The 57,671-nt window shown below is 35.0% G+C and carries 47 protein-coding genes (1 of these 47 only partly in view); 19 read left to right on the plus strand and 28 right to left on the minus strand.

Annotated elements, in window-relative coordinates:
* Window positions 1–89: 89 nt before the first annotated feature.
* Both LEP1GSC049_RS208195 and LEP1GSC049_RS208190 read right to left on the minus strand, forming a co-directional pair.
* A complete protein-coding gene (locus LEP1GSC049_RS208195) occupies window positions 90–980 on the minus strand; it encodes a hypothetical protein (RefSeq protein WP_025175918.1) in 891 nt (296 codons plus the stop codon).
* Window positions 973–4,155, minus strand: coding sequence for a SpoIIE family protein phosphatase (locus LEP1GSC049_RS208190; protein ID WP_004753594.1), 3,183 nt, complete (start codon window positions 4,153–4,155; stop codon window positions 973–975). Before LEP1GSC049_RS208190 ends, LEP1GSC049_RS208195 begins: the two co-directional genes overlap by 8 nt.
* A 139-nt stretch (window positions 4,156–4,294) precedes the next feature.
* On the opposite strand from LEP1GSC049_RS208190, the gene LEP1GSC049_RS208185 reads away from it, so the two are divergent.
* Window positions 4,295–5,578 carry a dicarboxylate/amino acid:cation symporter gene (locus tag LEP1GSC049_RS208185; protein WP_004763587.1) on the plus strand — a complete coding sequence of 428 codons (1,284 nt, stop codon included), beginning with the start codon at window positions 4,295–4,297 and terminating at the stop codon, window positions 5,576–5,578.
* A gap of 37 nt (window positions 5,579–5,615) precedes the next feature.
* Entirely contained in the window at window positions 5,616–6,956 is a 1,341-nt protein-coding gene (locus LEP1GSC049_RS208180) for an MATE family efflux transporter (RefSeq protein WP_016748276.1), read from the plus strand.
* Window positions 6,957–7,648: 692 nt separating this feature from the next.
* Here LEP1GSC049_RS208180 and LEP1GSC049_RS208175 read toward each other — a convergent pair.
* Together LEP1GSC049_RS208175 and LEP1GSC049_RS208170 are read right to left on the minus strand one after the other, a co-directional pair.
* Entirely contained in the window at window positions 7,649–9,064 is a 1,416-nt protein-coding gene (locus LEP1GSC049_RS208175; RefSeq protein WP_004756594.1) for an NHL repeat-containing protein, read from the minus strand.
* A complete protein-coding gene (locus LEP1GSC049_RS208170) occupies window positions 9,028–9,921 on the minus strand; it encodes a site-2 protease family protein (RefSeq protein ID WP_004755305.1) in 894 nt (297 codons plus the stop codon). Before LEP1GSC049_RS208170 ends, LEP1GSC049_RS208175 begins: the two co-directional genes overlap by 37 nt.
* Before the next feature lie 228 nt (window positions 9,922–10,149).
* On the opposite strand from LEP1GSC049_RS208170, the gene cysE reads away from it, so the two are divergent.
* Window positions 10,150–10,869 (plus strand): serine O-acetyltransferase, encoded by a 720-nt coding sequence (gene cysE / locus LEP1GSC049_RS208165; RefSeq protein ID WP_004756700.1) that lies wholly within the window; start codon window positions 10,150–10,152, stop codon window positions 10,867–10,869.
* A 126-nt stretch (window positions 10,870–10,995) separates the two neighbouring features.
* Here cysE and mpl36 read toward each other — a convergent pair whose 3' ends face one another.
* The gene (gene mpl36, locus LEP1GSC049_RS208160; RefSeq protein WP_004754780.1) at window positions 10,996–11,907 is read right to left on the minus strand and encodes an RlpA family plasminogen-binding lipoprotein MPL36; all 912 of its coding nucleotides are present in this window, start codon (window positions 11,905–11,907) and stop codon (window positions 10,996–10,998) included.
* 105 nt (window positions 11,908–12,012) lie between these two features.
* Between mpl36 and LEP1GSC049_RS208155 the strand changes: the two genes are divergently transcribed.
* Window positions 12,013–12,912, plus strand: a complete 900-nt coding sequence (locus tag LEP1GSC049_RS208155) for a tetratricopeptide repeat protein (protein WP_004755230.1) — start codon at window positions 12,013–12,015, stop codon at window positions 12,910–12,912.
* Window positions 12,913–13,161: 249 nt separating this feature from the next.
* Window positions 13,162–14,214, plus strand: a complete 1,053-nt coding sequence (locus LEP1GSC049_RS208150; protein ID WP_004755438.1) for a tetratricopeptide repeat protein — start codon at window positions 13,162–13,164, stop codon at window positions 14,212–14,214.
* 515 nt (window positions 14,215–14,729) lie between these two features.
* Here LEP1GSC049_RS208150 and folP read toward each other — a convergent pair.
* Window positions 14,730–15,572 (minus strand): dihydropteroate synthase, encoded by an 843-nt coding sequence (folP, locus tag LEP1GSC049_RS208145; protein WP_004754972.1) that lies wholly within the window; start codon window positions 15,570–15,572, stop codon window positions 14,730–14,732.
* Between the two features lie 93 nt (window positions 15,573–15,665).
* Between folP and LEP1GSC049_RS208140 the strand changes: the two genes are divergently transcribed.
* From LEP1GSC049_RS208140 to LEP1GSC049_RS208125, 4 genes are read left to right on the plus strand one after another with little or no spacing between them, the layout of a single operon-like run.
* Window positions 15,666–17,729: an OmpA family protein gene (locus LEP1GSC049_RS208140; protein WP_016561210.1), complete on the plus strand. Its 2,064-nt coding sequence runs from the start codon at window positions 15,666–15,668 to the stop codon at window positions 17,727–17,729.
* 9 nt (window positions 17,730–17,738) lie between these two features.
* A complete protein-coding gene (locus LEP1GSC049_RS208135; protein ID WP_004754032.1) occupies window positions 17,739–18,887 on the plus strand; it encodes a DUF1577 domain-containing protein in 1,149 nt (382 codons plus the stop codon).
* Between the two features lie 6 nt (window positions 18,888–18,893).
* Window positions 18,894–20,213 carry a histidine--tRNA ligase gene (gene hisS, locus LEP1GSC049_RS208130; protein WP_004754414.1) on the plus strand — a complete coding sequence of 440 codons (1,320 nt, stop codon included), beginning with the start codon at window positions 18,894–18,896 and terminating at the stop codon, window positions 20,211–20,213.
* Window positions 20,210–20,746 carry a phosphatase PAP2 family protein gene (locus LEP1GSC049_RS208125; protein ID WP_004755448.1) on the plus strand — a complete coding sequence of 179 codons (537 nt, stop codon included), beginning with the start codon at window positions 20,210–20,212 and terminating at the stop codon, window positions 20,744–20,746. The genes hisS and LEP1GSC049_RS208125 overlap by 4 nt, the downstream gene beginning before the upstream one ends.
* Here the strand turns inward: LEP1GSC049_RS208125 and LEP1GSC049_RS208120 are convergent.
* The 4 genes from LEP1GSC049_RS208120 to LEP1GSC049_RS208105 all read right to left on the minus strand — a co-directional run bounded on the left by LEP1GSC049_RS208120 (window position 20,705) and on the right by LEP1GSC049_RS208105 (window position 26,312).
* A complete protein-coding gene (locus LEP1GSC049_RS208120; protein WP_004755285.1) occupies window positions 20,705–21,874 on the minus strand; it encodes a Re/Si-specific NAD(P)(+) transhydrogenase subunit alpha in 1,170 nt (389 codons plus the stop codon). The genes LEP1GSC049_RS208125 and LEP1GSC049_RS208120 overlap by 42 nt on opposite strands.
* 72 nt (window positions 21,875–21,946) lie before the next feature.
* Entirely contained in the window at window positions 21,947–22,885 is a 939-nt protein-coding gene (locus LEP1GSC049_RS208115) for a UDP-glucuronic acid decarboxylase family protein (protein WP_004753565.1), read from the minus strand.
* Entirely contained in the window at window positions 22,882–23,760 is an 879-nt protein-coding gene (locus LEP1GSC049_RS208110; protein ID WP_004754907.1) for a M50 family metallopeptidase, read from the minus strand. Before LEP1GSC049_RS208110 ends, LEP1GSC049_RS208115 begins: the two co-directional genes overlap by 4 nt.
* 854 nt (window positions 23,761–24,614) lie before the next feature.
* Window positions 24,615–26,312, minus strand: coding sequence for a methyl-accepting chemotaxis protein (locus tag LEP1GSC049_RS208105; RefSeq protein ID WP_004754144.1), 1,698 nt, complete (start codon window positions 26,310–26,312; stop codon window positions 24,615–24,617).
* A gap of 1,049 nt (window positions 26,313–27,361) precedes the next feature.
* Between LEP1GSC049_RS208105 and LEP1GSC049_RS208100 the strand changes: the two genes are divergently transcribed.
* Genes LEP1GSC049_RS208100 through LEP1GSC049_RS208085 form a run of 4 tightly spaced genes read left to right on the plus strand, consistent with a single transcriptional unit; the run spans window position 27,362 to window position 30,024 of the window.
* A complete protein-coding gene (locus LEP1GSC049_RS208100) occupies window positions 27,362–27,841 on the plus strand; it encodes an LIC_10042 family TonB-like protein (protein ID WP_004754171.1) in 480 nt (159 codons plus the stop codon).
* Entirely contained in the window at window positions 27,825–28,364 is a 540-nt protein-coding gene (locus LEP1GSC049_RS208095; RefSeq protein WP_004755462.1) for a UpxY family transcription antiterminator, read from the plus strand. The genes LEP1GSC049_RS208100 and LEP1GSC049_RS208095 overlap by 17 nt, the downstream gene beginning before the upstream one ends.
* Window positions 28,348–29,316, plus strand: a complete 969-nt coding sequence (locus tag LEP1GSC049_RS208090; RefSeq protein ID WP_004754555.1) for a KpsF/GutQ family sugar-phosphate isomerase — start codon at window positions 28,348–28,350, stop codon at window positions 29,314–29,316. The genes LEP1GSC049_RS208095 and LEP1GSC049_RS208090 overlap by 17 nt, the downstream gene beginning before the upstream one ends.
* 3 nt (window positions 29,317–29,319) lie before the next feature.
* A complete protein-coding gene (locus LEP1GSC049_RS208085; RefSeq protein WP_004753962.1) occupies window positions 29,320–30,024 on the plus strand; it encodes a type I 3-dehydroquinate dehydratase in 705 nt (234 codons plus the stop codon).
* A 492-nt stretch (window positions 30,025–30,516) separates the two neighbouring features.
* Here LEP1GSC049_RS208085 and LEP1GSC049_RS208080 read toward each other — a convergent pair whose 3' ends face one another.
* The 7 genes from LEP1GSC049_RS208080 to LEP1GSC049_RS208050 all read right to left on the minus strand — a co-directional run bounded on the left by LEP1GSC049_RS208080 (window position 30,517) and on the right by LEP1GSC049_RS208050 (window position 38,819).
* Window positions 30,517–32,025 carry a tetratricopeptide repeat protein gene (locus tag LEP1GSC049_RS208080; protein ID WP_004753673.1) on the minus strand — a complete coding sequence of 503 codons (1,509 nt, stop codon included), beginning with the start codon at window positions 32,023–32,025 and terminating at the stop codon, window positions 30,517–30,519.
* Between the two features lie 139 nt (window positions 32,026–32,164).
* Window positions 32,165–33,778 (minus strand): GMC family oxidoreductase N-terminal domain-containing protein, encoded by a 1,614-nt coding sequence (locus LEP1GSC049_RS208075; protein WP_004754478.1) that lies wholly within the window; start codon window positions 33,776–33,778, stop codon window positions 32,165–32,167.
* A gap of 3 nt (window positions 33,779–33,781) precedes the next feature.
* On the minus strand, window positions 33,782–34,282 hold the full coding sequence (locus tag LEP1GSC049_RS208070) for a hypothetical protein (RefSeq protein ID WP_004767427.1): 501 nt from the start codon (window positions 34,280–34,282) through the stop codon (window positions 33,782–33,784).
* Between the two features lie 161 nt (window positions 34,283–34,443).
* Window positions 34,444–36,690: a ribonuclease R family protein gene (locus tag LEP1GSC049_RS208065; RefSeq protein ID WP_016561228.1), complete on the minus strand. Its 2,247-nt coding sequence runs from the start codon at window positions 36,688–36,690 to the stop codon at window positions 34,444–34,446.
* A gap of 5 nt (window positions 36,691–36,695) precedes the next feature.
* Complete coding sequence (tsaB, locus tag LEP1GSC049_RS208060) at window positions 36,696–37,376, minus strand: tRNA (adenosine(37)-N6)-threonylcarbamoyltransferase complex dimerization subunit type 1 TsaB (protein WP_004756606.1); 681 nt, start codon at window positions 37,374–37,376, stop codon at window positions 36,696–36,698.
* A complete protein-coding gene (tsaE, locus tag LEP1GSC049_RS208055) occupies window positions 37,373–37,954 on the minus strand; it encodes a tRNA (adenosine(37)-N6)-threonylcarbamoyltransferase complex ATPase subunit type 1 TsaE (RefSeq protein ID WP_004755090.1) in 582 nt (193 codons plus the stop codon). The genes tsaB and tsaE overlap by 4 nt, the downstream gene beginning before the upstream one ends.
* Before the next feature lie 7 nt (window positions 37,955–37,961).
* Window positions 37,962–38,819 carry an Hsp33 family molecular chaperone HslO gene (locus tag LEP1GSC049_RS208050; RefSeq protein WP_004756779.1) on the minus strand — a complete coding sequence of 286 codons (858 nt, stop codon included), beginning with the start codon at window positions 38,817–38,819 and terminating at the stop codon, window positions 37,962–37,964.
* Window positions 38,820–39,003: 184 nt separating this feature from the next.
* On the opposite strand from LEP1GSC049_RS208050, the gene LEP1GSC049_RS208045 reads away from it, so the two are divergent.
* The 3 genes from LEP1GSC049_RS208045 to LEP1GSC049_RS208035 all read left to right on the plus strand — a co-directional run bounded on the left by LEP1GSC049_RS208045 (window position 39,004) and on the right by LEP1GSC049_RS208035 (window position 42,995).
* On the plus strand, window positions 39,004–40,980 hold the full coding sequence (locus tag LEP1GSC049_RS208045; protein ID WP_004756677.1) for a beta-galactosidase: 1,977 nt from the start codon (window positions 39,004–39,006) through the stop codon (window positions 40,978–40,980).
* A 235-nt stretch (window positions 40,981–41,215) separates the two neighbouring features.
* The gene (locus LEP1GSC049_RS208040) at window positions 41,216–42,127 is read left to right on the plus strand and encodes an LIC_10030 family protein (RefSeq protein WP_004754877.1); all 912 of its coding nucleotides are present in this window, start codon (window positions 41,216–41,218) and stop codon (window positions 42,125–42,127) included.
* Between the two features lie 19 nt (window positions 42,128–42,146).
* On the plus strand, window positions 42,147–42,995 hold the full coding sequence (locus LEP1GSC049_RS208035; RefSeq protein WP_004754316.1) for an inositol monophosphatase family protein: 849 nt from the start codon (window positions 42,147–42,149) through the stop codon (window positions 42,993–42,995).
* On the opposite strand, the gene LEP1GSC049_RS208030 is transcribed toward LEP1GSC049_RS208035, so the two are convergent.
* From LEP1GSC049_RS208030 to fliG, 6 genes are all read right to left on the minus strand, one after another.
* The gene (locus tag LEP1GSC049_RS208030) at window positions 42,992–43,351 is read right to left on the minus strand and encodes a c-type cytochrome (RefSeq protein WP_004756838.1); all 360 of its coding nucleotides are present in this window, start codon (window positions 43,349–43,351) and stop codon (window positions 42,992–42,994) included. The two genes, LEP1GSC049_RS208035 and LEP1GSC049_RS208030, sit on opposite strands and share 4 nt — an antisense overlap.
* Window positions 43,352–43,354: 3 nt before the next feature.
* Window positions 43,355–44,059, minus strand: coding sequence for a urate hydroxylase PuuD (locus tag LEP1GSC049_RS208025; protein WP_016561214.1), 705 nt, complete (start codon window positions 44,057–44,059; stop codon window positions 43,355–43,357).
* A gap of 207 nt (window positions 44,060–44,266) precedes the next feature.
* A complete protein-coding gene (locus LEP1GSC049_RS208020; protein WP_020764669.1) occupies window positions 44,267–45,463 on the minus strand; it encodes an LIC10025 family lipoprotein in 1,197 nt (398 codons plus the stop codon).
* Window positions 45,435–45,992, minus strand: coding sequence for a hypothetical protein (locus tag LEP1GSC049_RS208015; protein ID WP_025175916.1), 558 nt, complete (start codon window positions 45,990–45,992; stop codon window positions 45,435–45,437). The genes LEP1GSC049_RS208020 and LEP1GSC049_RS208015 overlap by 29 nt, the downstream gene beginning before the upstream one ends.
* Window positions 45,993–46,689: 697 nt before the next feature.
* Window positions 46,690–48,966 (minus strand): adenylate/guanylate cyclase domain-containing protein, encoded by a 2,277-nt coding sequence (locus tag LEP1GSC049_RS208010; RefSeq protein WP_016561206.1) that lies wholly within the window; start codon window positions 48,964–48,966, stop codon window positions 46,690–46,692.
* Window positions 48,967–49,030: 64 nt separating this feature from the next.
* Window positions 49,031–50,044 carry a flagellar motor switch protein FliG gene (fliG, locus tag LEP1GSC049_RS208005; protein ID WP_000932791.1) on the minus strand — a complete coding sequence of 338 codons (1,014 nt, stop codon included), beginning with the start codon at window positions 50,042–50,044 and terminating at the stop codon, window positions 49,031–49,033.
* Window positions 50,045–50,914: 870 nt separating this feature from the next.
* Here fliG and LEP1GSC049_RS208000 point away from each other — a divergent pair.
* Together LEP1GSC049_RS208000 and LEP1GSC049_RS207995 are read left to right on the plus strand one after the other, a co-directional pair.
* The gene (locus tag LEP1GSC049_RS208000) at window positions 50,915–51,271 is read left to right on the plus strand and encodes an arsenate reductase family protein (protein WP_004754776.1); all 357 of its coding nucleotides are present in this window, start codon (window positions 50,915–50,917) and stop codon (window positions 51,269–51,271) included.
* Entirely contained in the window at window positions 51,250–52,101 is an 852-nt protein-coding gene (locus LEP1GSC049_RS207995; RefSeq protein WP_004753677.1) for a hypothetical protein, read from the plus strand. Before LEP1GSC049_RS208000 ends, LEP1GSC049_RS207995 begins: the two co-directional genes overlap by 22 nt.
* Before the next feature lie 44 nt (window positions 52,102–52,145).
* Here the strand turns inward: LEP1GSC049_RS207995 and LEP1GSC049_RS207990 are convergent, their stop codons facing one another.
* The 5 genes from LEP1GSC049_RS207990 to LEP1GSC049_RS207970 form a co-directional block, all read right to left on the minus strand.
* A complete protein-coding gene (locus LEP1GSC049_RS207990; RefSeq protein ID WP_004754968.1) occupies window positions 52,146–53,828 on the minus strand; it encodes an FG-GAP-like repeat-containing protein in 1,683 nt (560 codons plus the stop codon).
* A gap of 429 nt (window positions 53,829–54,257) precedes the next feature.
* Entirely contained in the window at window positions 54,258–54,866 is a 609-nt protein-coding gene (locus LEP1GSC049_RS207985) for an L-threonylcarbamoyladenylate synthase (protein ID WP_004756587.1), read from the minus strand.
* A 14-nt stretch (window positions 54,867–54,880) separates the two neighbouring features.
* Window positions 54,881–55,624, minus strand: coding sequence for an SDR family NAD(P)-dependent oxidoreductase (locus LEP1GSC049_RS207980; RefSeq protein WP_004763602.1), 744 nt, complete (start codon window positions 55,622–55,624; stop codon window positions 54,881–54,883).
* 4 nt (window positions 55,625–55,628) lie between these two features.
* Window positions 55,629–56,132, minus strand: a complete 504-nt coding sequence (locus LEP1GSC049_RS207975; RefSeq protein ID WP_004756654.1) for a hypothetical protein — start codon at window positions 56,130–56,132, stop codon at window positions 55,629–55,631.
* 424 nt (window positions 56,133–56,556) lie between these two features.
* On the minus strand, window positions 56,557–57,459 hold the full coding sequence (locus LEP1GSC049_RS207970; protein ID WP_004754720.1) for a hypothetical protein: 903 nt from the start codon (window positions 57,457–57,459) through the stop codon (window positions 56,557–56,559).
* Between the two features lie 60 nt (window positions 57,460–57,519).
* Here LEP1GSC049_RS207970 and LEP1GSC049_RS207965 point away from each other — a divergent pair, with 60 nt between their 5' ends.
* Window positions 57,520–57,671 carry the start of a nucleoside triphosphate pyrophosphatase gene (locus LEP1GSC049_RS207965; protein WP_004754294.1) on the plus strand. It continues 412 nt past the right edge of the window, so 152 of the gene's 564 nt are visible here — the first part of the coding sequence; it begins with the start codon at window positions 57,520–57,522; its stop codon lies beyond the right edge, outside the window.

The raw sequence follows: 57,671 nt of genomic DNA on the forward strand, positions 1-57,671 counted from the left end.
TAAACTATTAAATAGGTACTTTTAGTTCTAAGTAGAACAACGCTGTAAATTCAATTTTAAAAAAAGGAAAATAATTTTTTAAGGCTTTATTAAGGAAATTGTACAAACGTTCCTAAGATAGATTCTTTTTGGAAAGTTTTCCAAGTATAAACTTCGTAAGGCCCCGGAGTGACCCAACCTTTTAATAAACTAGTCCAGTTTTTGTCTCGAATCGATTTTAATTTTAAGATCACTTCTTTTGTAGTTTTAGGAGAATTTTCAAAAACCAATTTCTTGACAAAATCCCGATAACCCGCAGGACCTAATTCTTTATAAAGAATATATTGAATTTTTAATGCTTTGTTATAAAAAGTAGAAGTGGCGGAAGGATTTTTTTCCCTAAAATCAGGATCTAACGGAAAATCTTTTTCTCCTTGAAGACCTTCTTCAGTATTCCATTCTTCTGCGATCGAAATCAGTTCTTCTTTTGTAAGGTTTATTTTTCTTTCTTTATACAAAACAAAAGGTAAAAAAGAAACCAACCCCTCACTCAACCAAGGCAAATCCGAAAAATAAAAATGTCCGAGTTCATGAAATAATAACGCAGGATAACCCACAGGAGAAAGATTCGGTTCCATAAAAATTCCACGTACCGACCCTAAGTCTCCGGAAATATTATTGTATCCACCTACCCTTGTTCCATTTAAAAGAATTCTATCTTGGACTATTACAAGAACTTTATATTTCTCGGAAGCCTTTTGACCCTCAAACACGGAAGCGCTCGCTTCATGAAAGGAAATCCCGGAATAAGATTCTAAAGCCTTAAAAAGGTCAGAAGTTTTATGATAAGCAAATTCATTCCAATTTTTATCTTGGGAATGATTTTGAATTTCAAGGACGAGTTCTCCTCTACTTAGGGGAATTCTCCGAATCCATGCGCGTTTATCCGAATGAAGACTAAAAGAAATTAGAAATAAAATTCCAAATAAAAACTTACGCACGATCCCTTTCAATGAGTTTCAAAAGTCTTTCTCCGTTTTGATTTCCTGGATCCAAGTGTATTAGTTTTTTTGCAATTTCTTCGGCCAAGTCAAATTGATCCATCAAACGATAAATATCGGAAAGGTTCACTAAATTGGATAAATTCTCCGGTTGAATATCGTTTAGTTTTAAACTCGCTTGAAGAGCTTGTTCATACTTTCCTACTTTCTTATTTGCAATGGAAAGATAAAACCAATATTCGTGCAATCCCGGATCCGTTTTGAGATAGTTGTTTAAAACTTCGATTGCGGTTGTATAATCTTTCCCTTTAAAACTGAGAAGACCCAAAAGTTTATTTATCTTTTGATTTGCCGTATCGTGAGTATATCCCGTTTTAAGAAGTTCAAGAGCTTGATCTACTTTTCCGTTTTTATAAAGTTGTTTTGCATCTTCGTAAATTACGTCAGGATTTAAGGCGACTTCGATTCTATCTCCTCCGGTAAAAACCTCTTCCGGCTCATCCGCTTTTCTTTCCGTCTGGAACTCTACTTTTAAAAGAGAAAGATCGTCCGTTAGTTCTCCGTGTTTGCGAATTTCACTTTCAATATCCTCTAAATTTCCTTTTCCATTTTCTACGTTTACGAGAAATAAATTCTCGTCCTCATTGATCGTTCTTATGGTTTCTTCCGGAGTAAGATCTATATCATCCCTACCGTCCGATCCTAATATTAAAACGTCTCCTTTTTTCAATTCGAAAGTCCGTACTTGAAAATCGAATTCGGAATCTAATCCTAATTTACGAAGTTGTAATCCTTCTTCCAAAAAGCTGGCTTTTCCATCTCGATACAAAACCGTAAACGGATGTTCCGCATTGAAATAAAAACATTTTCCAGATTCTTCTTCGATCAAAAAAATCGTCGCAGAAATCACCATACTTCCGTTAAACGATTTAAACACAGCGTGGATCTCTTTATATACGTCCTCTAACCATTCAGAAGGTGTTTTATCTAAAATTCTATTGTTAGCCGCTGAACGAGCCATAATGGAGTTCATTACGACACCCATCACCAAAGCACCACCCGCGCCCTGCATAGACTTGCCCATCGCATCCCCGTTCATGACCATCGTATAACGTTTGTAGTGATCCGGTTTTCCCAAACGTAAATTTCCGGTGATACAAATATCTCCGCCCAAATCGGAATGTTTTCCACGAAACTCAAATTGTTTTTTTTGCTTTAACATAAATTCTGAATGTACGAGTTTCGATTTATTCGCGTTATAAAAAAGTGGTTTAGCTAAAAGAGAAGTAAGAAAATAATCTCCGTCCTGTTGAACTTTCAGCCTTTGGACTTCCTCCATTTTCTCTTGGACTTCCTGAGTTCTTTCTTTTACTTTTTCCTCCAAGTTCTCCGCGTAATCTTGAAGCTCTCTTCTGGCTTGTTTGATAGAAGAAACCATCGAGTTGAACGAATCCGCCAAAAACCCAATTTCATCTCTCACTTTTACGGGAACTTGAACATCAAGATCTCCTTTATTTACCTTTTCCACACCGGACAACAAATTATTCAATGGATTGACAAGACTACTTTTGAAGAACAACGGGAATAATACAAGAACCACAAAAATCACCGCAAACAAAATGATCGTTTGTTTTACAGAAGTAGGATGTACGAACTCTCTATACCTTTTATAAGAAAAACCTAATTCTACTATTTGTTTTTTAGAAGGAAGATATTTCATAAACGCAACGTGATGTCCAAGTCCGTCTATACTTCTTCTATAGTGTCTGGTTTCAGCAGGTTTAAAATAACTGAAGTATTTTAAAAATTCCGCTTTTAACTCCTTACCTGAAAGCTCCTTTCCTTTCCAGCTACATCCTTCTAGATTTTTCAAAATTCCGTTTCTATATGATTCTAAGTCCTTATTTTTTTCCAAATAAGACTTTCCTTGTTCACAAAAAGAATCGGAATTGATACCCTGCAGTTTATTAGTATTTACGAAAGCGTCTTTATTTAGCTTTTCTGCATATTTCAAAAGCTCTTTTTTTAGATCCTTTGTATTTAGAGAAGAATTTCCTTTTACGAAATTGTAGATAGTATCTTTGTGACCTGCAAAATATTCTGGCGATTCGTCTAAGATAATTTTTAAATTTTCACGAAAATGATCTTCTTTTAGAGTCGCGATCTCTTCATAAATCAACGTATTTTGTAAGTCGACTTTAACAAGAGATAAATCTAATCCGTAATTTGGATCGTAATCATCCGTGATCAATTCGCCGGTTCGTTCGTCGTATCTAAGCGTATATTGTACTTCGCCGTTACCACGACCACTCTCTAAAACCCTTTCGGCATTTACAATATTCAAACTATCGTATTCTGCTTCCTTGTCCTGGTTAGAGATAAATACAAGCGCCTGCATAATCAGACAAATGGTAAATAACGTGATTCCCACGATCTTAACCATGAAAGTGGTTCTTTCAGTGCTATTGTTGATAAAGGCGATTACTATGACCGAAAAAGCCGCAATAAAGAAGATAACGTTCGAAGTCATATATGTGGATCTTTCCATAAATCCGTCTCGACTTAAAACGTTTGAAATATTCGGATAAAATGCGGCGATCATAAACCCAATAGAAAATAGGAAGATTGCAAATTTTTTCTTTTCTTTATCTGTGATGATTCTCCAGAAAGGAATGAGAATAAAAGCAATAACAGAATAAAAAGCAATGATAAACGCAAGATACTTACTTGCGATCAAAGCGTTAAAATCCCAATGATGAGCGGTAAAGTGGTATATCTTTTCGGAAATAGCAGTGAGATAAATAAAAAAGCAGGCAACAATAAATCCGAGAATGTGTTGGAAGCTCATCATCCAAAACCCAAATTTTCGATTGTTATTGCTCGGGTAACGGATAAGAAACTGAGTAAAATGTGTGATTGTAGGTAAAATTAAACAACCAGTCAACCATCTATGATAAGCCGCGATCGGATGATAATAAAACGCAGCCATAAAATATCCGATTTCAAAAAGACCAAACGTAAAGAAAGCGATTCCGAGATGAAATGTAGCGACCGTTTTTCTTTTTAAACTAAGAAAAAAAGCGGCGAGAAAAAAAGTTGTAATCGTTACTAAAAGACTTCCAAAAGAATAATAATTGAAGAGAATCAAATCTGATCTCAGAAAATCTAATCCCATAATCTATAAGTCCGTTTTTCTAATTCTTTATTTGTTTCGAAAAAATAGGGCTTCATTAAAATCTCGAAAACGGCTTTAATAATTCATACCAAAACTAAAAATCAATAGAAAAAATAAGGAATCAAAAGAGTTTTCCAATATGCGAGTTTTCGAGAAACTAACTTCCCTTAATGTCAAAATCCTAAGTAGTTTGAAAGAAAAACTTTGGTTAAAAATCTTCGTTGGAATGTTGGCTGGAATTCTTACTGGAGTTTTACTCGGTTCTGATTTATCTTTGGTCGATAGAAACACCACACAACTTGTCACTTCTTGGCTCATTATACCCGGATTTATATTTATCAACCTTTTGCAGATGATTATGATACCTTTGATTTTTTCTTCTATTATTCTCGGAATTTGTTCCGCCGAAAATTTAGAGAATATTAAAAAACTAGGAATCAGAACCTTAATTTATTTCGTTTTTACAACTTTTATCGCGGTTATAATCGGGATTACGTTGGCCCTTTGGTTAAAACCTGGAAAATCAGCGATCCAAATTCAAACTATTCTTAGTTCCAAAGTTCCAGCTCCGGTTGAGATCCCATCTTTGGATAAATATCCGGAGTTATTGATGTCATTCTTTCCGAAGAATCCATTTTTATCGATTACTCAAGGAGAAATGTTAAACGTAATCGTGTTTTCGATTTTGCTCGGAATCGCAATCCTTTCCGTTTCCAAAGATTTATCAAAACCGATTTTAGAGATATTAAATTCAGTTTTTCAGATTAGTATGAAAATTGTACATTGGGCGATGGTTCTAACTCCTTTCGCCGTTTTTGGTTTGATGACAAAGGCAATTTCTTCTATCGGCATAGAATTATTAGTTACTTTAGGCGCTTATATGAGTGTCGTTTTATTGGGACTTTTTTTAATCATTGTAGTTTATTCGATTGTTCTTATTTTTTTAGCCAGAAGAAACCCGATCGACTTTTTCACTAAAATTGCAGGTTTACAATTACTAGCATTTTCAACTTCAAGTTCTGCAGCTGTAATGCCCGTTTCGATTCAAACAGCAACTGAAAATTTAGGAATAAGAAAAAACATAGCAGAATTTATCATTCCAGTCGGAGCAACCATCAACATGGATGGAACTGCACTTTATCAGTCAGTAGCTACTATTTTTTTAGCGCAGTATTTTGGAATCGAATTAGCTCCGACTCAATTGGTATTCATCCTTTTTGCCACCGTTGGAGCATCGATCGGAACTCCGAGTACTCCAGGTGTCGGAATTGTCATCTTAGCCACAATTCTTTCTGGATTAGGAATTCCAACGGAAGGAATTGGAATCATTTTAGGAGTAGATCGTTTTTTAGATATGTGCAGAACGACCATTAACGTCACGGGAGACATTACGGCTTCCTGTGTAATGGATAAGATGACTTGACCGGGATTTCCAAAAACAACTTAACTTTTTACTACTGATGCACCATTCGATAAACATCGAAACACGCCGTAAATTTTATAAACTTACGTTCTATAATATTCTTGCAAATATCACGGTCCCTCTTACCGGTCTAGTGGATACAGCTATATTAGGAAATATTAATACTTATGTTTTTATGGCGGGAGCCGCTTTATCCGGAATAATTTTCGATTTTATGTTTTGGATGTTTGGTTTTTTAAGAATGGGTACCACAGGCTTAACAGCCCAGGCAATAGGAGAAAAAAACGAAAAAGAATCCATTTTCATTTTGATTCGATCAATTTCTCTAGCTTGTTTTTTCGGAGCGATGATTCTTATTCTTTCTCCATGGATTCGGGAAATCGGATTTCAAATTTTAGAAGGAAGCTCCGAAGTCAAAACCGCAGGAGTTTCATATTTTGACGCCAGAATTTCGGGTTCGATCGCGGTTCTTTGTAATTACGTTTTTACCGGTTGGTTTTTAGGAAGAGGAAAGAGTTCGATCGTATTGATCGGGACCTTAGTCGGGAACGGAATCAATATTCTTTTAGATGTTTGGTTTATTCTTAAATTAGGTTGGGAAGCCTATGGGGCCGGTTTAGCCACGAGTATCAGTCAATTTGGAATGTTGTTCGTTTTTATATCTTCATTTTTTATAGAATTAAAAATTCAGAATATTTTAAAATTCTTATTATCAAATAATAAAAGTTTATTTTCAGTTCAAGGCTTTTCTTCCCTTCTTCATCTGAACAAAGATATTTTTTTGAGAACCTTGTTTTTAATCGTTACATTTAGTGTTTTTCGAAATTTCAGTTCGGAAGCAGGCACGGAAATTTTAGCGGCAAATTCAATTCTACTTCAACTGATCCTTGTCAGCGCATATTTAGTAGACGGTGCTGCATTTGCTACGGAAAGTTTGGCCGGAAATATATATGGTAAAAAAAATTGGAAACTACTTAAAGAACTTCTTTATTTAGCTTTTTATAATTCTATTTTCTTCACTTCCATTTTTCTTGGTTTTGTTTTTTTGTTTCCCAATCTTATCTTCGGAATGATTACAAAAAGTGATAAGGTGTTCTCTTTGTTAATAGATTATAGATTTTGGTTATTTCCAGTGTTAGAAGTCGGAGCGATTGCGTTTATTTTAGACGGTTTTTTTATAGGACTTACAAAAGGGAAAATTCTCCGTAATTCTATGTTGATTAGTACCGCTTTTTTCTTTTTTCCAATTGTTTATCTTGGAAAAATTCAGAAGGACAATCACCTTCTTTGGTTTTCTTTAGTTTTACTTATGGTTGGAAGGGCTTTAACTTTATCTTTTCAAGCAAAAAAGTTTTTTGAAAAATGTAAACTAACGTAAGTTTAGCGTAAGGTGGAAAAAAGAGAAAGATCTTGTACTTAACGTGAATTCGTAGAGAAATCCATGATTCATTTTTCTGAAAAAAATTGGAATCTGAACCTACAGATTTTTTCTAAAATGTAGGAACTACCACAGAAAGCTTTCTCCTTCCACTCTGAAATCTGACCTCATCCACTAAAATGTAGGAACTCATACTTTTAGAAAATTAGAAAGTGACTCTTACATTGATAATACACGATTACTCATCGAGCATATCCCGTTTACTCTGAAACAGAACTTTACAATAAAAATTAGAATTGTTAAAAAATGAATTCTCCATCTGTTTTATGGAAATAGTCGATTGAAGCAGTTTTGTTAAACTGAACTATAGAATTTTTCAACAACTCTATTATAATGGAACATTATTTCAGGAAGTTGATACGATTTATCCAATCGATTTCGAAGCGTCGAGTAAGGTGCTCCTCTCATAAGTTTATTCCATTGAAGATTTATGTTTTGTAAAACGATCATTTTTCTTTTGAATATCGCAACGATTATCCTTCTTATAGTAACGCGAGTAAAGAAATCCCTTTCATGAAATAGGCATAAATCATTTTTCTAAATGTAGAAACTTTACTTTTAGAATTTTTTATCGTTTTACACTGAACGCAGTTTATATTACATTATTTATAACTTATTCAAAAATTACGGAATCAGTCTAAAATTACCTGAATCTCAGCCGAAAGATTTTTCCATTCTTCAGAACCTCTACTTTTGTAAAAAACGGGGGATTGAATCTCTTTCCAACTATCAGCTCGAAATAGATCTATACTTTCTTCTCCCTTTTTAAATACACGAGAAGATTCTTCCGAAGAAGGTTTCACGCTTTGAATAGGAGCCCATCCAAAACCGGGGATATAAACGTCCATTGTGTCTTTGAAAGAAACAGAATTTGAATTTGTAATGAAAGCAGTATATTGAGAACGAACGGGAACACCCGAATCTAAAAGACTTTTTTTCAAAGAAGATATGGTATTTCTAAACAACCTAGCATCGAAAATTTTATCCGCGTAATAAGAATTTTTCTGAGTTTCAATCGGTCCGTCTTTTAAGAAGAGTTTTAAGTCATCTCCTATTTTCTCTTTCTTTTCCAAAAATTCATCAGTCACGTAATAACGGATATTTTGAGTCCGAACTTCAAAAGAATATTCTAATGTTTGTTTACCTTTAGAATCATCCACACCAAGAACTTTTACGAAGGCTTTTTCACTTCCGATAAAGTCCTGTTTAAATCCAGTTTGGGTCATTTTTAAATTCCGGATCCTCTGGTGTTCCGTCGTAGGTGGTTGAAAAATTCCAAGAGCCCCTCCCGCGATCGATATTTCATTCAATGAAAAAGTTAACCTAACTTTTATTAGACGGATGGTTTCCCCAGAAGCGATAAAACGATCCGTCTCTACAAAGGAAACTTTTCGAACTTCCTTTCCGGCCCGATCGATTACAAAAATTTTACTTCCTAAAAAAACAATTCCTCTAATTTCTTTAGAAGGTGTTTTGATGGAACCGGTAATCGCTCCGTTATCCGGATTGTATCGATAGATGTTTCCATCGGAAGAATCCGAAACCCAGATGGAATCTCTTGCAAAAACCAAATCCCTAGGTTGAGCCCGATCCGTTAAAAAACCTCCGATCAATTTTCCGGTCGCTTTGTCCAAGATGGAAATTTTTCCGTTCTCTTGATCTAGAATATAAAGCAAAGAATTAATACTTGCAACTCCGGCAATTTTTTCGATCGGAACCGAAATTCTTTCCGTAACACCGCCCGTATTGGGCTCTACCTTTAAAACGAGTTTTCGTCCGGCTACAAAAATTCTTCCTTCACGAGGATCAAAATTGATTCCTGTAAGAAAAGGAACGTTCAATGAAAACGATTCTTGTTTTCCATTTGGATCAACTCGATACAAAGATCTATGTGTGGAATCTAAATACCAAAAATTTGTACCGTCATATGTGAAACCGTATGCGTTTTCCGTAAGTTTAATTTCTTGATCTTGGTCGAAAACCGGAGTTGAAATTACGACTAGAACAAGGATTAAAGATCTGAGTAAACCGATTTGAGCGAAGTCCATATTTCCTCAGCAAGACCTGGTCGATTTATATCCGTTCCAAATTGGATGGGGGAAGGTACAAAGATGAAGACTAACGTAAATAAAATCAACAGACCACCAATCCTTCGAACTCGATCCAAGGGAACCGTCGAGTCAGGAACAAAAGGATGTTCTATTTTTATGATGAAATAAATCAGGAAACCCCACAGTAACCAGGAAAAATTCCACAAACATAGGAACAAAAAACAAATAAAAAGATAATAAATCCAATTTCTATATCTTTCACCAAAAACGGAATAAATCACATGACCGCCGTCCAGTTGACCGAATGGAAGTAAATTGATCGCCGTTACAAGAAGCCCGACCCAACCCGCCTGAGCCAGAGGATGAATCCAGACGTCTTGAACGGCAGGATTAAAAGGTCCTAAAATCCATTGATTTACGAAAATTGTAAAAATAGATTCTCCAAAAGAAATGATTCCTGGATTTCCTTTTACACTTTCCATCGGAACCAAAGAAGACATATAGATTCCTATCACATAACAAGGTACGGAAAGAATCAAACTCATAAGAGGACCCCAGATTCCTATATCAAAGAGCTGTTTTTTATTCCGGATCGGTTCCAAAATTCGAATGACAGCACCCATAGTTCCAATTGGAGCTAATGGAATCGGTATAAAATACGGCCAGGTTACTTGAATACCGTAATAACGGGCCGCTAAAAAATGCCCCATCTCGTGAGCTAAAAGAATTATAATCAAAGAAAGAGAATATGGAAGTCTAAGAAAAAACAATTCCTTCAAGGATTCAGTCGATAAAAAAGGAATACTGAAAAATTCACTTTGAAATGTAAGAGTCAAAAAGGTTAATACAAACAAGATTAGGTGTGTTGAAAATTTATATCGTTTCAATTTTATATTCTATTCTTATTAGAAAGAATCCTCTTTACATCATATCACGAATTTTGAACCTTTTCCTTAACAGTTCTCATTCAAATTAAACCGGCATAATAATTTCTAAAATTTATCTTCCCAAGTTTTTGAAAAAAAATGTCGAATTGTTTCAGAAAGGTCAATTGTAGTTTTGGGAAAAATGGAGATTAGCATTTGTTTGAAAACATTAAATTTATAAGGAAATATGATCCGGCTGCTAAGTCTTATTTAGAAATTGTACTCTGTTATCCCGGTTTACATGCCCTCTGGTTTCATAAACTGGCTCATTTTCTTTATAGGATGAAACTCCCTTTAATCCCAAGGATGATCAATACTTTTTCCAGATTTATCACTGGAATCGACATTCATCCCGGAGCAAAAATCGCAAACGGAATTATGATCGATCATGGACACGGAGTTGTAATCGGCGAAACCGCCACGATCGCAAAAGGATGTTTAATTTACCAAGGTGTTACTCTTGGAGGAACTGGAAAAGAATCCGGAAAACGTCATCCGTCTTTGCTCGAAAATGTAGTGGTAGGCGCAGGCGCTAAAATTCTTGGAAATATTACGATTGGAAAAAATGTACGAGTGGGTGCAGGATCCGTAGTTATGCGAGACGTTCCACATGATACTACCGTAGTCGGAATTCCTGCCAAAGTGGTTCGTTCTAAAATGCCAATCGGTGAAGAAGGCGAGCACATGTTGGATCACAACGAGATTCCGGACCCAGTCGCCAAAGTATTTTCTATCTTACTTGAAAGAATCGAAACTCTTCAAAAAGAAGTTCATTCTATGGATAAGGACGGCGGAATTCGTTCCGTTAAATTAAAAAAGGAAAAAGACAATTTAGAAGAAATTTTAGACGAGTTTATACACGGCGGAGGAATTTAAAGATTCGTTTTGAAAATTTACGACTCTAAGAACTTTGAAATGTAAATCCTACAATCTTAAGAAGAAACCCCGCAAAAGTTACGGGGTCGTTAAACGAGGAAACGATTTTTTAAAATTTAGAGACGGTTATTTTTTCGGAATGAAACAATCAATTCCATCGTTCTTTAACTTTGACTTCAACGATTCCGCCTCAGTTCTACTTGCGAAATCCCCTAATTGAATTACAAACAAACCGTCTCTTGCAAATAGGAAAGTTTTTTCACCGTATTCTTGTCCAAGATTGGACTTATAAGATTCGGCTCTAGATTGCTCCCGAAAAACGCCTACTTGAACGGTATATCCCTTAGGAGCACCTTTGATGTATTTTCCACCGGCAATCGGTTTGTTTTGATAATCCGATTTTTGAGGATTTAATTTTTCAGGTTTTCCATCTTCTAAAAGAGCTTCGTCGTCGTCTGAGTTTTCGAGATCTTCAGATTCCTCATTTGTAGCTCCTCCACGTTTTACTACTTTAATACCTACTTTAGCAATACCTACATCTTTAAAATCCAAAGTATCCGCTGCTCTTTCGGAAAGATCAATGATTCTATCCTTTACAAAAGGCCCTCTATCGTTAATACGAACTATTACTTCTTTTTGATTTTCTAAATTTTGAACTCTAATGATGGAACCCAAAGGAAGTGTTGGATGCGCCGCAGTTAGTTTTGTTTTATCAAATTTTTCTCCGCTTGCAGTTGGTTTACCGTGAAACTTTGCGCCATACCAGGAAGACATCCCAACTTCGTCAAAATCTCCGGAAGAAGAATTTGTTTTTTCAGGTGGTTGAGCCTTTGCGTATTTTTCAACGCTCAGTTCTTCTTCGAAAGATCTACGCGCAGGTTTTTGAGAAACGAAGTTTGGATTAGAATCCATCGGAATGATTTCTTTTTCAAAAAAAATCTCCGACGGATCTCCGGAAGCGCTGACGCTTCGTTTAGATTCTACCGACGCACAAGACGTAAAAATAATCAGGGCGGTTAAGATTGCTATTTGTTTCATAGTTTCCTCGGTCCTATTGATTCCTTTAACAAATCGGTTAAACCGGAAAAAACCATTACAACTTTTTGAGTCGCGCGGGTTCTAAATCAATCCGATAGTTGTAATATGACCGGGACGGATATAAACAAAAAATTCAACCAGGCTCTGACCTTAGAAAAAGAAGGTAAATATCCGGAAGCAGTTCGACTTTATGAAGATTTAATTGAATCACAACCTAAATATCAGAAATCTTATCTCAATTTAGGGGCACTTTATTCTAAACAAGGTAACTCTAAAAAAGCGATCGAGATCTATCAAAAAGCACTACAGATCGGAAAATCACCCGAACTTTACTATAACATTGGAATCGAACTTTATAGAACCGGTGAAACAGAGACGGCAATTCGGTCTCTTAAAAAATCTTTAGAAATTGAAAAGAGATTTTTAAAGTCGCATATCCTGCTCGCGTATTGTTATAGACAACTCGAGAAGGATGATAAAACCGAACTTTATCTTACAAATGCGATTCGGTTAGATCCGAAAAATCGAATGGCTCTTACAGCTCTTGCAACTCTATATTTTGAAAAAGAACGTTGGAAAGACTGTCTTGAAACGGCAAACAAAGTAAATAAACTCTTTCCGAACGATTCCAGAATGCAGGTGCTTCTTTCCGAAGTTCATACCCGTTTAGGAAATTTTAAACAGTCTTTTGAAATTCTTAAACAAGCGACTTCACGATCGAAAGGATTTACTCGTTTTTCAGACGTAGTCGAAGAATCCAAAAAAAATCCAGAAGAAGCGGCTTTCTTTAATTCATTAGAAAAGCTTACAAAAAATAAATTGGATGAATTCCGATCGAAACTCGAAATGAATCAGGAAAATCCAGAAGACTTCTCTCCCCCAAACCCTCAGGATGCACTTGATCTTTCTTTGATGTATTTATTCCATGGCGACAAAGAACGAGCTCTAAAGTACATGCTTTATGCACAAAAACAATTGGAAGAAAACCCGCAGAACGATATCTGATCTGATTTATCCAAAGATAAATTTTAGAAAAACGTTAAGTATTAATCCCTATATTTTTTGAATGATAAGATGATATTTTATAGCAAAACAAAGTCGTGTAAGAGTTCAAATTCTCGTATTCTACAATACTTAAATAACAACTACACTAAACTCAAAAAACGATTTTTTTTATCATTCGTCTGGGTAAGACTTTTTTCATTGAGAATCTACTCTAAAATCCAGAAAACGTGGGAACTCACTATCGAACAAATGCTTCAAAACTATAAAAAGAGTTTTATGAGACGTAATCTGTGGGAACTACCACATTTTTCTTTTCGAATTTTGGGACAAACTTTGGCATTTTTTATCATTTTCCTTTTTCATTTTTGTATTTATCCAATCCGAGAGGCAGAAGTTTTAGAAACGGATGTTTCGTTTTTATACTTGAACTCCACTGAATTCTCACAAAACGAATTAGAAAAAATGAATTCGATTTGGAAAGTAAGAAGACTTAGAGATAAAGGAACTACAGCGGAAGATAAAAATAATCTGGGAATTTTATTTGCAAAAAATTCACTTTTGGATGATGCAGAATCGTCTTGGAAAGAGTGTATGAAAATTTCAGAATCAAATCCTGTATGTTTTTCAAATTTGATTCGAATGTATTATTTAATCGATGAATACGAAATCTCAAAAAGAGAAATTTCCACTTATTTAAAAACCGCAAAAAAAGAACAAATTCAACAAGTTAGAAAATTGCTCACGAGTCAAAATCGAAAAGAAGAAACCGTTTTACTTCTAGACGTCCAATCTAAGATTCCGGGTATGGAAGTGGTTTCTTGGGATGAATTGAGCTCTTATTTTCTCGAAAAACAAGACTACGAAAAAGCGTATTTTTATCTGGAAAAAATTTTAGAGATCAATCCTTATCACAAAAACGCTCGTGCATCTATGGTTCTTCTGGCTCACGATCTGGAAAAATGGGACGATCTTTTGATGTTCGCAATGAATCTCAATTCTACAGATGATAAGATTCCGGATTTGAATTATTATATTGCAAAAGCATATTACGAAAAACGAAACTACTCCGAAGCACTGGAATGGATTCGAAAATCCCCCGAATCTGAAAAAGAAACCTTTTCGTTTATAGAACTCTGGAAAAAAATTCTACTTTCGGTAAATCCGAACTCGGACTTACATCCGATCCTTACTTATATTAAAAAAATGCAAGCCAAGGGTATACAAATTAAAGAAGAAGACGTTCTACCGACTCTCAATCCTTCCGGAAAAAAGACGATCGAAGATATCAAAGTAGGAAGATAATACTCAGAACTATAAAATAAAGTACTCAATATTCTGCACTAAAACAGTGTTTTGTAATAAAGGTTTACTGCATGTCCCAAGACCTAATTTTAACGTGAGTTCGGCCTAAGGAATCTATGATTCTGAAAAAAGCTGGAATCTGAACTCTACAGATTAACTCTTTAAATGCGGGAACTACCGCAAAACTTAGGTTTGTCTGTAAAATGATGTGGAAACGAACCACTGTAAATCACGATTTTAGGAGCAAATTCTAAAATTGTAGGAACTCATACTTTTACTTTTAGAGAAATTTTTTACACCGAACTCACGTTAAAATAGATTTAAATTTTGACGATGACCGCAAAACAACGATTTTGTGTAAAAATCTGATTAGATAATGATTCTTTTATATCTCATAGTAGTTCCCACAATTTACAAAGTTTAACTGTAAGTCCATGATTTGTGAGAGTTCCTACATCTATTTTTTTACGAAAAAACTGACTAAGATAAAACGGATTCCAATCCTGCCATAACAATTATATATTCATTAAACTCCAAATTTTTAAAGCTTGTTTTAAATTTTTAGGTTCGTGAGTTCGAATATATTCTACATTTTGAATACATAAATACAGTTCGGCAATTACGGTAGGAATTTCCCTTTCTTCCACTTTCAAACCTCCGAGTGCATTTCCTAAAAATGATTTTTTTGTAACTGAGACCATCATCGGAGAAAATTCTTCCTGAAGAGTTTTAATTTTTCTTAATACTTCAAAACTAACCTGAAAATCGGGACTAAGAAAAAAACCCATTCCAGGATCAAAGATCAATTGTTCTTGTGCAATTCCTGCGTTTAACAAAACTTTTTTTCTTTCTCGGAAAAATCGTACAATTTCTGAAACTACACAATTTGTTGTTAAATGTGATTTTGTTTCAGCACGATTAGAATGATTATGAGAATACATCAAAATGAACTTTCTATCGCTTCCAGCATATTGCGAAATTTCTCGAATAGATTCTTCATCCACAAAACCTCGGATATGATTGATAAATTCCACACCTGCAGATAAAGAATTAGCAATTACTTGAGGCTGAAAAGAATCCACGGAAACACGAACTCCTTTTGCAACTAAATCCGGAATCAGATTTTTCATTCTTACCCATTCTATTTCGGAACCAATCAAACTTGCTTGAATATTAGAAGACTGAGCTCCTATATCAATCACATCTGCGCCTTGATCTAAAAGAGAATTCGCTTTTTCAGAAGAAGATTTAAAAGTAAGATACTTTCCCCCATCAGAAAATGAATCTTCGGTAATATTCAATACTCCAAAGATCTTTGTAGAATAACTTGAAGAATTCGAATCTTGTCTACTTTCCATCTTTAAAAACTCAGATATAAGACCGATACTCTAAGTAAGATCCTGAATTTAAACTAAAAACAATAATCCTTACATTCTTTTCGGAGCGGGTTCATGCGTCCTTTTTCTAAATTGATTTTTATTCTGACTTTTTGTATTCTTTTACCCGTTTTCTCTCAGCCTCTTCCCGATCTTCCGGAACAACAATTCGGTCAACCTCTCAACACACAAAACGACGAATACAATCCCATCATAAGCCCGGATGGAAGATACATCGTATTTCAATCCAACCGTCCCGGCGGAGAAGGAGGAATGGACATTTGGATTTCCGAGAACATTCGTTTTTTAGATAAGGAAATTCCTGCGGAATGGACCAAACCAGTAAACATGAATCAAAACATTTGGGAAGAACTGAAACGTCCCCCGGTCGCAGGAGTTCGTAAACCAAATCTATTCAATTCTAACGCATTTGAAGGCGGGGTTTCAATTCTTTTTGATTCCAACAACGCACCTTCAGAAATTTATTTCACTTCCACAATCAATCTTGCCGTCGGACGTTCCGGTTTTGAAGGTTTAAATATTTATAGAACGATTAAAGATAAAAAAACGGGAAGATGGACCGACCCGGAACATCTCAGTGAAATTAATTCCAACTTCAACGATAAGATGCCCGCAATTTCTCCCGATGGAAATTTTTTGATCTTCTCTTCGGATCGTCCGGGAGGTTACGGTGATTTCGATCTTTGGATCTCGGTTCGTAATCCAAAAAATGGAAGTTGGTCTCAACCTAAAAACTTAGGTTCCCCTCTCAACTCTTCCGAAAGTGAAATTCTTCCTTTTATTCATCAAGACGGGGAACAACTTTATTTCAGCTCCAATCGAGAAGACGAAAGAAAGAAATTTAAAGTTTTTAGAATATTCTTAAGATATAAATCTGCTCTAGACAACATGCTGGAAGACGAAGAAGAAACAGAAGAAACTACAAAAACCAAGTCGGCTGAAATTTTAATTCCTAAAATTGATCAATCCTCTTTGCTGCTGCTTCCTAAACCGTTTAACACTGATAAGTGGGAAAGTTTCGATAACGAAGGAATCAGTTTCGACAAAGACGGTATCTGGGCTTACGTTTCTTCTAATCGTTCTGGCGGAGAAGGTCAATTTGACATTTTTCGTTTTCAAGTTCCGGAATCTATTCGCAATTCCTATACTTTGAACTTCAAAGGTTTAGTTTTAGACGGTTCCGAAAAGACGATGATTGGTTTGGATTCTACTTTAAAAATTTATGATGGAACTAAACCGGCTAACGTAATTACTTCGAAAAGAATTGGAGGAGATCTTACCAAAGGAAAACCTTCTAATTTTGCAACAACTCTTCAAACCGGAAAGGTTTATAAAATAGAAATTAGTTCTCCCGGCTTTCATCCCCAAGAAGATATTTTAGATCTAAGAGGAAACATAGGTAAAAATCGAAAAGTCTATAGAACCTACATTCTTTTACCGATTCAAATCGGAGAAGGTAAAACGGAAGAAACAAAAGTAGAACAACCTATAGAAAATCAAAAACAAAATTCTGCCGCATTGAAAGTCATCGTAGCAGATGTGTCTACAAAACAAATCATTCCAGATGCTAAGGTTACTCTTTTTACACCTATAAATCGCAAAGGAGAATCCCTCATTCAAGACGCGGATAAAAAATCTTTTCTTATCAACCAATTACCAAATAACGATTTTGAATTATTTGCAACAGCTCCGAAATATATTTCCGAAAGTATTAACATTATTCAAAAAAATATTTCCAAAAATGGAACTGTAACAATTTATCTAAAAGCGGAAAGCGACGTAGATCCGGTTTATAATCTACGAGTTTATTTTGAATTTAATAAAACAAAAATCACAGACGAGAATAAAAAGTTGTTGGATCCTCTTGTAGGCTATCTTTTGAAAAATGCGTCCGATAAAATTGAAATTGGAGGACACACCGACAACGTAGCCTCTAAGGAATACAACACAAGATTGAGTACCAAAAGAGCTCGTAACGTTTACGAGTATCTTCTTTCAAAAGGAATTCCAGAAAAAAGAATGAGAATCAGGGCTTATTGGTATTCACAACCGGATGCAGACAATGAAACAGAAACCGGAAGAGCAAAAAATAGAAGAGTTGGTTTTAGAAAACTCTGAGGAGTTTTCATGAGCGTACAATTTCAAACTCACATGCAAGCTCAGAGATCTTGGGAAACAATCCAAGACGTGAATAAGATAAAATATATTCTCAAAGAATATATTCATTTTCAAGGTTTACTCGTTAAAGAATCCCCTTTTCATCAGGAATTAAAACCGATGGAAATCAGAGAAGACGGTACTTTTATTTTTCCAACTGATTCTACTCTAACAAACATCAATGACGAGCTTGTACTTTATAGAACTCTTTCTAAACACATAGAAATCAGCTTTGACGTGATCGAAAAAACAGACACTCAGATTATATGTAAACCTCTTTTTGCGAGAATTGCAAAAGCAAAAAGAATGTCCCCTCGTATAGAAGGTCTAATGGGGAAAGTGATAGCTCATAAATTTTTAATTCCTAGAAAAGAATTAGATATTGCTAAAGTTTTAGGAACTTCCGGACAAATTATACTCAACGATTTAAACCGAAAAGTAAAACAGATTTATCCTTCTTCTAAACTAGTATTCAATTCTTCTAAAGAACTTTCACCGGAAGAAGAATTAGTAAAAAAATATAAAAAACCGATTTATATCCGTGACACGTCTACTTTGGATTCAAATCCGGAAGGCGAATTTGCAAACTTAGATTTACTTCCAATCAAAGAAACTCTCCAAGAAGAATTGATTTTAGAAGAAAGACTTCGTTTTTTCAAAAGTAGTAAAACCCGTTCTCTTCTTATCTATCCTATCCTTTTTAAAAGTGGAGGTGAAACACAAATATTCGCCATGGGAGTGATCGAATCCAGCGAAGGTCCGATTTCGGACAAAGTCGTTCCTCTTTACAAAGAAATGGAAGAAATTTTTAATTCAAGAATGGGGGACTCAAACACAAAGTCCTTGGATAAGAGACAAAACATTCTGAATATATCAGAAGGTGGAATCCTTCTCGAAGTAACCGATCCTGAATTGATTCAATCTTTTTTACACAAACCAGTTTTTACCGCGGATATTACTTTTAAGATGCAAGCCCCTCTTCGATTTGCATTTCACATCCGACATATTTCCCAAGTCGGAGAAATCTATCACGTAGGCGCAGAAATAGTTGGCTCCAACGATGCTAAGGCAAATATGACTCTATTGAAGAAAAATATGAACTTCATTAAGACTCAGTAATTTGCCTTGGAAAATCAGAAAAACTTTTTAACCACAGCTCCTTACAAGGGGACCAGAGATTTTTATCCGGAGGAAATGAGACTTCGGAACTGGATGTTTTCCGTTATGCGGGAAACCGTTCTTTCTTTCGGCTACGAGGAATACGATGGTCCTATTTTAGAATCCTTCGATCTCTATAAAGCCAAAAGCGGAGAAGAAATCGTTGAACGGCAGTTATACGATTTTATAGATAAAGGAGAAAGAAGAGTTGCAATCCGTCCGGAGATGACTCCTACGCTTGCAAGGATGGTAGCAGGAAATTTACGCAACCTTCCTAAACCTGTACGTTGGTTTTCTATTCCTAACTTATGGCGTTACGAACAACCCGGCAAAGGTAGACTTAGAGAGCACTGGCAGTTGAATGTGGATCTTTTCGGAGTGGATTCTTATCGTGCCGAGCTTGAAATTCTTTTGATCGCGGATTCGATTTTAAAAAAATTCGGAGCACCGGTAGGAAGTTATCAAATCAAAGTTTCTCATAGAAAACTTTTAGATAGCTTTTTAAAAAATTCTCTCAAACTCAATGGTGATCAAGTTCACGGGGTTTCTAAACTTTTAGATAAAAAATCTAAAATTTCCCCTGAAGTTTTCGAAACAGAAATTAAACCTTTTTTAAATAACTTTAAAGAACAATTCTCCCTGATTAAAACGTATCTCGATTCTAATTTAGAAACGGTTTCTAAGATTCCAGGAATTGATACAGATTCTGTTTCTTTCATCCGAAAACTATTTCAGGAATTAGGCGAACTTGGAATCGACAAACAATTGTTATTCGATCCTTCCATTATCCGAGGATTCGATTATTACACCGGTTGTATCTTCGAAGTTTTCGATACCAATCCGGAAAATAGAAGATCCTTATACGGCGGAGGGAGGTATGATAATCTCATCGGTTTATTTTCCAAAGAACAATTATCCGGTATCGGTTTTGGATTAGGCGACGTAACACTGAAAAACTTTTTAGAAGGTCATCACCTAATTCCGAATCTAAGTAGAGAAAAAACCCTTTTTCTTCCAATTATGGATGAATCCCTTTTCGTAGATACTTTCAAACTTTCTAAAGAACTCCGTGAAAATGGGATCCTCACCGAAACGATGTTAGATTCCGCAAAAATCGGAAAACAAATTCAAATTGCGGAAAAAAAAGGTTATCGCTACGTATTGTTCCTTGGAGAATCGGAAATCCGCACGGAAACAATCCAAATCAAAGATCTAATTTCCGGGGAACAAAAAAGCCTTCCAAGAAAAGGGCTTTCGGATATTCTTAAAAAAGACTTTCAACTTTGATAGATATTGTAGATCAAATCGATTTTTCACTTTCTACTTGGATTCGGACAAATCTCCACAATCCTAGATTGAATCGTATTCTTTCTAAAATCAATCGTGGAGAAGTATTTCTATTGATACTTCTTCCTTTTCTTTATTTAAAAAATGATCTTCCAATTGTTTGGTATTGGGTGTTACTTTTTACCGGTTTAGTCACTTATACAAACGATCGTTTTGTACTTTTTCTTAAAAAGCTCATCGCAAGAAAAAGACCTCTCATTACGGTCGCTGGAAAAGTTGATTCTAATCCGGACATGAAACATTCGTTTCCTTCCGCTCACGCCGCCAATTCCATGACGGCCGTTTTGATTCTTGTACTGTTGTTTAAATTTTCTCCGGCTCTGATTTTAATCAGTTTTTTAGCCGGAGTAGGAAGGTTACTTTCTCTTCATCACTTTGTGAGCGACGTGATAGGTGGTTGGATGATCGGAACTATTTTCGGTTTTTTTGGTTTATTTCTTGGAAGCGCTCTTCTTAGGTTTTGCTGCCCCTGATTTGGAGCCCAAAGCGTCTAACGTAAGTTTATGACGGATTTCGCCTTTGCAAGCAATCGTAGTTGAAGAAAGAATTTCATCGTTCAGATCTAAATTGATTTTTTTATCCTTAATCAATAGTTTAAGAAAATTTAAAACGTTTTTGCTAAACATTTTAGATGCGTCCGCGGGAATCGAACCCGCAAGGTTTTTATGACCGATTACTGTGATTCCTTTAGGAGTAACTACGTTTTGTCCATGTTTTGTATATTCGCAATTTCCGCCCATAGAAGAAGCAAGATCCACAACTACAGAACCCGATTTCATGTTATCTACGATCTTTTTAGTGATCAATAATGGGGCTTTTTTTCCAGGAATAAGTGCAGTTGTTATGATCACATCCGCTTTTTGAGCGTACTTATCTATCGCTTCTTGTTGACGTTTTTTATATTCTTCGGTTTGTTCAACTGCATAGCCGCCAGCAGCAGCTGAATGAGAAGCGCCTTCTACTTCTACAAATTTCGCTCCAAGAGAATGAACTTGCTCTTTTACTTCCGGCCTTGTATCAAATACGTCCACTACCGCGCCTAATCTTCTACTAGAAGCAATCGCTTGCAATCCAGCGACTCCCGCTCCGATAATCAACACGGAAGCAGGTGTAATTGTCCCGGCCGCCGTAGTAAGCATTGGAAAAAATCTGGCTAAATGAGAAGCTGCGAGCAATACCGCTTTATAACCGGCAACCGTTGCTTGAGAAGAAAGCACGTCCATAGACTGGGCTCTTGTGATTCTTGCAATTGCATCCAAACTTAAAACTTCTACCTTTTTAGAGGCAAGTTTTTGAATTGTTTGTGCGTTCATCGCAGGTTGGAACATTCCTAAATAAATAGTTCCTGGTTTCATTTTTCCTAATGTTGTAGGATCAGCAAGATGGATGCTTACGATGATATTGGACTTACTGATAACGTCTTGACGAGATACAAGATTTGCTCCGGCTTTTTTATAATCTTCATCATGATAATAAGATTGTTCTCCAGCGCCTTTTTCTACAAGTATGGTCGCCCCGATTTTTTTAAGCGCATCTACAATGTCTGGTGTAACGGATACTCTTGTTTCTTCTTTAGATTCTTTTAGAATTCCAATATTCATAATTTATTCCCGGTGATCAATAGTGTTTCCGGACTGGTCGGTAAAGTACGTCCAGAATTTCTTTGTGTAAATTTAATCCAAGTTATTTTTAAAGTATTCGATGGTTTTCCGAATTCCTTCTACAAGAGGAACCTTCGGTTCAAATCCAAGTTGTTGTTTGGCAAGAGTCAAATCCGGTTTTCTACGCGCCGGGTCATCTTGAGGTAGCGGTTTATGAATGATTTTAGAAGAAGAACCAGTTTCTTTTAAAACCAATTCTGCTAATTCACGAACTGTAAATTCTCCGTCGTTTCCTAGATTTACTGGCCCGTTGAAATTTTCAACGTTCATCATTCGAACAATCCCTTCTACCAAATCATCCACATAACAAAAAGAACGAGTTTGATCCCCTTCTCCGTATAATGTTATATCCTCTTTTTTTAGAGCTTGTACGATGAAATTACTAACTACTCTTCCGTCGTCCGGTAACATTCTAGGACCATATGTGTTAAAAATTCGAATCACCCGAATATCAACCTTATGGTTTCTCTGATAATCGAAACAAAGAGTTTCGGCTACCCTTTTACCTTCATCATAACAACTTCTGATTCCAATCGGATTTACGTTTCCCCAATACGTTTCCTTTTGAGGATGTTCCAGTGGATTTCCGTAAACTTCGCTGGTAGAGGCTTGAAGAATTCTCGCCCCTACTCTTTTTGCAAGACCGAGCATATTCATCATTCCTAAAACGTTCGTTTTGATCGTTTTGATCGCGTTCGATTGATAATGTACCGGACTTGCAGGACAAGCCATGTTGTAGATCTGATCTACTTCAAGTTTGATAGGATCGGTTATATCGTGTCTGATAAATTCAAACTTAGAATCATTTAAGAGTTTTTGAATGTTCTTCTTTCTTCCAGTATGCAAATTATCTAAACAAATAACTTCGTTGCCTTCTTTCAAAAGTTTTTCACACAGATGAGAACCTATAAACCCGGCTCCTCCTGTGATCAATATTCTTTGTTTTTTCATAATTCTTCTTTTTCTAAAAACTCCGCTGGTAACGGTTTTCCATTTAGATCCAGTCCTTTACTGAAAAACCATTCCATCACTTCGGGAGTTACTTCTCCGGGAAATGGGACTTCCTTATTTTCGTTCTCGGAAGATTGGAAAAAACCGTCTTGTTGGAATTCTTGTTCCGGGATTACGATCTCTTCCGATTGGAAAACTTTTTTAACCGATACGAATATGATGGATAAGCTAAAAAAAGACCAAAGGAGAGCAATCAAATATCCCAAAACGATTACTGATTTCGGAACTACTTGAGAAGAATTTGCTCCCGTTATCCAAGCCGCCATAATCCCCGCATCCGTATATGCTATGTTCCCAGTAAAATCTAAAAGGTCGTATAAACTATAAAGAGAAATACTCGTTCCTATAAAAACGAGAACGAATCGATTGATTCTAAAATTAAAAATTCCAAGCAATACAAATCCTAAACCCCAAAAAATTCCGGTATATTGTGCAAGGTTTCCAGGTTTGGAATAAGAGATTGTCATCAGTAAAAGAATCGTTCCAAAAGAAATCAAAGTGGGACGTATCATTTTTCCGGAAAAACCTCGGTTTAATAAAAAACCTCCCATTAAACAAGATCCTAAATATCCAGCGGATACTACAAAAATAAAAAATCCACTTCCTGAACTTGCTATGGTTTCTCCGGATTCGTTTCCGTGAAGTTCGATCGTATGAACAGAGCCACCGGTCAACAAAGCAGCGATCGCGTGACCAATTTCATGGATAAATACGATAAAATCTTTTAGATAACCTACAAGATGATGATCCCAAAAAGAAAAAAGCGTGAGCGCTATAGATATAAAAATCGTCAGTCTGAGAAATCGATTTCCCATCGATTTAGTTATCGGCAGTTTTTTTTATTTCCGAAAGAATTTAGAGTTTGTTCCAAACCTTACAAATCAATCTCCTTTGAATCCCAATCGTTCCCACAAAAACGTCATATTGAATGATTTATAGTTTTTTTAGTATTCTTTTGTTAGCGTGAATTCAAAGTAAGAAACTCACGATTCTGAAAAAAATTGGAATCTGAACTTTACAGATCAATTTCTTAATGTGGGAACTACCACTTATTTCCATTTAGAATTTAGACAATTCCCGCTGTCTGAGTTTGAGAAATCACATGGATTATCAAAATAATCTTAGAACGTGGGAACTACCTCAAATCACGATTTTACAAACAAATTCTAAAATTGTAGGAACTATTACTTTTAGAAAATTTTTCTTACGTTCCTGCTCACGTTAAATAACGCGAGTTCGGTATAAGGATCTGTTTCCTAAAATTTCGTTTTATCGTGAAAAATGAATGTGGGAACTCTTACAAAACCTTGAAATTGTCGTAAATACTAAAATTGTGGGAACTACCACTTTTAGAAAATTCTTTCTCATTTTCTAATGCGCACCCATGTTAAATATTCATTTTTTATAGTTAAAATTCGGTGAGAGTTCCTACATTTCAAAGTTCTACCGTAAATTATAGATTTGTGGGAGTTCCTACATTTTTGCGAAACTCAATCTCAGAGTCGTTCGAAAAAGTCAACAAACGGGTTTCATGGTCTAAGTCTGCAAGAGCGCCCGTCGAAAGCGAGATACTGGGCCTTCTTAGCGCCGTCAAATCAAGAATATCGCACTTCGAACTGTCTTATGTTCAGGAATCATACTAATCTTAGTAAGGGGCATTCAACGGCCTTTAAGAAGTCTTAAAATGTTTTAAGATTTCGTATAACTTAGCCGCCTTACGAATGGATTCGTCTACGAGTTGTTTGATTTCTCCGGATGTTCTTGCGATCAATTCCGAACTTTCCGCAATGTTTTGCATAGATAAAGAAATTTCATCAGAAGCCGTTTTTTGAAACCCGGAAGATTCGCTTACGGCTTCACCAAGTTGATTGACTTGATCCGTATTCTTTCTAATCTCTCCCAACTTTTCCGCCTGAGCAAATAAAGATGCTCTCACGATTGTAGCGGAAGAATTTACTTCACCTATATAATCCGTAAGTTGTTTAACAATGGATAAGGATTCTTGAAATTTCTCCGCACCTAAATTAACCGCCTTTGTAGTGTTATCTATTAGATTGACTATGTCTTTGATAGAATCTCTAGTTCGAGAAGCCAATTTTGAAATTTCTTCGGCCACCACACTAAAACCTTTTCCAGCTTCTCCCGCTCTCGCAGATTCGATGGAAGCGTTTAACGATAACAAATTTGTTTTTTCGGAAATAGAAGTAATAATTCCTATAATATTTGAAATTCCGCTCGAATATTCTTTGATCTCATTCATTGCTAAAATTGCTTTTTCAAAAGTTATTTCACTTTGAGAAGCCTTTTCTTTTACGGAAGAAGTTTGAGAAGAAAGGTTATCCATAGATTTAGATACGTTTTGGATCGACTCGTTTACTTTTCCGATTCCGTCGTTGATTGCGGTCAAACCGGTAGATTGTAAATGAATTGATTTTACAATTTCGTCTAACGTCGAAGATAGTTCATGAGAAGCGGACGCGGTTTCTTCCACGGAAGCCGCCTGATTTTGTGTTTTAGATTGAAATTGTTCACTAGACTGAGAAAGATATTGATAGAGTTCCTGATTCTTTTCAAAATTTTCCTTGATTTGAACCAACAAACCCCAAATGCTAATTACAAAAACTCTAAGACTGGAACGAATTTCAAATATTTCGGAACTCCCTTTTTTTTCTGGAATTTCTATGAGGAAGTTACCGGATACAATTTCTTTTTGAATTGAAATAATCTCTCGAATTTCTTTTCGATAATTTAAAATCGTTTTGATCAAAAAAAGAATTCCTATACTTCCGCAAATAACTCCTAACAGAGGTAATACGACCAAACCGTTTCGAATCCATTCGAAATTTGCGAACAATAAAGGAACAAAAACAAGTAAGGCGTACACGATAATCTTTCCGGAAAGTCCCAATTTCTTGAACAATATCTGAATGCCTTCTTCTAATTTCCAGAAGAACGATTTTGTATTTTTTAGTTGAGAGAATAAAATCTCTGCCCTTTGGATTTGATCTTGAGTCGCTTTTTTACGAACGGACATATAACCGGAAATCACACCTTCACTCATCACCGGAGTAACCGTAGCATCTACCCAGTAATGATCCCCAGACTTAGTACGGTTTTTTACGATTCCACTCCAAGGATTTCCGTTCTTAATCGTTTCCCACATCTCTCGAAAAATTTCGGGAGGAACATCCGGATGGCGAATTAAATTATGAGGTTCGCCTAACATTTCCTCTTCGGAAAATCCGCTGATGTTAGCAAAGTCCTGACTTACATACGATATTCTTCCTTTCATATCTGTACGTGAAATCAGAACCGAATTGATAGGTACTTTTATTTCTTGATTTGTAATCGGAAGATTTTTTCTCATGATCCGTTACATCAAAAATAAACCTGAAGTATTTAAAACAAGAAATTCAAATAATGTTTCAAAAGAAAAAAATATAGAATGGCCCTCTCGTCAAATCGAAAACGTATAAAAAACGATCAATAAAAATTGAATATAAATTTTGTTAGAAATTACTTCAAAAACTTATCGTTTTTATTGCATTTAAACTTTTAAAACGAATTTCTGTTTAAATTTTATCTTACTACCCGGACACATGAAAATAGTACCAAGTTATTAACGACCGAATTTACGAAAAAAATAGTATTACTTAAAAAATACCGCAAATTCGGGATTTACTGCATTTTAAAGCAGGACCAAAATATTCAAATTTTTGAAACAATCTAACCCAAGTATTCTATTCATGCGTCCGAGCAGTAAAAATCCATCCCATCACTTAAGGATATCTTTCATTAAATTTTAATGTTTTCCATTTAAATCCAGAATTTGAACTTTAAGTGATATTACTGATTTCTATAAAATTGAGTACTGCAAATCTTGTTTCAGTACAAAACGCAGGTATGTTATTAGAATTGTTGAAAAATTAATTTTCCATCTTGTTTCTATTTCATGAAATGGTCGATCAAAGTAGTTCTGTTAAATGCAACTATGGAATTTTTCAAAAATTCTATTATATAATTCTGAGTAGCTCTAAAATTGATGTAAGCTTATTCTATATAAATCATCATAAAATGAGTAACAGTCAATTTTTTCGTTTGTCATAAATTAAACGATTATTTCAAAAACAAATCGAATATGAGAATTTTTCTACTTAGAACTTAAAGTAGAATCTTTATTACAAAAACCCATTTGAGTACTCTGTTATATAGTTATCTGAAATAATTTTAGTCGTTTTAAATTTTACGAAAAAGAACCGTTTTTTTAAATCTGAAGTTTAAAATAAATTCCAATTTTGTATAAAACCACGTGTCTTGCGGTTATCATAAAATTTTTTATAGAGATTTCAGATAAAAATCTAAATAAAACTTTTCCAGGAATCTTGCCATACCGATCGACAAAAAAAGGATAGGTTTATGAGCATTAAGCTTTCGTTTTTGATTTCGGGTTTAATTCATATTCTATTATTTCTTTTTTATTCCATAACTTTTCTAAAATTTTCAAAGATAGAAAATTTAAAAATTCATCTTAAAAAAGGAACCACTCCGACGGTAACTTTCAGTTTTTTACAAGACGATTCAAATAAAAATTCAAAGTCTTTTATGTCTGAAAATTCGAATAACGAAGGAACTTTAAGAAAGGAAATTGAAAAATTTAAGAACGAAATTCACTTTCCACAAGGCGCTCTGGATCAAAGACTGGAATCGGATTGTTCTTGGGAAGTAAGAATAAAGTCTGGCGGAAAAGGGGAAATTTTAAGAACCCTTCAGCCCTGTAAATATTCGATCTTTGAAGTCGAATTTAATAGAGCCTTAAGAACTTGGAAATTCGATCTTCAAGAGGGAACAAACCTGATCATTCCGGTTTCCTTTAAAATATATGATAGAGAATTCTGACGTTAACGAATGGTATGTTCTTTATACCAATCCTAGGTCCGAGAAAAAGTTAAAACGATTATTCCAAGAAAGAAAGATCGAATGTTTTCTTCCTCTCATTTCTAAAAAGAAAAAATGGTCCGATCGTTGGAAGGTTATCGAAGAACCGATGTATCCTTCTTATATTTTTGTAAAAATTTCGTTCTTTAAAGATCGAGTCAGAATTTTACAATTACCCGGAGCACATCACTTTGTATTTTACTTAGGTAAACCATACGTCATTCCCGAAGAAGATCTTAATTTAGTACAAACCTTTTTAGAAACGTATCCGGATAAAATCCAAGTTGAAATGCAGGAAAAACTTTTGCCGGGTAAAAAGGTTCTCATTCAAGAAGGGCCGTTTACCGGATTTAAAGCCGAAATTATACAAAGAAAAAACGAAGAACAAATCGTCGTTAAATTCCCCGGAATGAATTTGGTGACATCAGTAACTCTAGATATAAAAACGTTAAGACTGGAGGAAACTCTTGGATCCAATTTTTGAAAAGATAGAAAAAGCAATCGATATCGAAATAGAATCCATTCTCCATTTTAGAAAAAATTTAGATCCATCTATTAAACAAGCAATCGAACTAATTTTAGATTGCAAAGGGAAACTAATCGTTACGGGTGTTGGCAAATCAGGAGACGTAGGAAAAAAAATCTCTTCTACTTTGTCTTCTACAGGAACACCCTCCGTTTTTCTACATCCCGCAGATGCGGCTCACGGAGACGCCGGAATCATTTCGGGTGAAGACATTATCATAGCCATCGGCAAATCAGGTGAAAGCGAAGAACTACTCAATCTAATCCCAACGATTAAAAATATAGGCGCAAAATTAATTTCAATGACGGCTAACGTAGATTCTAAACTTGCACAAGAATCGGACGTAGTTCTGATCACGCCCGTTTTAAAAGAAGCCTGCCCTCTTGAGTTGGCTCCTACATCTAGTACCACGATCGCTTTAATTTTAGGAGATGCTATCGCTATGTGTTTGATGGAACTGAAAAATTTTAAAAGGGAAAATTTTGCACTCTATCATCCAGCGGGCAGACTTGGAAAACGTTTGAGTTTGAAAATCGACGACGTGATGAGAAAGGATAAAGATTTAGCCAAGGTATTACCGGATACAAAGTTAGAAAATATACTCACAGAAATCACCGTAAAAAGACAAGGAGCTACAGGAGTTACAGATTCAAGCGGAATACTTTTAGGAATCATTACAGATTTTGACATTCGTAAAAAATTAAAAGAAGGAAAATTGGATTCCTCGATTTCAGCGGAACAATTGATGAACTCAAATCCTACTCTGTTTTTATCTGGGTCAAATGCCTACGATGTTTTAAAACAGATGGAATCCAGACCCAATCCGATTTCAGTCGCTCCGATCGTAGATAATTCCAAAAGATTGATTGGAATCGTTTCCATCCACGACCTTTTACAAAAAGGTCTTTGATTTATGAATCAGCGAGAATTTAAGATCGTTCTTACGATTAACGAAGACGAATTTTTTTCTCTTAAAGAACATCCTTTTTGTGATCGAATTGAAATTCGCCTCGATCTATTTTCTCCTAAAAACATCGGACAAAAACTAGTAGATAAAATCGAAGAACTGAACACGAAATGTATTTTCACTTACAGACAACCGGAAGACACCGATCAAGTAGCGTCTGCAAAAAAAGAAGAATTAGATTTTCATAAAATAGTTTCCGAAATCGACCCCAGGGCTCATTATTTGGATTTGGAATTAAACCGTCATAATGATCTTTTTGAATCGAACCTAAACAAAGGTTTTGGCCTGATTCGATCCGTTCATAAATTCGACGGAATCTTATCGGAACAGGAAATTAGGGATTGGATTGGTAAAGATTCTTATCTAAAACCGGAAAAATATAAATCGATTCTCCCCTTAATTTATAAATTTGCGGTATTCCCAAATTCTATTTACGAACTGACTCAATTTCTTTCTTCTTTTAGAATTGTATCAAACGAATTCAAAAAATTGAATATACTTTTGATCGGAATTTGTATGGGTTCTTTGGGAATAGTTTCAAGGGTATTTCCGGATCATTTTGGTTCTATTTTTACTTATTGTTGTTTGAACGATCCCAAAGCTCCTGGCCAAGTAGATTTAGAATCTCTAATCCGATTACGAAATTTATAAGTCTGTCTCCAAAATTTTTGTGTAAAATTATACGAGTTTGACACAAGGAAATTTATTTTTCTAGAGAAAGTTGGAAATGAATTTGAAGATCAATTCCTAAAATGTAGGAACTATCTCAAATCATGATTTTATGAAAAAATTCTAAAAACTCATACTTTTAGAAAATTTTGGCGAATAAAAAACTCGATGTCGCTCTATGGATCATTTCCAATTTGTTCGGAATTTCTACTATAATCTCTTTCACATTGTTCATAACGAATTATGCAAAGTATAAATTTCTTTAGAATTTACTATATATTATTTTTTGAATATACAATTTTTTAAACTTAGAATCTAAGATACAAAATCTTATTTTTAATTCCTGAAAATTCTACAATAAAATTGTTCAAGAATTAGTTCTCTACCTGTTTTCTTTGCATTAAAATGGAAAATTGAAACAGTTTTACCAATTCCACTATGAAGTTTTTCAATAACTCTAATATAAAACTAAATCTAAGTCTTATCTAAAGCCTGATTATTATTTTGGTTTGTTTCTTTATCGGAACCCTTAGTTTCCAAAAAAGATCTAAAAGTAGATTTTTCTTTAAACCGATCAAATTCTTTTTCTTCTGCGGCAGCAGACCAAATCGCTGGTTTTATTTCTGCGGCTTTACGGATGTATTCCATGGTTTTTTCAAGATCGTCTTTATTTGCATAACATTTTGCTAATAAATAATAAGCTCCCGAAGAATTGTTTACTTTTTCCAAAAGCAAAATCGATTGATCTATTTTTCCAGTATAATAATAAGCTTTACCTAGATAAAAACGATATTCTCTTTCTTCTTCCTCGGAAGATTGAACGGAATGAAAATAACGAAGAGCCTTTTCATATTCTCCACGATTTGTATAATAACGGGCTAACTTTAAAATTCCATCGTTGTAAACATCCGGAAGATTTTTAAATTCCGGATTTTCCTTTTCCAACTTGGAAGCGATTTCCTTTAAAATCGCATAACCTTCCGTTTCTTCTTTATTTTGAATTTTACAAAGTGCCAAATACATCCGAATTTCATGAGTTCTTTCACCAAATTCCAGCGCCTTCTCCGCGGTTTTGATTGCATTTTCACAATCTTTTACTTCGTACTTGAGTTTGGTCAATCCGATCAAAGGTTGAACCGTACTATGAACTGCATAAGATTTTCTATAATATTTGGCCGCTTCCTCATAACGTTTCATTTTATGATATGCGACCGCTTGATTTAAATTTGCATAATATAACATTTTGGCATTATCGTTTCCGATTTTATTTTCAAGTTTATCCAAAACACGGAGTGCCTCCGAATATTTTTCCAATCGAATCAATATTACTCCGTATTTGTAAAGATAATCGTGTTTTTCAGGAAAATCTTTTACAAGCCCTTCCAGTAAAGTTTCCGCCTGTTGAAACTTTTTATGATTTGCGTAAATGAGAGATAAATTCCAACGAGCAGATGTGTCGTTTGGTTCCTTTTTAAGAATTTTAAGATATTCTTCTTCATTACTAGGTCCGACGGTTTCCGTATCTTCTGAATGTTTTTTAGGATGATGATGTACAACGTGATGACCTGAGGAAAGTCTCTCCTCGGCAGTAGATCTAATTTTTTGAATATGCGATAAATCAGGACTAATTTTTAAAAGTCGATTGGAATAAGAAATTACCTCGTGATAATCCCTTTGATAATTAAAATAGAGAATGATCTTTTGATAGCAGTTGACTAGATCCTTTTTAGGTAAACTAAGACTCACCGCCTTTTTAAAACTTTGAATGGATTTTGGATAATCTCTTCTATATTCGTAGATATAACCCATATACATCCAAGCTTCGCCAGAAGTCGGATTCGTATCGTTAAACTTTTGGAACTCGTCCATGGCCTTGGAAAAGTCCTTTCTTGCGTAAGCCTTTTTACCTTCTTTCAAATCTGCATACAACGAGGCAGAGAAAGAATACAAAAAAATCGAAAAAAACAAAATTCGAAAAGCCATAGAACCAAATATCAGAAAGGAAATCTTTTTTAAAAGTGAATTTGTGATCTCTTTTTCAATCGGTTTATAATAAATTTCCTAGAATATCCCAAAAATCCTTTCTTTTCGTTTTAACGAATTTTATACGTTATTGATTATTTTAGGATCGACTCAATTTTTCAGATTTTTTCAAAGCAAGTGATTGAGAAGCTCGAAGTACCAAACTCATCGTAGTAATTTGTGGATTGACGGAAAGACCCGTTGGATATACGGAAGCGTCCATCACATAAATATTTTTATGACCGTACAATTCCATATTCAAATCCACGGCTCCCTTTTCAGGAGAATTGGCGGCTTGAATCGATCCATGAGGATGTGCAGAGCCTACCACTAAACTTCCAGGATTGAATTTTTTTTCCAAGATCCAATCGAATTTAGTATTACGATCCACAAGAACAGGAGTTTCCATATCCGTAAACGGAAAGATGAGTTCTTTGGCTCCAGCTGCGACCTGCACTTCCGCCAACATTTTCAAACCCCGAAGCATATTTTTACCGTCTCCGGAAGTGAGTTCAAAATAAACTTTCCTTCTTCCTAAAGACCATTTTACGGAAGCATTCGCTTCTCCGTCGGATCCGTCCCGAACCAATACGATTCCGGCGTTCATATTAGAATACTTTTCGATCTGCTCAAATTGTTTCGATCCGTAAAAAGGGATCAAAGAAGCGACTAACGTAGGTCGGAAAGGCGCTACTTCCAACCAAAAACCGTAACCTGTATTCTCCTGATTGTGTCCATCCTTAATGACCGCAGATTGTGGAGGGCCCGAATACATATTGATCTTTTCGTCGAAAACGGCAAAGATCGTGCTCGTAGGATGCACTTTTAGATTCCTTCCCACCCAATCATTACCTATACCTGATCTTTGCAAAAGTGCTGGTCCTTCGATTGCACCCGCGCTGACCACGACTACCTTTGTGGAAATTTTAAGTTTTTGAATGACTACTTCCGGTGTTTTTTCGTAGGGATCGGGAGTGAAATCCGCAATTACCGTTTTTGTAGGTCCGTCATGAATTACCTGCGCTTTCATGTTTGCGACTACGGTAGCTCCAGATTCGATCGCGTCTGGGATATACGTTAAGAACATGGACTGTTTTGCGTTAATCGGACATCCTAATCCACATCTTCCTAAACCAATACATCCCCTATTATTGTTATTTAGAACTTCGGGATGAAGGCCCAAAGATTTTCCACCTTTCATTAGAATATTATTATTTGCATTGATAAGATTTTGAGGAACCGGATGAACTCCTAATCTTTCGTGAACGGAGGAAATATAAAAATCCATATCCTTTCTAGAATAACCTTTCAATCCGAACCTACGGTCCCATTCCTCCGTAACATAATCCGGAGGATAAAGAGAAGTCTGCCAGTTGACGGTAGTGGAGCCACCGATCGTTCTACCTTGTAGAATACTAAGAGTTTGTTCCTCGGTTATTATAAAACCCGCATCACGATATAACCTAGCAGAAGAGGCAAATTCATTTCCATTAAACTGAGCAGGAGTAAAATAAGAACCTTCTTCAATTAAGATCACGTTCCAACCGCTCTTTGCAAGCGTCGCGGCCGCAACTGCACCACCAGCACCTGAACCAATCACAACTACGTCTGAATTCAATTCCCAGATTCCGTTCTTAATATTTTCCTTTTTTATAATTTCCTTATGTTTTTTTGGAGTGATAATCTTATCATTCGCCGCCGGTATGCCGCCCATATATTATCCCTCGTATCCTGCTAATTTTTGAATTCTTTCATCTTTAGAAACTAAAAAGAAGGAAGTTTGTCTTAAAATGGAATAAATCCCTCGTTTTAAACCAAACGAAGAAGTTTTCCAAGACAATAAACGTTTTTCCCTTTTTTCTACGTTTAAAGAACTCATAGACTGTAAAGAAAAATCGAAAACAAGAGCAGCTAACGTGGAAGAAGGAATTCTTCCGAGAAGCAAAAGAACGTCTTCGGTATCGATCGGAGTTGGATGTCCATATATATAATCGTCAGCGGCAATACCAAGATCAAAATCTAAAATTGGATTTCCTTTTAGAAAAACTTCACCTATGGATTTAAAACCCAGATATTGAGTTTCATTTAATCCCCTCAGCCTGGGAATAGAACCGTTAGAACAAGCGCCTAATCCAGGAAGCATTAAAAAGGCCGAAAGTTTTAGAATGAGTTTTAAAAAACGACTTCGTGAAATTGATTCCTGCAAAAACGATTCCAAATTTACCTCCCATTTACGGACGGTTCGAGTGATTTCGATTTTTAATATAAGTCATCGTAAACTTTTGAAATGTTTTTGTATCAAATTCAAAAATACTTTAAATGACTTGCGAAACTAAGAAAAAACCGTTCCGCAGGAATATTAGAAAAGAATTTATTTGTCTATACTTTCTTTTGGAATTTTTTCATTTTTACAAAGATTTTAATTTCTTCATAGTCGATTCGATCCAGTTCTACTTCGATTTTATCTCCAAGAGTATAAATCTTAGAATACTTTTTAGAATAAAACGAGAAGTCCGTCTCTAAACGAATTTCACCTTCATCCGTAAATTCAGAAGAAAGTAAACAAGCGTCTACGGCAGGATTTTCCAGATCCACAAAAATCAAATGCGGCTTACAACCGGTAATCGTTGCTGAAAATTCTTTGATACCGGTCTTTTCTAAATAACGACACGCTTTGAGTTTATAATAGTCCCTTTCTGCATCACTTGCTTTACGTTCCTGATGTGAACAGTGTAGACCAAAAGTCGTCACTTCTTCAGAAGTATAAACAGGTTTTTTACTTAAAAGAATATTTTGTAAAACCCTATGACAAACCAAATCGGGATACCTTCGAATTGGAGACGTAAAATGACAGTAGTCTTCGAATCCCAAACCCCAATGTCCTAAATGTTCTCCGGAATAATAAGCCTGCATAAAGGTTCTTAATAAAAACATGTTAAACAATCTTTCCGCAGGTTTTGCCTCCAACTCTTTTAGAACCGAACGAATGGATTCGTAACTAGAATCTTTGAGTAAGGTTTTAGTGGCGTTTAATTGAAGAAATTCGTTTAAGGATTCTATTTTTTCCTCGTTCATCGCTTCGTGAACTCTATATAAGGTTGGATGTTTTTTCTTACGAATATATTCAGCAACCTTAATATTTGCGGAAAGCATAAATTCCTCTATGAGGATATGCGATTGGAGCCTATCTTGAACCGCGATTTCTATTACATTGTGTTCGGAATCGGTGACCACCTTATTTTCTTTCAAATTTAAATCCACTCTTCCGTCTTCGATTCTCTTTGCTCTAAGAATTTTGGCAAACTCGTTCATTCTAAAGATCCAATTATCGGAATCCCCAGATAGGATTTCGGACTCGGCTCGATTATACGTATATCTTTCTTTTACATTTATTATACTTTTATAATATTTTGCGTGAGTGATTTTTCCTTTCCAATCGGCTTCCATCTCCACGGTAAACGCCAGACGGTTTTTTCCGGCAACCAAAGAACAAAGATTTTCGGACAACTCAGGAGGTAACATAGGAACGACTCTACTTCCTAAATATACGGAAGTAGCACGATTGTATGCTTCTTCGTCTAAATCGTTTCCCGGTCTTACGTAATAAGAAACGTCCGCGATATGTACGTAAAATCGAATCCGATTTTTTTCCTCTACAAAACTAATTGCGTCGTCAAAATCTTTGGAATACTCTCCATCAATCGTAATACATTTCAGATTCCTAAGATCCACACGAGAACCCCAATCGTCCACGGTGTTTTCGTCCACTTCTTCAGGAAGATCTAATATTATATTTTCAGGATAAAGAATATTATAATTATATTTCATTAACATTCTCATCAGATCTAAATCTTCTTTGGTATCCGATTCAAAACGTAAAAACTGAACCTCGTAAAGATTTTTTTCGTGTTCCGTTTCTTCTTTTAATTTAACTATCAAAACGTCTCCGGATTGAATTTCTTCTTGAAGATCCGTAAGAATTGTCTTACGAAGAATATAACCTTCCTTTTCTTCTCCGTCTATATCCAAAAGTTTTCCGAAAATAAATTTAGGTTCCTTTTCGGTGACGATCATTCTGTAAAGGTCTCGCCCTCTTCTAAGAATCTCCGTGATTTCTCCTTCTAATCTTCTTTTTTTACCAACTCCGTAAGGACGAACTTCCACGAGATCACCTTGAATGGCAGATTGTGTATATTGACTTGGAACAAAAATCTCGATTCCTGAAGAAAGTTTTACGAAACCGTCTCCTTTTTTACTGATGGAAATTGTTCCCTGAAGTTTTTGATTCGGATTGATAAGAATATTCTTTTTTTCTAATTCGATCAATCCTTCTGTTTCAAGAATTTTTAAGGTTTCTAATATCTCTCTTTCTTTTTCTTGAAACTCCCATTTTTCTCTTTTTTTACCGTAAGAATTTTGATTTTCTTCTCTCAGAATTTTCGCGTTTAAATCCTTAAATTGAATTACAGAACCCGCTCTGGATTGAATGTATTTTAGAATTTTTTTTCCTGTTTCATTTTCACGAAAACCATCGGTCCTCTCTTTTTTAGTTTTATTGGACTTATCAAACGTTTTCTTTTTTCTGTTAGATTTTTTTTGTGTTATTTGTTTTTTCTTTATATTCATAATTTCTAAATCGTTGACTTATCGTCAACATAGGTTCCGCGTACGTAGTTAGGTGCGAGTTTCCAATAAGGGAATCGATCCGGAAAATCCAAAGCCTCCTGAATCAAGTTTATATTTTGATTCAATAAAGCTAATGCGGAAGGTAAATTTTCCAATATAGGATTTCCAGAAAAAAAATCTGGATGATCCGAATACCTTTGAGACGTTAAAAAAGTTTGCAAACGATCTTCTGGAATTTTACTGATAATATCTTCCGGTTTAATATCAATCGAGCCGAAAAAACCTCTGTTATCTTCCATTCCAAAATAAATTTTTTTCTGTTTTGCTTCTATTCCTACGATCACAGGATCCCCAGCTTCTTGATGATAGAACGAAGTATAAATGTTTAAACTATCAAATCCTATCGCTGGAATTTTCCAAAGTTGAGATAAATTTCTGGCGGTTGCAACCGCAATTCTAAGTCCGGTAAAAGAACCTGGGCCTAAAGCGCTTATGATCAAGTCCGGGGTTTTCCAATCCGACTTTTGAAGAACACTTTTTAATTCTTGAATGAGAAGTTTGGAAGATTCTCTGGGATGAATTCCAGAATAGGAAGCGATCGTTTCTAATTCTCCGTTCGGATTTAAACGAAAAGATTCCACTAAAATCCATTGATTGGTCGCATCAAAAAATAAAATCCTTTTCATATAGGATTTCCTTTCACTTTTTTCCACAAATTTTTTAAAGAAGCAAAATTTTCTATATCAGTACTTTTGATTATAATAGTTCTTTCATATTCAGAAACAATTTTAAACTCCACTTCAATTTTTAAAGGCAAAAGATCCAAATCTTCTTTTGCGACCTGCCACCATTCTATTATAGAAATTCCAACTTTTCCCCAAGTTTCTTCAAAACCTAGATCTTCTAATTCATCCGGAGATTTTAATCTGTGAAGATCAAAATGATGAATTTGAATTTTTTCCTGATCGAATTTTTCTTTAGATATGAAATTTTTTGCCGAAATATTTTGATTTTGAAAATTTAAACTTAGATCCGTTTTTTTAGAAATCGAATATTCGTTTATTAAGGTATAAGTGGGAGAATTAACGTTTGCGTTCGGAAGAATTTTTTTTACAAGTTTAGAAGCAAATGTAGTTTTACCGGCTCCCATAACACCCGTAAATAAAAAAACGGGATGAAGGTCTTCCTTTAAAATCAGTGAGGCAAGAAATTCGGCGGGTTTATCAAGTTCATCTAGTTTTAGATTTTTAAATTCGAGTTCCAATTCATCCTCAAAACAATTCGGTTACCTTTGCTCTTTCAAAACGATAAACGGAAGTACAGAATTCGCAAGTTACTTCGATCATTCCAACTTCGTCCACGATCTGCATTGCCTCTTCCTTCCCTAACGTTTGAATCAATTCCCTTATTTTATTTTCGGAACAATCACAACGAAATTCAGGCTGACCTTCTTCTAAAATTTGAACTGCGGAACGAGTTGATTCACCGATTTTATTCAGACAATTGAAAACGTCCTTTCCTAAAAAATCGTTTATGTTTTTATCTATTTTTTCGGAAAGATCTGCAATTTTTTGAATATGTTCTTCCTTTGCTTCAGGTAATGACTGTAACAGAATTCCTCTTACGTCCCAGTGAAACCCATTTTTTCGAATATATAGAGTCACGAAACAGATGATTTGTTCCGAACTATTTAAATAATTTCTAAAATTCTCTTCAAAACTTCGATTGAGATAGGGAACTACGGATTGATAGATACAAGCACCGTCCTTCCAACGAAACACTTTCATTACTCCGGAATAATCTTCCATTGCTTTGGTCGGTTCCACATCCTCTTCCGGTCTTTCTCTGAGAACTCCTTTCATTCTTCCTTGCCTATCGCTATAAGCAAGTACAGAATGTGTGGAAGAATCCTCGTTAAACTGAATTTGCAAACTTACTTTTGTATCTTCTTTAACTTGGTCGGCCAGAAAAAAGGCGCCAATCATAGTTCTTGCAAGGAGTTCCGTACTTGAATCATCTAAGTTATGTAAGTTGGAAGCCGCCGTAACGGAATAAGAAATTTCGGCGACTGAATATCGAAAGTGAACATCGGGTAAAATTCCGTATATCAATGAATCCTGATTGTGCATGAAATCCTTTTTGGCGAGAAATGAAAGTCGAGGTGTAGGCGTGTTGTAATTCGCGTCATTTGTATCCTCTCAGACTTTTCTAGAAAAGACAGTATTTTTTATTTTAGACAACCTAGAAGAACGGTTTTCTTTCTTTTCAGATTTTCCCTTTGATGAAATTTCTTTCGAAAGAAAGGAGAACGAAATGATATTCGGAGCCGATTACTACCCGGAACAATGGACTCGAAAAGATTGGGAAGAAGACATTTCTATCATGAAAGAAATGGGTTTGAGTTCGGTTCGTCTTGCAGAGTTTGCTTGGGCTATGATGGAACCTAAAGAAGGGAAGTACGATTTTTCTTTTTTTGATCACATCCTAAATTTAATCCAAAAGAACGGAATGACCGCAATTTTAGGAACCCCCACGGCGACCTTTCCTCCTTGGCTTGCTAAAAAATTTCCAGACATAATCCAAGAAAGAGACGGAATTCAAAGGACGATCGGCACGAGAAGACAGGCATGTTTTTCTTCACCTAACTATAGGAAGGCGGTTGTAAAAATTGTGACTGCAATGGCAAAACATTTTGGAAACCATCCAACGGTAATCGGTTGGCAGATCGATAACGAAATCGGACACGAAGGTTCCGATATAGACCATTCTCAAACATCTCTAAAAGCTTTTCGAATTTGGTTAAAGAACAAATACAAAACGATTCAAAACTTAAATGAAACTTGGGGAAATGTTTTTTGGGGAATGATTTTTAATTCTTTTGAAGAAGTTCCAATCCCAAGCCGCCCCATTGCGAGCAACTTTCATCCTTCTTTGATTCAGGATTTTTATCGATTTCATTCGGATACGATCATCGATTTCGTAAAACTTCAGGCACGGATTCTTAGAAAATTTTCGGTCGGAAGACCTCTCACAACTAATCTTTATCCTTCTCCATTTTTACCAATCATCGACATGGCGGAGTTAGCCGCTTATTTAGATTACGTTTCTTGGGACAATTATCCTACTTGGGGAGAACAAGAAGCTCCGTTTCCTCATCCGTTTATCTCGGCGATGCAACAATACAATCGAGGTCTAAAGAATCTTCCGTTTACTGTTATGGAACAAATTTCCGGTTTTCAAGGACACGATTTACTTGGTTATCTTCCGGCTCCCGGACAAACCAAACTTTGGATGAAACATTCCATCATACACGGCTCAAATGCGATTTACTTTTTCAGATATAGAACCGCTCGTTTCGGCCAGGAACAACTTTGTTACGGGATTTTAGATCACGATAAAGAAAAGACGGAACGTTATCACGAGCTTCAAAAAGGGATTCAAGAAATTAACAAATACACGGAGGATTTTACGGAAGAATTATTTCCGGCTGAGGTTGCTGTTGTTCACGATATAGAAAACGCTAGAAACTGGAAACACCAACCGATTTCAACCGGATTAAAATTCTCCCCCGTACCTTGGTCTCAAGTCGGTTACGATATTGAAATGGCGACTTGGTTTTCCGGTATGAACGTGTTAAACGTAAATACCCATTTTCGTCCCGCCTCTAAAATTGATTTCAAAGATTATAAAATTATAATACTTCCTATGTATACAATGGTCAACGAGACTGTTTTTAAACGTTTGGAAGAATTTGTAAAAGAAGGCGGAACTTTGGTTTTAGGTTTTAGAACCGGAGCAAAAGATTTAAACGGATGGATGTACGATTCTCAAATTCCGGGACCGTTTGCGGAAATGGCTGGGGTTAAAGTTCGAAAGTTTGAATCGGTAGGAAATCAAAAAGTCAAATTTCGATTTCGTTTTTTTCCGGGAACCTGTTCTAAAATTTGTGAAATTTTAGAACCTACCACGGCAGAAGTTTGGGCCCGTTATACGGATGGAAAAAAATTCTACAAAGGAAGTCCCGTAATCACTGCAAATCGTTATCATAAAGGAAAAGTCATTTACGTTGGATCTTCTTTAGAACCTTTGAGTTTTGTTCTTCTTTATAGACGTATTTTAAAGGAAGTGAAAATCCCATTCATTTTCTACGGGCCGAACGTTGAGAAAATTTTTAGATCAGGAAGAAAACAAAATTATGAAATCTTTATCAATCATTCCGGAAAGAAAAGTCTTGCAGGTTTAAGAATTTTAGATCCCTATGAAGTTAGAATTCTTTCTAAAAATAAATAATGAACTTACATTACAGTAGGAGAATTATAAAATGAATTTTTAATTTTTATGATGATCCCTAAAACGGTGATTTTACGCAAAAACTGAATTAGATGATGATTCTTTTTTGAATTTTACAGATTCCAATGTGTTTTAAACACGCCTTACGTTATTTTTATGGTAAAAATTTTTTTAGATCAAAAAATTTATGAGAATTTATCATGTCGCTTAACAAAATGAAACAGGTATAAATCCATTGGAACTGATTCAAATTGAAGAATTAAATAAAATTCTCTCTTCCATATCCGGACAAAATCGTCCTCATGAAATTTTTGTAGATAATCTACATACTCCATTTTTAGAATTTGAAGAAAATTTTATTCTTCCATCTACTTCGGTTTATGAAATCGACTTTTCAGCCGCAAAAGAATTTCTTTTACAAGCAGAACAACTCATTCCGGAATTGATTCAAGGATGTAACGTACTTCCAATTCCTAAGCCGAAAAAAAATTCGAACCAACTTTTTTTAGTAAAAGAAATCCATTCTTCAGAAGAAAATCAAAATAAAAAGTTCGTATTTGTAGTAAGCTTTATACTTACGTATTTAGGCGGCGCTCCAACTTCGATGATCGTCAAACAACCTATGCAGGGAAAAACGGCGGCCGTTCGAACTCGGAGAATCTATTTTTCGGCAAGAATTCTTCCCTTAGAATCTTTTGAATTCCAGAACGAGGTCTTGGTAGATTTTTTAACCAGAAGATATAAAGAGACAGAATTTATGATAGATGTCGATTCCGTTTCCTCTTATAACAAATCACAACATACTTATTCTGAACTTTTCGACGACGTAGATTATTCTAAACAGATTTCTATGATCCATTCGATTTTAAACATAAATAAAGAAATTTGGAAGCCAGGCAAGGTTTTTGAACCAATCGATGTGGAACTTCATACGATTAGTTCCAGATTTTTAGAAAGTTCTCAAGAAAGAATTTTCAATCAATTTGAAACCTTCCGGCATTTGATTGATCTTTTATTGTCGCCGGAAAGCATGACCATAAATTTGATGAACCAGGAACCTTTGCACGAATGGCTTCGTTCCTTCGAAACGGAAAGAGGTATAACTCCTTCCGGAAATATGCTTTGGAAAATCCTAAAACGAAAGTAATCTTTTTGAAGAGAAACCCATGGAACATCCGCTTGCCCCTCCTATTGATTTTCCGTTAGAGGAAGTCAAACGTAGGATCAAATCCGTTCAATCCGTATCCGGTATTTTTATCGAATCGGCTTTGAAACTTCAGAAAGATTTAAAAACTTTCTCTTTTTCAACCGAAACCGAAGAAAGAGATCAGATTCATAAAGCGGATGAAATGATGGGAAAGTTTATCGTAGAATATTTAAGACAAAATTTTCCTTCCGATTCTATTCTCTCCGAAGACCACTACAAACATGAAGGAAATAATTCCTTTCGTTGGGTTTTAGACCCGATCGACGGATCAATGAATTTTGTAAGAGGAATTCCACTTTATTGTGTTTCAATCGGACTCGAACACAGAGAATCTCCGGTTGCCGGAGTCGTATTCGCTCCAGGCCTAAATACAAAATATTCTGCAATCCTCTCTCAAGGCGCATTTAAAAACGGACTTAGAATCGACGTTTCCAGCACAGAATCTCTCGCCCGTGCGATGTTAGTTCCAAGTTTTCCAACAAACAGAAAAGAAATATTAAACGAAGTCATCTCCGATATAACCGCGTTCATCAGCTGCGGCAGATCCATGAGAAGAACCGGTTCTTTCGTTTTAGATACTTGCTGGGTCGCAGAAGGATTGTTAGACGGTATCTGGGAAAAAGGAGTCAAACTCTGGGACACCGCAGCCAGTTCCGTCATTTTGATGGAAGCCGGTGGTAAATTGACCGATTTTAACGGAAAACATTTTCTTTCCGGTAATTCCGAGGTAGTCGTATCCAACGGAAAGGTTCATTCTCAGATTGTGGATATTATGAGAAATGTCCGGGATTCCATCGGAAGAAATTAAGGTATATTCAAAAAAGCTTCTATACTACGGATCTGTTCGTCGTTTAAAGGCAACCTGTTCATAACCTTGCTCGTACGTTTGGGAGTATAACCGGAAGGATACGTTCCTTCTACAATTCTCGCTTTTAATAATTCAAAATTTGATCCTCTAACCGCAGGTCCAACAGCACCGTCTAAGGCGGGATTTTGATTGTGGCAAGAGGAACAATTTGTAATATACAATCCTTTCCCTTGAGAAATCATTTTTTGCTCCGGAGAAAGATTTTCGTCTTCTTTACAATTCGCTAAAATAAGAATCGAAAAAATACAAATAGTCAAAAGGCGGGAAAACCCGCCCCGATTTTTACCGATCTTCATGAATTAAAGAAGAGCCTCAAGTAAAACGTAGATAATTAAACAAAGAATAAATCCGGAAGTAATTACACCTTTAACTGTTTTGATTGGTTTAAAAGTAGTGCTTTCCGGTGTTGCGGTTAACGCGTTGATTTCTACAATTGCAAGAATTCCTAAAATCAGTCCTAAAAACGTATGAGCTTTAGCGCTAGTTACATCAAAAGAAATAGAAAGATTTCTTGCTGCTCCCATTAAAAACAACATTGGAATAGAAAGTAAAGTATTTGTTCTAGAAGCTAAAAGACCTCTTGCAGCGCGAGGAGCCGGATTTTCCGTAGTCTCTCCTTTTGCAGATGCAATTACAACTTTTTGCGCAGGCCAAATTACAAACCAAACGTTAAACCACATCAAAGAACCGAGTAATCCGCCGCCTAAAATCACCACAAGCCATTGACCGCTAGAAAGAGTAGCTCCGTTTATAATTTGATGAATGATCATACACCAGCCGCTAAGGAAAGTGAACATCGCACCCCAACGAAACCACCAAAGAACTCTTGGAACCAATTGTTGAGTCGCTTTTTTCTTTGTATCCGCGTCAGTTTCCGCAAAGAAAGAACCTTGTACAAAATTAATGTACCAAAGTAACCCGATCCATGCAACACCTGCGAGAAAATGGATCCATTTAAAAATGAAATACAAGCCTTGACTTGTAAAAAGAGCGATTCCGTCCATAGTACCTCCAATTCATCGATTGAATTATGATTTTGTGTTCTAGAAAATAAGAGAACACTAAAATAAGTCCCGGAACTTAGACTCTCAGTCAAGCACTTTAGAAAGATTCTACGATCTACGATCAAAATCCTCCTCTTGTTAAAAAAACCGTAAAGTGGAATCGATAATTTCTGAAATAGATTTTTTTAAATAAAAACAAAACGGATTTTAATATAAATCTTCAATTAAAGTTTCCTGTAATACATCCCAAAAAGAAGGTTGGTCGTCTTTTTGATCAGAAGAACGAAACGGCGAAAAACGATCCCTGAAAATTTCAGCTTGGGATTTTAAAATTACTTTCATATTCTTTCCGTTTCGAAACGATTCGGATTCAAATTTATTACCTCCCCTACCTTCACTTCCTTCTACAAGAAGAATAAAATACTGATCAAAGTATTCTTCCATATTTCCAGGAATGAACCAATCCACAATTCCGGGTGGAAAAATTTTCAGAAAACGTCCGCTGATTTTCTTTTCCGGTAATTTAGAAAATTCTCCAATAACCTTTTCATAATTTTTAGAGGAATAAAAACGAAGCATATATCCTAAATTTTTAATGTCTATCTTAAGTCCATAAACTTGAATATATAATGAAATACGAATATGAAGAATTTCTGGCTTACTCCAATAACCGGAAAAAGTATCCGGAATTTTTAAAAAAGTTTTTGCCCCTTCGTTATAAAGTTCTATTCCACTTAAAAACTCTCCAGTTTTAAAGATTGTAATTTTATAAGAAACCTGATTTAGAAATTTATCAAACCGTTTGTAAAACTGAGGGTAAGCAGCCTTTGTAGATTCATCTAATTCATAAAGAAGCCAAGAAAAATTTTCTCCTCTTCCAGAATTACAATGAGAAACAGAACAAAGATAACGATGTGCATTTGAAACCGTAGTCAGTTTAGAATCGGAACGAAGAAAATTTTGAAATCGATCTATGTGATGAAAAAAATCTAAATAACTGTAAGAAGGAAGAGTTGTAACCGTTTTACGTTTCATTCGAAACGTCTTTTGATCCCGAAACGAAGTCGGAAAATATTCTGCATGGATTTGGTAGGGAACGTTTTCCGGAATTTTTTCAGTCGTCAGAACGTTTTTAAATCCTTGGTTTGTTTTTTGAAGATAAAAATCAATCGAAAGAATATTATCCTTTTCTTGTAGAAGAAGTTCGTCCTTGGAAGTCAAATTTCCGAACAATGCATTTCGAATCCCGCCATCCGGATACTCCTTAAGAATACTTTTCTGATATGTAAGATATTCTCTCCAATAAGCCGCTTGTTGCGGTTTTTTTTCCACACAATTAAAAAAAAGAAGGAAAACAAAAACGCAGATTCCAATTTTATTTTTTTTGTTTTCGTACAATTTCATACAGAGAATCCACAGTTTGATCATCCACTTCTTTATAATAAGATTCGAATATTTGTTTTTTATTTCTGGAATAAATCCTCAACCAGGAAACACCAGGTCGAATCCCCGAGGATAAAATACCCTTTGTATCCAACAAAATCGATTCGTAATTTTTTGATTTATTTTCATCGATATAAACTTGAACTGCACTTGGAGCGTTTCTAAGATCTACAAACGCGATAAATTCCACGAAATCTTCGGATTCGTCGATCAGGTTCTGCATTCTCCAATAAATTTTTCTTCCGTGTTTTCTACAAAGAACTATATCTACGTACGAACATCCCAAAAGAAAAACCATTTTTCCCTTTAAGTTTTTGGAATTTAGAACTTTGTTTTTTTGATCTTTAAGTTGAAAATCGGGAAGGTCCGAAGGAAAAACAGAAACCGCAGATAAAAGATAAATCGTAAAAAGAATATTCTTAAACGGTAGAATTTGAAAACGAATGAAAGTATCAAATTTAAGTTTTCTTTTTATTATGAAAAATTCCATTACCATGCATAAAAATAATGCTATAAAGTCATTTAAAAAATTAGAATATAAAACTTCTCTCATAGATTCTGGAATAAGTTCATAGTCTGTAAGAACTTTCAGATTTTTATAAAATCCAATTTTCATTTTTATACCTTTATTACAATAGAGTTGTTGAGAAATTCCATAGTTCAATTAACAAAACTGCTTTAATCGACCGTTTCCATAAAATAGAAACGGATGGAGAATTAATTTTTCAACAACTCTAATATAAAAACTCAAAGTGTATTCTAAAACTATTATATTTCTTAGTAAACTCGCATATTAAATCATTTATAGAAATTTCTATAAAATCCAAAAAACAATATTATTCAAAACCTAACGGGAATATCTGATATTTTTTACTCAAGTAGAATCTTACTAGGAAATTTGCGTTATTGAATTTTATAAGATCAATAAATAGAGTTACTGAAAAATTTAATAGTTCGAATTAACAAAACTATTTCAATCGACCGTTTCTATAAAATAGATGGAGAATCAATTTTTCAAAAATTCTATTATTTATTTTTTGTAATCATTTTAAGATGTCCTAAAATTACCGCTTTTTAAAATTTTATTTCCTTTAGAATCTTATGTAAGTTTTAATTCAAACTACTTATATTATCGGAAAGATTTTTAAATATCTCTTCTCTGGTAATCTTTAATAAAACAAACCTTTCTATTTTGTCTGAAATCTAAAAACTCCGTCCCAATTTTCATTCGGTGGTTTAGAAGAATATAATTTGCAGCGTTTCAAATAAATCATAGAAATAAGATCTTTTGGTTCTTCTCGATAAAGTTGCCTAAAAATTTTAGCGGCTTCGTCAAACCTTCTGGATTTATATTCTAAAATTCCTTGAGATAACAATTCTGAAGTTTTCAACTTAAATTCTTTAATTGGTTCGGGATCAGATTCTATCACCTCGTAAATATCTACGGCTTGGTCCCTTTCTTTTAGAATGACAGAATCGATCATACGCATTCCCACTTCGCTCATTCTATGTAGCCTAAGATACGTATGATGAGAAATTAATATTCTACTTTTGTAAAGTGCTGTAAGAGATCTAAGTCCGTATGTAAGATCAACAGAGTCTCCAACTACAGTTGTATCTATCCTTCTTTCGCTTCCTACTGTTTCTAAGATTACAGAACCGGTATTGATTCCGATGCCGATTTCTAAATTCCAAAAAGATGGTATCAAAAAATTTTTTATCAATTTTCCGGATCGGACCGCATTTACCATTCTAATTGCCGATTCCACCGCATTGTCTGCGGAATTGAAATTTTCTTTTGCCGCTCTTTCATCGTAGTCTCCAAAAAGCGCAAGTATCTCATTTCCTATGTATTTATCCACAAAACCTGCGGTTTTGTAAACCAATCCTTCCATTTCACTTAGATAAGAATTTAAAAATGAGACCATTTGATTTGAAGGAATCGTTTTAAAAAGACTTGCAAAATTTCGAATATAAGAGGTCAAAACAGTCATCGACTTTTCTTTACTATCACCGATCGAAATCGATATAGGAGATTCTCTGTCTATAATTCTGATAAAATCCACAGGAACAAATCGATAAAAAGCCTCTTTTTGATCGGTAAGATATTTATTTAAAAGTTGTGCGTCTTTGTAAAGTTGAACGTATCTTAAAACCAGAATACTAGCGATTGAGACGATAAAAAATAAATAAACGAATTTAAAAAAAGTAGAATGAGACTTTTCGTTTTCAAGAACCGAATTGTATAATTCCCAAGTAGAAAAAAGAATACATATACAAATTCCCGCCAACATTTTACGTGCGTCTTGTTTCTTTTTTCTTACGGTTTGGATTGAAAAAAATAAAATATAAACCGAAAAACAAATCGTTGAAATTTGAGAAATTTTAAAGGTGATATGCACCCAAGAAAACGGAACGATTAAAAATGAAAAAAACAATCCGATCAAAAAAACTACGAAAAAAGAAGGGATCATATTTCCTTTTTCTTTTGGGGAAAAATAATCCTTTAAAAAATAATAGAACGAAGGAAAAATCAAAGTCAAAGAAGAATACTGTATCCTAAAAAAAAGAGAACTGTCTAATTCCGAATTCGGGTTTACGAATTTTTGAAAGATCAAATTAGAAGAAGAAAAAAAATAAACCGAAGAAAAAAACGAGAACAATCCAAAATAGAGATAATACAAATCCTTTCTTCGGATGAAGTAAAAATAAATATGATAAATTCCGAATATACTATAAATCCCATATAACAACAAATCTAAATATTCAGAAGTAGAGTCGTAAATCTGTTCTAAAGACGAAATTTTATATCCTTTTGAATGATAAAATCCGAAATGTTCATTTGAAATATAACGTGTAAAATCGGACTCACCGATCATATATATCAAAATCGTATTTTTTCCTTCTTTTAAAACCCCTGACGGGATCGGTAAAATCACGGACTTTAAGGACCTTCGAACCGAAGGGACCAAATCTCCAGCATCGGTTTGTTTTAGAAATTTTTCCTTTCGAATCGGTATTCCGTTGAGATAAAGTTCCCAATTTTCTCCTAGATCTGGGAAATAAATTGCGGTCGGTTGTTTTAGAAACGTTAGAAATATTGAATCCGAATGAATCGAAAATTCTACTTTTACAGTTAATTCGTGAAATCCGGATTGTTTCGGTATAGAAAAAAGAAAATTGAAATTAACTGGAAAGTGTGTAATTAACTTCCAATTTTTAAAATCTTTCGATTCTTTTTCCCTAGGGTTGGTTTCAATATTTAGTTTTTCTTTTTTGTTTTTTAGAAAAGATTTTTGAATATTTGATTTTTCTAATCTATCTTTTAAATGATTCCCCAAGCTAACGGTCCATTCCGCTTGTGTTATTAGGTCTAATTCTTGAAAACGATCGGAATCAGATCCACAGGAGCATAAAATCCAAAAGACTAATACGTATGCAAAAATTCTAATAATCCGGATCATTCAATCGAGTTCCATTCAAAAAATTTGAAGTGAAAAATGGTTTTTCAAAAATGAATCGATAAGATCACATAACGAGTTCGTCTTCACCGGCACGAGCCACGACGATTTCACCTGCATCTTCGAGTTTACGTATAATGTTAACGATTTTCTGTTGAGCGTCTTCCACGTCTTTAATTCGAATCGGACCCATAAAATCCATGTCTTCACGAAGTAAATTCGCCGCCCGTTTAGACATATTTTTAAAAATCTTTTCTTGAACTTCCGTATCAACCGATTTTAAAGCTTTTGCAAGATCCGAATTATCCACTTCTCGCATTACCTTTTGGATTGCTCTGTCGTCCAAAAGAACTATATCTTCAAATACGAACATTCTCTTTTTGATTTCTTCCGCAAGTTCAGGATCTTCTTCTTCCAGAGCTTCAATAATGGTCTTTTCCGTTCCTCGATCGACTAAATTCAAAATCTCAACTACGGAATCGATACCACCCGCAGAAGTATAATCTTCGGAAGCCAAAGTAGAAAGTTTTCTTTCCAAAACCCTTTCCACTTCTCGAAGTACGTCCGGACTGACCCGGTCCATTGTTGCAATTCGTTTTGCAACTTCCGCCTGAATGGTATGAGGTAAATTAGAAAGAATATTCGAAGCCTTTTGAGGATCCAAATAAGAAAGTATCAATGCGATCGTTTGAGGGTGTTCGTTTTGGATAAAGTTTAATAAATGTTGTGGGTCAGTTCTTCGGATAAAGTCAAACGGTCTGACTTGCAAAGAAGAAGTAAGTCGGTTGATAATATCAATCGCTTTTTGATTTCCGAGCGCCTTTTCCAAAAGGCCACGAGCAAAATCAATCCCTCCATTGGAGATGAATTCTTGAGCCATCATTAGCTCGTTGAATTCTACTAAAACTTTTTCTTTGTCTTCGGGAGTAATCTTATCGAGTCGTGCGATTTCAAACGTGATCTGTTCGATCTCGTCCTCTCGTAGGTGTTTGAAAATCTCAGAAGACACTTCACTTCCGACCGCGATTAGAAAAACAGCGGCTTTTTGTCTTCCGGTTAGGTTTGTTTTCTTATTCAACACGCCCGAAACTTCTCGTAAGAATCCTATCGGTTAAAATCACTCATTTCAACGAAAAGATTTTTAGGCTTAAGAAAGAAAATTCTCTTCTTTTGAGCGTTCCTTTCTAAGCAATTTTGCTAAGAAGTTGGAATCTTTTTCTTTTTCAATAATTGATAAGAGTAATAACGTGCTTATAATTTTATTGATTTCTACCGTTTAATTCATTTAGAAACTGTCCCAAAACCTTACCATCACAATCATCTTTGAATTCTCAACAAAAAGTATGAGTTCCTACAGAAACCATCAACATTGTGACTTACGACCCTTTAACATTGTAGTTTTTGTATGAGTTCCTATATTTTCAAAATTTACCAGTAAATATAGATTCGGACAGAGGAGTTCCCGCAAATTGCTGATACCTGTATAATAGATTCACTTGAAATTATGGATGAATCACCGCTTAGAAGCTAAATTTTCGATCACTTATTATACAATTCTTAGTAAATCCAAACAAATTTTTTGTTACTAGAAATTTCTGGTAGTAGTTCCTACATTTTCAAAAACCAACTGTAAAATCTGAATTTGTGGTAGTTCCCACATTTTAGGAATCGATCTGTAAAGTTCAGGTTTTAAATTTTTTCAAAATTCATATCGTAAACTTAGATCTAACAATCGAAATCGATTGTCTTAAAAAATATTTCGCAAATTAAAAATAAAATTAGCCTTAAGAACTTTTGTTTACCTTTGAAAAATAGATATATAATAATAAGAATCTTTCTGAATATGATTTATCATTTAAAAAAATATAATTCCAACAAATTTAGTAAATTTGAATAAAGGAAAACTTGACTCAAAATAAAAACGAAAAACCATCAGAATTGGAGAATAATCTTGAAACTGAAAGTTTACGAATATAAAAATTGTTCCACTTGTAGAAACGCACTCAAATTCCTTTCCGAAAAAAAAGTCGAATTAGAAATACTACCTATCCGAGAAACTCCTCCTAAAAAATCGGAACTTAAAACGATGCTTCAATACTTAGGCAATGAATCTAAAAAATTATTCAACACTTCCGGTAATGATTATAAAGAACTAGGTCTCAAGGATAAACTAGGTTCCTTATCTATCGAAGAACAATTGGATCTACTATCTAAAAATGGAAATTTAGTCAAACGGCCTTTTGTTCTAGGAGAAGGTTTCGGATTTGTAGGTTTTAAAGAAGAGGAATGGAAAAAGTGGATTTCATAGAAAATTATAATAACATCACCAATAATCCAATTCGTTTTGTAATTACCCAGATGAAAAGAATCTTATTTATATTACATATTAGCATTTTATTATTATCTTGTGTTTCTAGGCTCGGAAGACCTGAGTTACTTGGAACAATCGTTGACTATGATAAAAATCCAGTCGAAGGATGTGCAGTAGGAAAAACACTTACCGATAAAAATGGAAAATTCATACTTCCTGAAATTCGTTATTATGAATTTTTTTTTCAATTGGAAGCCCCACCACTTTATATATCAGAAATAATTAGAAAAGAAGGGTTTTATATAAAAGAAATTTATAGTTTTAATCCTCGCGGAGGAGGTGAAGGAGAAGGTTCTAAATGGGATTTAGGTGATATTTACTTAAAAAAAATGAATGCATCTATCAATATTAATAAATTATTAATAAGTACTTGGAAAGTAAGTACAAATAAAAAAATAGATACTCTTTACTTTGTAAAGTCTGACACAGTTTGCAATACAAGAGATTGTGAAAATTTTTATAGTAAATATTTACAATACACGGACAATTATTTCAGACCAAACAGCCTACCGGAAGGAATTCTCAAAAAATTTATAACCATAAACTTTAGTTCTGATGGTTTTTTTAAAGCTGAAAAAATTGTGAAATATTGGAATAAGAATGGATCTCATGACTCTAAATCAAGTGATACACTGAATACCATTGGAAAATGGCTAATTGATAAAGAATTAAAGATTCAATTACAAAGCGACTTTGAAGAATTAAACGGAAACTTCAGCTTAAGTGAATTAGAATATGAATTTTTAGAATTAAATAGAAAACAATAGAATTAGAATTTTATGATATAACTTTAAATAGAACAAGATCTAAATCATAAATCTACGGAAGTCCCAAATGTTCCGTTTACATCCGGTTCGACGAAAGTTTGAGGAGCCGAAGTATACCCACCCAATCCGTCCGATATATAAAGGTAAACGTTTCCTATATTTGTCCCGCCTACGGAGCTAGGGGCTCCCACAAGGACATCACTTAAACCGTCACCGTTAATATCTACCGAAGCGATTGAATTTCCCATATCTCCTAAATTCACGGGAACCGTTAGAAGATTTAAAGGATTCACAGCTAAACCGATTGTATCACCCGTAGTTAAATGAGTAATCGCATAACCTTGGTTTGGAAGTGTAGAAGTGTAAGAATAACCTCCGGTAAGAAGATCTAAAAATCCGTCACCGTTTACGTCTCCAGTTGCCACAGAAGTTCCGGTTTGTGACCCGGCCAATCCTGAAATGGGACCGTTGGCGGTATTTGCAAGAATTCCTAAATTAGATAAATATAAATGTACTCTTCCGCCACCGCCCGATTCTTGATAAGCTCCCACAAATAAATCCGCAAAACCATCCCGGTTTATATCGGTAGCAATTGCTGAATTTGCATACCATTCGTTTGCAGCCGATCCTGTTATCGTTTGAGAATAAGCTGCAAAAGCTCCCGCCGCTTGCGCAAGATAAACAAAAGAAGCGCCGATCTGTCCAGAACCTACCGCTCCTATAATCGCATCTGATCTACCGTCTCCATTAATATCGCCTAACGTAATGGCATATCCGTAAAATGTGGTACTACCTGCGTTTCCAGGATTGTTCAATTGTTGACCAAATGTAACACCTTGTCCTACAGCCCCATTCGAAAAATAAGAATAAACTCGACCAATATTCCCTACGTCATAAGGAGCACCAACCAAAACGTCCGAAAACCCGTCTCCGTTTATATCTCCTACATCCACATTCAATAAACCACCAACACCAATAGGAATATAATTAATTGCCGTTGTAGAAAGTCCGCTGGTTGATCCTAAATAAATTGCGAATGTATTTGTTGCACTTCCTACAACCGCATCGGCGTATCCATCTCCATCGATGTCGCCTAACTTAACGGAATAACCGAAACCGCCTGCTCCATTTAATAAAGTGATCGGAACTAAATTTAAACCCCTTGCTTTTCCAAGAGAAAGATAAGCCCTAACTCGGTTTGCAACTTGAGAACCAATCAACGCATCCGGATAACCGTCGCCGTTAATATCTTTGTTCGAACCTTTTTGAACCGTGATAGTAATCGGAACAGAATTTGATTCTTTAGAAGTGGATCGAACCGAAATTGTATGTAAACTCCAGTCTTTCCAAATTCCGTTTGAAGGAACTGTAGTAGAAACACCTGCGGCAGGAAGTTGAAACTTCCACTGATTGCCAGAAATTTGAGCCTCCATAAACGGACCCGAATCTAAAGAAACCTGAACCCCGGAAACGGACTCATCCATTTCGCCGATTAAAAATCCTGTATTCAAAGTACTTTTCGATTTTATATTGAGAATCGTAGGTGGAGGCAATTGAACTGATGTGTGTATACCGCAAAAACTCGTTTTGCCGGAAGTTAAAATAAAGTTTAAGAACAAAGATTTATAAAAAAGAGAAGTACTCGTATCGCAAGGATTTTCCGTAGATTTTGCAGAACAATTTTGAAAGAGTAAAAATATATAAAGTAAAAATAAAAACCGTTTCATGACTCTTCTGAACATTTTTTCACATCTAAAAACAAAAGCTTAAAAGAAGAGACGAAACCGTATTTCATTTTAATTGGTTTTGAACGATGATTTTGGAAATTTATTTTTTTGAGGAACTAAACTTTCATAAAGTGGAAAATCAAATTTATGTTACTGAGTTCTATAAAATTGAGTACAGTAAATTTTTACTGCAAAATGCTGCGTACTTTATTATATAGTAGTTCTGAGTATAGTGTTTCTAACGTGAGTTCGTTGTAAGAAATTCATAATTCAATTTTCTGGAAAAGTTAGGGACTGAACTTTACGGATCGATCCCTAAAATTGCAGGAACTTATATCTTTAGAAAATTTCTCTCATTTTTCTACGATGAACTTACGTTATTTTTAAGAAGTTTTAAAAACAATTATAAAAATTTTAATCCGACATCGATTATAAAAGTTCAAAACCCTTACCTTCTCTTATGATTGTAATTTCATCTCCGGTTAGATCTAAAATTGTAGAAAGTTCCACTTTTAAAATTCCTCCGTCTACAATTCCTTCAACACGAGATCCGTATGTTTTTTCTAAAGAATCAACTTCGATGATAAATTCATCATTAGCAAAAACGGAGGTAGAAGTCAACGGATTGGGATGAATTTTCATTAACTCTTGTAAATAAATTGTATCTGGAATTCGAATTCCGATTTGTTTTTCTTTCTGATTGGAAAAAGAAACCCTTGGAAGATGTTTGTTAGCGCTCGTAATAAACGTAAAAGGACCGGGCGTGATTTTTTTCATCAATCGAAATGCATCGTTTGAAAGATGTTCTATGTAATTGGAGGCGACCGAAATACTCGAACACATCAAAGAAAGGGGCTGATTTTTAGGAATATTTTTTAGTTCATATAATTTTTCAACGCCCGGCTTGGATTGAGAATCCGCTACCAAGGCATAAACCGTATCCGTCGGAAATATATAAACTTTACCCTGAGACAACTGATCCGAAATCTGTTGTAATTTTCTTTTTTCAGGATTGATGGAATGAAGAGAAAGAATCATTAAAAGTTAGACTCTTAAAGTCCCGCGGTAATTCCTCCGTCTACTACAATTGTTTGCCCTGTTACATAAGAAGAAGCGTCACTGGCAAAAAAAATCGCGGCCCCAACTAAATCTTCCGGTTTTCCAAGCCTTCCCATCGGAATCGCATTGGTCATTTGTTCTAAAACGTCCGGTTTTTCCTTAATCATCTCCGTCATATCTGTATCGATAAAGCCAGGACAAATTGCATTCACTCGATAACCGGAACCAATCCATTCAACTGCAAGAGCGCGTGTCATATTGATCACAGCGCCTTTGGTTCCAGAATAAACGGAAGCCAATTTTGTTCCTCTCATTCCTAAAATAGATGCAATATTAATAATATTCCCGCCTCTTTTTTTATGAATCTTGTAATAAGCAGTACAGGTCCTAAATACTCCCGTAAAATTCGTCTGGATGATGGATTCAATTTCGTCTTCTTTGAGAAAAGCCGCAGGTTTATTAGAAGCAATTCCAGCATTATTTACAAGCACGTCTAACTTTCCATGTTCTTTGACAATAGATTCGATAATTGAAATCATTACATCCGGTCGACGAATATCGGCGGCAAAACCTTTAATTCCGGAACCGTCAAACTTTTTGATCGATTCTTGAGAAGAACCGGTTCCATAAACGATGGCTCCTGCGTTTCTAAAGCCTTCCGCAAAATATCTTCCAATTCCTCGAGTAGAACCGGTAACTAAAACCGTTTTATTTTTTACGTTGAATAAATCGTTCAATGGATCACTCCCGATTGTATTGTTGTTTTACCGGATAACAAGGACGAATATCTTCGATAGATTCCGATCCGTTTGTGATAGAAGGTTTTTTTCCTCGTTCCGTATCGAAAACACGAATCAGTTTACGTGGATCGATTCGAATATTTTTTCCGAAGTCTGCATTTGTGTCTTTTGATTTTTCTTTTTTAGTTTTTTTTTCGGAATACGGATCAAAAACTTCCGTGTCTTTTTCTTCCTTTTCGATCGTTAGATCATCCGTAAGAACTTCCCGATCGATATAATGAGTTCCATCCCTTTCATAAGTATTATGCAGAGGATCACAATCAAACATATCGATCTTAGCGACAACGTATTCGCAAAAAAGAAGATATTCTTTACAAAAATATTGAAGACTAGATTCTTTAATACGATCAAAACTACCTCTTCTGCAAGAAGGAAAAACCAAAAAAATTAAAAAACAAATCCAAAGTTTTTTGTAGAATATCTTAATATTCAAAAAATGATTCATAGAAACCTAAACCTTTGTTTTTTCTTCCTTTAACACATTCTAAAATTTTAAAGAACAAACCAATAATCTTTGAAATAATTTTTTATCAGAAAGATTAAACGATCGCAACAAAACGAAAATCTTTTATCAAACAAGAGATTTTTTTATTAGAATTGCTGAAAAATTTCATAGTTCAATTAACAAAACTACTTCAATCGACCACTTTCATGAAACAGAAAACAGATGGAGTATTCATTTTTTAACAACCATAAGTCCGACGTAAGAAAATCGGGGCGAATCCGGCTTGCCTGTGGCAAGCCGGACCGGGCTCTTTAGCTCCGGTAAATAAATTGCATGTAGAAAATGTAATGTAATGTTTCGTCTTTAGTTTCAATTTATTTACCCCGCATCGATCCCTTTCGCGTTATTCCAAATGATGTTAATATTAAGGTTTTATTTTGTTTTCAGCATTGATATTTTGTGCGGGATCTTGGTTTTTAACTTCATTCTCTTTTTTAGATTGGTTCTTTTCGGTAGAAATTCCCAACCTCCATTCGTAGGATTTTAAAGTTCTGGTTCTTTCTTTTTTTCGGATCGATTCTGCTTCCGTATTTAAACGTCCTTCCGCGTCGTCCCAATACAATAATTCTTCGGATTTTAAATAATCAGAATCCAGAATTTTATTTTTAGCAACCTTATCCGAAAGAGAAAGAACGGAATCCTCGTTTTTTCCGAGTAAAATTTTAGTTTGATAGAGCGAAAGAAGCGACTGTCTTTGATAATACAAAGCCGAAGTTTTATCTCCTTTTTCCAACTCTTGAACAGAAGCTTTGGATGTTTCCCCGAAGCGAGCATAATACTTTTCTAATACAGGTAAAATAGAACGATTTTTATTTTTTTCATCTAACCGAATCGCTACGATCAAAGGCGCCAGTTCTTGACTCAATTGAGTCGTTTTACTTTCATAGTCTTTTCGAATTGATTCTTCTAACGGAATGATCGATTTAATAATATTTTCAAACGCAGTTGTGGCGTTTCCGTATTCCGCCTTGATGTATAAAGTTTCGGCTTGTCCGTAATCGTTTGCAAGTTTATCTAATTCTTGTTTTTTACCAAAATTGAGAAGAGAAACTCGGATTCCTTTCAATCCAAGATATGCTTTTTTTCGAACCGATTCTAATTTACCTGTTTCTATCAATTCTCGATCGGATTGTGTTTTTTGTTTTTCTTTAGGATCTTTGGATTCATTTGGAACGGTTTGTGAAAAAACAGATACGTTCCAGATCAAAATCAAAACACAAAATATAAGTCCGATTTGATTCCGTTGAGTTAGTAGATTCTCTTTCATCTCTATCAATATCGGCAGGAAAACGAATGCAAAGCAAGGCTTTTCTTAGACTATGGATTTATGATCATACTTAGATCCAAATCTCCCCGTAGAAAACAAATTTTAGAATCTTTGGATCTTGATTTTAGAATCGAAGCGGAAGATATAGACGAAAGTTCTTTGAAAAACGAGCGTCCTTTAGAATATTTAAAAAGGATTTCATTATCTAAGTT

The organism is Leptospira kirschneri serovar Cynopteri str. 3522 CT (genome assembly GCF_000243695.2).
Classification (GTDB): Bacteria; Spirochaetota; Leptospiria; order Leptospirales; family Leptospiraceae; genus Leptospira; species Leptospira kirschneri.

Excerpts from the sequence above, each read along its gene's own strand:
- LEP1GSC049_RS208190 (WP_004753594.1), bottom strand. The coding sequence starts at position 4,155 with ATGGGATTAGATTTTCTGAGATCAGATTTGATTCTCTTCAATTATTAT.
- LEP1GSC049_RS208185 (WP_004763587.1), top strand. The coding sequence starts at position 4,295 with ATGCGAGTTTTCGAGAAACTAACTTCCCTTAATGTCAAAATCCTAAGT.
- LEP1GSC049_RS208180 (WP_016748276.1), top strand. The coding sequence starts at position 5,616 with ATGCACCATTCGATAAACATCGAAACACGCCGTAAATTTTATAAACTT.
- LEP1GSC049_RS208175 (WP_004756594.1), bottom strand. The coding sequence starts at position 9,064 with ATGGACTTCGCTCAAATCGGTTTACTCAGATCTTTAATCCTTGTTCTA.
- mpl36 (WP_004754780.1), bottom strand. The coding sequence starts at position 11,907 with ATGAAACAAATAGCAATCTTAACCGCCCTGATTATTTTTACGTCTTGT.
- LEP1GSC049_RS208155 (WP_004755230.1), top strand. The coding sequence starts at position 12,013 with ATGACCGGGACGGATATAAACAAAAAATTCAACCAGGCTCTGACCTTA.
- LEP1GSC049_RS208150 (WP_004755438.1), top strand. The coding sequence starts at position 13,162 with ATGCTTCAAAACTATAAAAAGAGTTTTATGAGACGTAATCTGTGGGAA.
- folP (WP_004754972.1), bottom strand. The coding sequence starts at position 15,572 with ATGGAAAGTAGACAAGATTCGAATTCTTCAAGTTATTCTACAAAGATC.
- LEP1GSC049_RS208140 (WP_016561210.1), top strand. The coding sequence starts at position 15,666 with ATGCGTCCTTTTTCTAAATTGATTTTTATTCTGACTTTTTGTATTCTT.
- LEP1GSC049_RS208135 (WP_004754032.1), top strand. The coding sequence starts at position 17,739 with ATGAGCGTACAATTTCAAACTCACATGCAAGCTCAGAGATCTTGGGAA.
- LEP1GSC049_RS208120 (WP_004755285.1), bottom strand. The coding sequence starts at position 21,874 with ATGAATATTGGAATTCTAAAAGAATCTAAAGAAGAAACAAGAGTATCC.
- LEP1GSC049_RS208115 (WP_004753565.1), bottom strand. The coding sequence starts at position 22,885 with ATGAAAAAACAAAGAATATTGATCACAGGAGGAGCCGGGTTTATAGGT.
- LEP1GSC049_RS208110 (WP_004754907.1), bottom strand. The coding sequence starts at position 23,760 with ATGGGAAATCGATTTCTCAGACTGACGATTTTTATATCTATAGCGCTC.
- LEP1GSC049_RS208105 (WP_004754144.1), bottom strand. The coding sequence starts at position 26,312 with ATGAGAAAAAATCTTCCGATTACAAATCAAGAAATAAAAGTACCTATC.
- LEP1GSC049_RS208100 (WP_004754171.1), top strand. The coding sequence starts at position 27,362 with ATGAGCATTAAGCTTTCGTTTTTGATTTCGGGTTTAATTCATATTCTA.
- LEP1GSC049_RS208095 (WP_004755462.1), top strand. The coding sequence starts at position 27,825 with ATGATAGAGAATTCTGACGTTAACGAATGGTATGTTCTTTATACCAAT.
- LEP1GSC049_RS208085 (WP_004753962.1), top strand. The coding sequence starts at position 29,320 with ATGAATCAGCGAGAATTTAAGATCGTTCTTACGATTAACGAAGACGAA.
- LEP1GSC049_RS208080 (WP_004753673.1), bottom strand. The coding sequence starts at position 32,025 with ATGGCTTTTCGAATTTTGTTTTTTTCGATTTTTTTGTATTCTTTCTCT.
- LEP1GSC049_RS208075 (WP_004754478.1), bottom strand. The coding sequence starts at position 33,778 with ATGGGCGGCATACCGGCGGCGAATGATAAGATTATCACTCCAAAAAAA.
- LEP1GSC049_RS208065 (WP_016561228.1), bottom strand. The coding sequence starts at position 36,690 with ATGAATATAAAGAAAAAACAAATAACACAAAAAAAATCTAACAGAAAA.
- tsaB (WP_004756606.1), bottom strand. The coding sequence starts at position 37,376 with ATGAAAAGGATTTTATTTTTTGATGCGACCAATCAATGGATTTTAGTG.
- LEP1GSC049_RS208050 (WP_004756779.1), bottom strand. The coding sequence starts at position 38,819 with ATGCACAATCAGGATTCATTGATATACGGAATTTTACCCGATGTTCAC.
- LEP1GSC049_RS208045 (WP_004756677.1), top strand. The coding sequence starts at position 39,004 with ATGATATTCGGAGCCGATTACTACCCGGAACAATGGACTCGAAAAGAT.
- LEP1GSC049_RS208035 (WP_004754316.1), top strand. The coding sequence starts at position 42,147 with ATGGAACATCCGCTTGCCCCTCCTATTGATTTTCCGTTAGAGGAAGTC.
- LEP1GSC049_RS208030 (WP_004756838.1), bottom strand. The coding sequence starts at position 43,351 with ATGAAGATCGGTAAAAATCGGGGCGGGTTTTCCCGCCTTTTGACTATT.
- LEP1GSC049_RS208025 (WP_016561214.1), bottom strand. The coding sequence starts at position 44,059 with ATGGACGGAATCGCTCTTTTTACAAGTCAAGGCTTGTATTTCATTTTT.
- LEP1GSC049_RS208020 (WP_020764669.1), bottom strand. The coding sequence starts at position 45,463 with ATGAAATTGTACGAAAACAAAAAAAATAAAATTGGAATCTGCGTTTTT.
- LEP1GSC049_RS208015 (WP_025175916.1), bottom strand. The coding sequence starts at position 45,992 with ATGGAATTTTTCATAATAAAAAGAAAACTTAAATTTGATACTTTCATT.
- LEP1GSC049_RS208010 (WP_016561206.1), bottom strand. The coding sequence starts at position 48,966 with ATGATCCGGATTATTAGAATTTTTGCATACGTATTAGTCTTTTGGATT.
- LEP1GSC049_RS207995 (WP_004753677.1), top strand. The coding sequence starts at position 51,250 with ATGGAAAAAGTGGATTTCATAGAAAATTATAATAACATCACCAATAAT.
- LEP1GSC049_RS207990 (WP_004754968.1), bottom strand. The coding sequence starts at position 53,828 with ATGAAACGGTTTTTATTTTTACTTTATATATTTTTACTCTTTCAAAAT.
- LEP1GSC049_RS207985 (WP_004756587.1), bottom strand. The coding sequence starts at position 54,866 with ATGATTCTTTCTCTTCATTCCATCAATCCTGAAAAAAGAAAATTACAA.
- LEP1GSC049_RS207975 (WP_004756654.1), bottom strand. The coding sequence starts at position 56,132 with ATGAATCATTTTTTGAATATTAAGATATTCTACAAAAAACTTTGGATT.
- LEP1GSC049_RS207970 (WP_004754720.1), bottom strand. The coding sequence starts at position 57,459 with ATGAAAGAGAATCTACTAACTCAACGGAATCAAATCGGACTTATATTT.